We start from the raw sequence: 57,409 nt of genomic DNA, 5'->3' as shown, positions 1-57,409 counted from the left end.
CGTCGAGCAGGTGCTGGCCGGGCCGGCGGACGAGGTCTCCCTCTACGTCAACGACTTCAATGTCGCGGCGCGGGCCACCTACGACCGGTGCGGCTTCCACGAGGTCGGCGCCTTCACCACCGTCCTGCTCTGACCCGCCGGCACCGGACGCCTAGGCTGCGTCCATGACGAAGCGCCCCAACCCTGCGTCCCGGCTCGGCCGCGACGGTGTCGCCCTCGCAGGCCTGTTCCTCACCTCGGGGGTCATGCACTTCGTGCGCCCGGAGCCGTTCGAGCGGATGGTGCCGAAGGCGCTGCCGAACCGTCGCGCCCTGGTGCTCGTGTCCGGTGCGGCCGAGATCGCCTGTGCCGTGGGGCTGTTCGTTCCCTCGACGCGTCGGGTGGCCGGGCTGGCCTCGGCCGCGCTGCTCGTCGGCGTCTTCCCCGCCAACGTCACGATGACCGCCCAGGCCAAGCGTCGCCTGGACCGGGCGCCGGAGGACCGGGCCCGTCAGGGCTACCTCGCCGCCACGGTCGCCCGGCTGCCCCTGCAGTGGCCGATGATCCGGGCCGGCCTGCGCGCCGCCGGTGTCATGCGCTGAGCAGGCCTCAGCCGAAAGCCATCGTCACAGCGTCGCCGACGCGCCGGTAGCCCATCGCCTGGTAGATCGCGTTCGACGTCGGGTTGGCGAGGTCGGTGAAGAGCATGCACGCCTCGCCGTCGTCGAGCCGCTCGTTGGACAGGGCGGCGACGACGGCGCTGGCGTAGCCGTGCCCGCGCAGGTCCGGGGGCGTCCACACCCCGGAGACGCGGGTCAGGCCGCCGCTCGCCGGGGAGGCGTAGGCCATCGAGACCGGCGCGTCGTCGTCGACCCAGAGGCCGACGCGGCCGTCGGCGACGTGGGCGTCGAGCGGGTTCGCGGCGCGCCGCCCGGGGCCCTCGATGGCATCGACGAAGTCCTGGTGCCAGGCATCGACGACCGGGAGGTCCGCGGTCGTGGCGCGACGGAACGCCCCGGGCACCGCGAACGGCACGACCGCCCGCTCGGGCAGCGCGAACCGTCCGACCTCCATCGTCGTGCGCACGGGAGCGCCGGTGCGACGACCCCACTCGTCGGCGAAGGCCTCGGTCGGTTCGCGCAGGCCGCTGACCCCTGGTAGCTCGTCGCCCTGGCCGGCGAGGGTTGCGGCGAGCGCCCGGGCCTCGGCCGGCGTCGCGAACGCGACGAGCAGGGGGTGCGGCGGCGTGTGCATGTAGGCGGCGACGACGTCGGTGCCGTCGTGCCCCGCCCACCAGCGGGCACCGGGGTAGCGCGTCGGGTCGTGCAGGATGCCTGCGGTGACGCTCGCGACGACGCTGAGCGCCTGCGGCTCGCGGTCGACGAGCCCGGCGAACCACGACCGGGCCTCGGCGGGGTCGGAGGTCACGTGGACGGTCAGCGGCGCGGTCATGCCCCAATCTCGCAGACGCCGCCGTGCGCCCGCCCGCGGTTTTCCGTCAGGCGGACCCGGCCGGCCGGCCGGTCGCCGTCAGCCGATCGGGGTGCCGACCGCGTCCACCCGGGCCACCAGCTCCCCGTGCGTCATGGCGAACCACGCGTCGGGGTGGGCCGCCCACGCGAGCCAGGCCGCCCGCATCGCCTCGAGGTCGGCGCGCGTCGCGAGTCCGCGCTCGAGGGCCTGCGCTGCGAAGGTCGAGTCGACGACGCGTCGGGCCCAGACGCCGCCCCACCAGGCGGACTGCTCGGGCGTGGCGTACGTCCACAGCGACGCCGTCGGCGTCACGTCGGCGAGCCCGGCGGCGTGCGCCCAGGCGAGCAGGTGCCGCCCGGCGTCGGGCTCGGCGTGGTTGAGCCGGGCCAGCCGCCGGTAGGTGTCGAGCCAGCGCGTCATCCCCTCGGACGCCGGGTGCCACACCATCGAGGCGTAGTCGACGTCGCGCACCGCGACGACGCCGCCCGGACGCGTCACACGCGCCATCTCCTGCAGGGCGCCGACGGGGTCGGTGAGGTGCTGGAGCACCTGGTGCGCGTGCGTGACGTCGAAGGTGTCGTCGGCGTGGGGGAGCGCGGCGACGTCGGCGAGCTCGAACCGGGTGCGCTCGTCGCCCCGGGCTGCGGCGTGCCGGCGGGCCTCGACGAGCGGCCCCTCGACGTTCTCGAGGCCGACGACGACACCCGGCGCGACGGCCTCGGCGAGGTCGAGGGTGATGGTGCCCGGGCCGCACCCGATGTCGAGCACAGACAGGCCCGGGCGCAGGTGCGGGAGCAGGTAGGCCGCGGAGTCGGCCGCGGTGCGCGCGCCGTGCGAGGCGAGGACGCTCGCGTGGTGCCCGTGCAGGTAGACGTCGCCCATGCCGGGACGCTACGCCGCCGCACCGGGCACGGGCAGCGACGTCTCACGCGGCCCGGGGCGAAACGCGGTCGGAGCGCCCTGCGGTCGACCGATATCCTTCCGGGGTTCACCCGCGCTCACCCGAGCGACGCACCCGAAGGAGTCCCGGTGGCCCTGCACATGTCGTCCCTGTTCCTGCGAACCCTTCGCGAGGACCCGGCGGACGCAGAGGTCCCGAGCCACAAGCTGCTCGTGCGCGCCGGCTACGTCCGCCGCGTCAGCCCGGGCGTCTACACCTGGCTGCCCCTCGGCCTGCGCGTGCTGCGCAACGTCGAGCGCATCGTCCGCGAGGAGATGGACGCCATCGGCGCCCAGGAGCTGCTCTTCCCGGCGCTGCTGCCGCGGGAGCCCTTCGAGGCCACCGGCCGCTGGACCGAGTACGGCGACAACATCTTCCGCCTGCAGGACCGCAAGGGCGCCGACCACCTGCTCGGCCCCACGCACGAGGAGATGTTCACCCTCACGGTCAAGGACCTCTTCAGCTCGTACAAGGACCTGCCCCTGTCGATCTACCAGATCCAGACGAAGTACCGCGACGAGGCACGGCCGCGCGCCGGCGTGCTCCGCGGCCGCGAGTTCGTCATGAAGGACTCCTACTCCTTCGACGTCGACGCGGCCGGGCTCGACAAGAGCTACCAGCTGCACCGCGAGGCCTACGTCCGGATCTTCGACCGGCTCGGCTTCCACTACGTCATCGTCGAGGCGATGGCCGGCGCCATGGGCGGTAGCAAGAGCGAGGAGTTCCTCGCCACCGCCGAGGTCGGCGAGGACACCTACGTCCACTGCACGAGCTGCGGCTACGCCGCCAACGTCGAGGCCGTCCGGGTGCCCGCGCCCGACGCCGTCGGCTGGGAGGGCGTGCCCGCGGCGCACGCCGAGGACACCCCCGACACCCCCACCATCGAGACGCTCGTGGCCCACCTCAACGAGCGCTTCCCCCGCGAGGACCGCGCGTGGGCGGCCGGCGACACGCTGAAGAACGTCGTCGTCATGCTCGTGCACCCCGACGGCACCCGCGAGCCGCTCGCCATCGGCGTGCCCGGCGACCGCGAGGTCGACGAGAAGCGGCTCGGCGCCCAGGTCGAGCCGGCCGAGGTCGAGGCGTTCACCGAGGCCGACTTCGCCGCCAACCCTGCGCTCGTCAAGGGCTACATCGGCCCCGGCGCGCTCGGCACCGAGGGCAGCACCGGCATCAGGTACCTGCTCGACCCGCGCATCGCCGAGGGCACCCGCTGGGTCACCGGCGCCAACGTCGCCGGGCAGCACGTCATCGACCTCGTCGCCGGCCGTGACTTCACCGCCGACGGCACCATCGAGGCCGCTGAGGTGCGCTTCGGCGACCCCTGCCCCACCTGCGACCACGTCCTCGAGGGGGCGCGCGGCATCGAGATGGGCCACGTCTTCCAGCTCGGCACGAAGTACGCCGAGGCCCTCGACCTCAAGGTGCTCGACCAGAACGGCAAGCTCGTCACCGTCGTCATGGGTTCCTACGGCGTCGGGGTCTCGCGAGCCGTGGCCTGCGTCGTCGAGGGCAACCACGACGAGGCCGGCATCATCTGGCCGCGCGAGCTGTCGCCGGTCGACGTCCACGTCGTCGTGGCCGGCAAGGACGACGCGATGTTCGTCAAGGCCGAGGAGATCGCGCGCGAGCTCGAGACGCAGGGCCTGTCGGTCCTCGTCGACGACCGCAAGGGCGTCAGCCCCGGCGTGAAGTTCAAGGACTCCGAGCTCGTCGGCGTGCCGACGATCGTCGTCGTCGGGCGTGGCCTCGCCGACGGCGTCGTCGAGGTCAAGGACCGACGCTCGGGCGAGCGCCGCGAGGTGGCCGTCGACGAGGTCGTGCCGGTCGTCACCGCCGAGGTCACCGCCGAGGTCGAGCGCTCGTGACGGCGGGCGAGCATCCGGACCGCGTTGCCGGGGCGGTCGGTCCCGTCCGGCCCGTCCGGCCCGTCCGGCCCGTCCGGCCTGCCCGGCCCGTGCGCGGCGTCATCTTCGACTGGGGCGGCACCCTCACCCCCTGGCACACGGTCGACATGCGTGCGCAGTGGAACGTCTTCGCCGACGGCATGGGCCACGTGGCGTGCGCTCGCGACGAACTCGCGTCGGCCATCCTCGCCGCCGAGGACGCCGCGTGGCGCCACGGACGCACCCACGGCGGCAGCGCGCGCCTCGCGGACATCCTCGAGTCGGTCGGCCTGACCTCGGGCCACCCGGCCTTCGAGGCGGGCCTGGCGGCCTACCGGGACTTCTGGGAACCGCACACCCTGACGCACCCGGATGTCGAAGCGCTGTGGACGAGCCTGCGCGACAAGGGAATCCGCGTCGGTGTCCTGTCGAACACCATCTGGGAGCGCGAGTACCACCGGTCGATCTTCGAACGCGACGGCGTGCTGCACCTCATCGATGCCGACGTCTACTCGAGTGAGACGCCGTGGGTGAAGCCCCGGACCGAGATCTTCGTGCACGCCGCCGAGGCGCTCGGGGTCGACCCGGGGGAGTGCGCCTACGTCGGGGACCGCTCCTACGAGGACGTGCACGGTCCGCAGCAGGCCGGCATGCGGGCCATCTGGATCCCGCACTCGCAGATCCCCGTCGACCAGCAGGTCTCCCACGAGGCGACGCCCGACGCGGTGGCCCACGAGCTGCTCGACGTCGCCGCCATCGTGGCCGCCTGGAACGAGGCCGCCGACGGCGAGACCGCTCCGTGAGCGACCCGACCCTGACGACGCTGGCCCTGCTCGGCGTCGCCGCCTTCGCCGCGGGCTGGATCGACGCCGTCGTCGGCGGCGGCGGGCTCGTCCAGCTGCCGGCGCTGCTCGTGCTGCTCCCCGGGGCGAGCCCGGCCCAGTTGCTCGCGACGAACAAGTTCGGCTCGATCTTCGGCACGGCCACGAGCTCGGTGACCTACTACCGACGCGTCCGGCCCGACCTGCGCACCGCGCTGCCGATGGCGGCCGTCGCGTACGTCGGCGCGATCCTCGGGGCCGTCATCGGCCTGCACATCCCGAAGTCGGCGTTCAACCCGATCATCCTCGTGCTGCTCGTCGCCGTCGGGGCCTACACGCTCCTCAAGCCGGACCTCGGCCGGGAGTCGCTGCGCCGGTTCCACGGCGCCCGGCACGTCGTGCTCGCGATGCTGACGGGTTTCGTCATCGGCGTCTACGACGGCGCGCTGGGCCCCGGCACGGGGTCCTTCCTCGTCTTCACCCTCGTCGGGCTGCTCGGCTACGCCTTCCTCGAGGCCAGCGCCAAGGCGAAGATCACCAACTTCGCGACGAACCTCGGCGCCCTCACGGTGTTCGCGCCGATGGGGCTCGTGCTGCTCAAGGTCGGCGTCGTCATCGCCGCGGCCAACCTCCTCGGCGGGTACGTCGGCGCCCGCACGGCCGTCGCGCGCGGGAGCGGGTTCGTCCGTGCCGTCTTCGTCCTCATCGTCTCGGCGTTCATCGTCAAGATCGGCGGGAGCCTCCTCGGCCTCTGGCCCTGACGTCCGACCCGGACGGGGCTCTGGCAGGTGACCGGTTCGTGCTCACACTCACGTCCTGCGTGTCCCACAGGTGACTCACAGCGCGGCTCGTGAATGTTCAACCATGAGCGCAGTCGTCACCTCCGAGGGCCGACCGGTGAGTCCCCCCATGCCCGACACCAGGACGCCCGGGCGTCTGCCCGGTCGCCTCGCCACGGGACCCGTCCCGCTGTGGTGGCGCGACGCGTCGGGCGCCGTCGCGTGGGCCCTCGTCCTCTTCGTCGTGGCCCTGTGGGTCGCCGGCGGCGGGCTCACGGCCTTCGGGACGCTCGGCGACGCGCTGACGACGGTCGGACGGCTGTTCGGTCTCGTCGCGTCGGTGCTCATCCTCCTGCAAGTGCTGCTCATGGCGCGCATCCCGATCGTCGAGCAGGCCTGGGGCCAGGACGAGCTCGCGCGGGTGCACCGACTCGTGGGGTTCACCTCGTTCAACCTCATGCTCGCCCACATCGTGCTGACGATCCTCGGCTACGACCAGGGCACCAACCTCGGCGTCATCGGCACGTTCCTCGACGAGGTGCTCCACTCGCCGGGCATGCTGCTCGCCCTCGCCGGGGCCCTCGCGCTCGTCATGGTCGTCGTCACCTCGGTCCGCGCTGCCCGTCGGCGGCTGCGGTACGAGTCGTGGCACCTGCTGCACCTCTACGCCTACCTCGGCGCCGGCCTCGCCCTGCCGCACCAGCTGTGGACCGGGCAGGACTTCAAGGCCAGCACCGTGGCGACGGTCTTCTGGTGGGGCCTCTACGCAGCCTCGCTCGCCGCGGTCCTCGTCTACCGGGTCGGCCTGCCGGTGCTGCGGTCGCGGCGACACCGCCTCGTCGTCACCGACATCGTCACCGAGTCGCCGACCGTCACGTCGGTGACCGTGAGCGGACGCGACCTGCACCGGCTGCCCGTCCGGGCCGGCCAGTTCTTCCAGTGGCGCTTCCTCGACGGTCCCGGCTGGACGCGGGCCAACCCCTACAGCCTCTCGGCGGCACCCGACGGCCGGAGCCTGCGCATCACGGCCGCCGCGGTCGGTGACGGCAGCAGCCGCCTCGCGGCCCTGCGGCCCGGCACCAAGGTGCTCCTCGAGGGCCCGTACGGTCGCCTGCACTCGGGCGTGGCCACCCGCGACAAGGCCGTGCTCATCGGCGCCGGCATCGGCATCACCCCGCTGCGCGCCCTCCTCGAGGACCTGCCGGCCGGTCCGGACGCCACCGTCGTCATCTACCGGGTCAGCCGCGAGTCCGAGATCGTGCTGGCCGACGAGCTGCTCGACCTCGCCCGAGCCAAGGGCGCCCGGATCGTCGCCGTCATCGGTCCCCGGGCCACGAGCCGCGACAGCTGGCTCCCGCAGGACGCGGCCCACCTGACCGACGCCGAGGCGCTGCTGCGCATCGTCCCCGACGTCGCCTACCGAGACGTCTACGTCTGCGGCGCCCCCGCCTGGATGGACCTCGTCATCGAGGCCGCCCGTGCCGCCGGCGTCGCCCCCGACGCCGTCCACCACGAGCGGTTCAGCTACTGACCGACGCGCCCCGGCGCCGCACCTTCGCACCCGACGACCCTGCACGAACCCTTACGAGCCCCCGAAACGAGACCCACCATGCGACGCATCGTCATCTGGGCCATGAGCACCCTGACCGTCCTCGTCCTGCTCTTCAGCTACGGCACCTCGCGCACCTCGACGGCCGTGGCGACCTCCGAGACCCGCCAGGTCACCTCGACCACGAAGCAGCAGACGACGACGTCCGGTGGCGCCTCGGGCGGGTCGGACGGCTCGAGCTCCAGCGACTCGACCGGTTCGTCCTCGAGCGCGTCGGGGTCCACCGACTCGTCCTCGAGCGCGTCGGGGTCCACCGACTCGTCCTCGAGCGCGTCGGGCTCCTCGGGATCGTCCGGATCGGGCTCGTCGAGCTCGTCCGGATCGGGCTCGGCCTCGAGCGCCGCGAAGACCTACGACGGCGACGCCTTCGGCACGCGCTACGGCGACGTGCAGGTCCAGATCACCGTCCAGAGCGGCAAGATCACCGACGTCAACATCCTGCAGGTGCCGTGGAACGACCGCCACGACCAGATGATCAACTCCCAGGCCGTGCCGGTCTACAACAGCGAGGCCGTGCAGGCCCAGTCGGCGAACATCGACGTCGTGTCCGGCGCCACCGTGACGTGGGAGGGCTACACGCAGTCGCTCCAGTCGGCCATCGACAAGGCGAACCTCTGACCGCCGTAGGGCGGCCGGGACACGACACGAGGAGGACGATGTGAACGTGGATGCGAAGCCGCGGACGACGCCGGCCCGCCGTGCCTGGGTCGAGCAGGTCATGGGGATGCCGGTGAGCATCCACCTGCGCGGCCACGACCTCGACGGACCGGCGGCCGAGGCCGCGGTGGCCGGGGCGTTTGCCCTGCTCCGCGAGATGGACGCGACGTTCTCGACCTACCGCGACGACTCCGACCTCATGCGCCTGCGCCGCGAGGAGATCGAGCTGTCCGAGGCGAGCCCGCGCGTCGCGGAGGCGCTCTCGATCGGGGAGGAGGCCGAGCGCGTCACCGGCGGCGCGTTCACGACGCTGCTGCCGACGCCCGACGGCGACCTCGCGTTCGACCCGACCGGCCTCGTCAAGGGCTGGGCCGTCGACCTCGCGGCCGAGCACCTCGCCGGCCTGCCGGGGACGTCCTACTGCGTCAACGCCGGCGGCGACCTGCTCATCGGCGCACACCCCGACCTGCCCCTCGAGGGCCCGGACGCCATCACCTGGCGCGTCGGCATCGAGGACCCCCTCGACCGCACCCGGATCGCGAGCACCGTCAGCCTGGCGCACGGTGCCGTCGCGACCTCCGGCACGGCCGCCCGGGGCGCCCACCTCTACGACCCGGCGACGGGCGAGCACGTCGGGAGGCAGGGGTCGGTGACGGTCGTCGGGCCGCGCCTCGTGTGGGCCGACATCTGGGCCACGGCGCTGTTCGTCGGGGGAGCGGCGGCCCGTGAGCGCTTCGCGTCGAGCGCGCGCGACTACCTGTCCACCGAGCTGTGACACACGGCGGCAGACGCCGCGCCGCCCGTCGGTGGCGGTGTCCGATTCGTGGCATTCGCCCTGCTTCGTAACTGAATAGCCCTGTGCCGCAAGGCCGTTCGTCCGAAATGCCGGGCGGACGGCCTTGCGGCTTTCTTGTGCAAAGCCTGCGTTCAACAGCCCGCCGTCTTGTGGTTGCCCCGACACAGTGGTCACTGCCAGAACGCAACGAGACGAAGCCGGCGGGCCACACGGCCCACTGACCTCGGCGCGCCGGGCCGGGTGGGGACCCCGCCCGGTGCGCCGCGGCCCCGTCGTCGGGGAGGGACGACGGAGCCACCCGGGTGGCCGGGTCGGGTGGGGACCCGACCCGGCCACCCCGCCCCCGGGAGACGGGGAACCCGGGCACCGGCACCATCGCGAACAGACAGGAGGACCGCCGTGAGCAGCACGACCAGCCTGGCCCGCGACGCGTGGCCGCTGCGCGGGGCCGGCACGCGCCGCGCCACCGACGGCACACCCTCGCTGCAGGCGGCGGCCCGGGGCTCGAGACAGACGTGGGTGGCCTGGGGCGTCCTGGGCCTCGCCGTCCTGGCCGACCCTCCGCGCCACTGGACCGACGCCACCACCAGGAAGGAGCAGGCCGATGTGTGAGACGCCGCTGCACGTGGCAGCCGACCTCGAGCCGGTCTTCGAGCCCGGCACCCTCTTCGCCCTCGGCGAGGAGCTGGAGAGCCAGCAGGTTGCCACGTCGGTCGCCCGCACGTACCTGCGCCTGCTCGCCGAGCGCGTCGGACGCGTCGAGGCGGCGATGACGACCGGCGACGTCGAGGGTGCCCTCGAGGTCCTGCTGAGCCTGCGGGTCACGTCGGGGACGGTGGGCGCCCGGCGCCTCGCCGCCCGCACGACCCTCGTCATCGACGCCCTCGAGCGGGGCGACACCGAGCACACGTGGGAGTGCCTCGGAGATCTCGCGCGCGACACCGCGGAGACGGAGTCAGCCCTCCGGCTGCACCTGTCCGGGTCGGAGCGCGGCTAGACCGCGGCGGACCGGGACCGGCTGGGTGGGCCGGGCCGGTCGGGTGAGCGCCGTGGGGTGGGAGCCGGACGTCTACTGGGCGTCCGGCTCCTCCATGCGGTAGCCGACGCCGCGCACCGTGCGGATGAGCGGACGGGTGCCGGCGGGGGCCGCACGGGTCAGCTTGCGGCGCAGGTTTCCGACGTGCACCTCGACGAGGTGCTCCTCGGAGGACCAGCCGGCGCCCCAGAGCGTGTCGAGCAGGACGGCCCGGGACCACACCCGCCGCGGCGCGGCGAGCATCGTCGTGAGCAGGTCGAACTCGGTGCGGGTGAGCTCGACCTCGGTGTCGTGGACCGTGACGGTGCGGCTCTCGGTGTCGACCGCCAGCAGCCCGTGGCGGACCACCGGGTCGGGGTCGCCGGAGCGCGGCCCGCGACCGGTGTGCGTCGCGTGGACGTCGTGGCCGTTGGTGTCGGCGGTCCCCGAGCCCGCCACGACGTGCGTGCCGTTGGCGCCGTTGGGGACGACGACCGGGATCGGGCCGGTGGCGCCCGCGGTGGGGTCCCACGACGTGCGCGGCCGGCGCAGCAGGGCGTTGACCCGCACCTGCAGCTCGCGCGGGCTGAACGGCTTGGTCAGGTAGTCGTCGGCACCGGTCTCGAGGCCCATGAGGCGGTCGATCTCCTCGGTGCGGGCGCTGATCATGATGATGTAGGCCTGGCTCGTCTCACGGACCCGGCGGCACACCTCGATGCCGTCGAGGTCGGGCAGGCCGAGGTCGAGGGTGACGAGGTCGGGGTCGGTCGAGGTGACGAGGTCGATGGCCTCGCGACCGTTGCTCGCGACGGCGACGGCAAAGCCCTGCATGCCGAGGCTGTGCGTGATGAGCTGCCGGATGTCGTCGTCGTCCTCGACGACGACTGCCCTGCGCTCGGTGCCCGTCATGCGTGGATTGTGACAGATGTGGCGGATGGAGCACGTGCGAACCGGCACAAGTGGACGCCCGGATCTTGCGGGTTTCTTGCACCTGGGGCTCCGGCTGCGTTGCGGTCGGGCACCCAGACTGGAGGCCGGGCCGTCCGAGCAGCCCCGGGAAACCCCTGACTCCCGTGGGACTCGGACGGCCCTTCGGCTCGTGGCTCCCGGTGGCCCGGGAGAGGGTGGGCCCCGGAGCGCGCAACCGGCGTTCCGGCGCCCGCCCGCGCAGGCCCGCACAGGCCCGCACAGGCCCTCACAGGGCGGCGAGCCGCTCGGCGAGTCCCTCCGCGTCGGTGACGGGCAGGTCGCAGACCATGCCGCGGCACACGTAGGCCGTCGGCCGGCCCGCCGACAGCGGCCGGTCCGCGAGCAGCGGCACGCCGGGGCTGTCGGGTGGGCCCGCGACGACGACGGCGCCCGGGCGGGCGCTGCGCCGCGCGGCGGAGAGCAGGGCGGACGCGTCCGGCCCGGTGCCGACGACCGCCACCTGCACCGGCCCGTCGAGCAGCGCCTCGGCCACCGCGAGGGTCCACCCGCCGAAGCGCGGCTCGCGCGCGGCCAGCCCGAGGCCGGCGGCCACGGCGGCGCGGCCGACCGCCAGCGCGTCGGTGTCGCCGGTCAGGGCGCCGAGGGACACGAAGGCGCCGGCCAGGGCCGACTGGCCCGACGGCTCGGCGTTGTCGGCGGCGCTGCGCGGGCGCAGGTAGAGCGCCTCGGCGTCGGCCGCGGTGTCGTGGAAGCCGCCGTCGTCGGCGCCGAAGGCCGGTGCGCCGTCGAGGACGGAGCGGGCGTGCGCCAGCCACGACGCGTCGCCGGTGGCCCGGTGCAGGGCGAGCAGACCCTCGGCCAGGTTGCCGAGGTCGTCCGCGACGGCCCGCGCGTCCCCGGGCCGGCCGTCGCGCGAGGCCCGCAGCAGGACGCCGTCGCGCACGTGGACCTCGAGGACGTGCCGGGCGCAGCGGGCCGCCGCGTCGACCCATCCCGGCTCGTCGAGGAGCGCGCCCGCGTCGGCGAGGGCGGCCACGGCGAGCCCGTTCCACGAGGTGACGACCTTGTCGTCCCTGGCCGGCTGCGGCCGCCGGTCGCGAGCGTCGAGCAGGCGCGAGCGCACGCCCTCGAACCACGCCCGGTCGTCGGGGTCCCGCGGCAGCTGGAGGGTGGAGGCGCCGTGCTCGAAGGTGCCGGCCGCCGTGACGACGAACAGCTCCGCGGCGGGGTCGGCGTCATCGCCCAGCACCTCGCGCAGCTGGGCCGGCGTCCACGCGTACGTCAGCCCCTCCACGCCGTCGGCGTCCGCGTCGAGCGACGAGGCGAACCCGCCCTCGGGCGTGAGCAGGTCACGCAGGAGGAACGCCGCCGTCTCCCGGACGACGCGTTCGGCGTGGTCGCCCCCGCCCAGCCGCCACCACGAGGTGTAGGCCCGCAGCAGCAGGGCGTTGTCGTACAGCATCTTCTCGAAGTGCGGCACGACCCAGTCGGCGTCGACGGCATAGCGGGCGAAGCCGCCGCCGAGCTGGTCGTAGAGGCCGCCGCGGGCCATCCGGTCGAGGGTCCGCGAGGCGAGCTCGAGCGCGGTCGGGTCGCCGGTCCGGGCGTGGTGGCGCAGGAGGAACTCGAGCACCATGGACGGCGGGAACTTCGGCGCGCCCCCGAAGCCGGCCGAGCGCGGGTCGAACTGGCGCGCCAGCAGGGCGACGGCGTCCTCGAGCAGGCCGGCGGCCGGCTCGATGGGGTCGGGGGAGCGCAGGCCCTCGCGGAGGGCGCCGGCGATGTGGGTGCCCGACGCGCGCACCTCGTCCTCGCGGGTGCGCCACGCCTCGTCGAGGGCGGCGAGGACGCGTAGGAAGTGGTCGCGCGGGAAGTACGTTCCGGCGAAGAACGGCTGGCCCTCCGGCGTCAGGAACACCGTCATCGGCCAGCCGCCCTGGCCGGTCGTCGCCGTCACCGCGGACATGTAGACCGCGTCGATGTCGGGCCGTTCCTCCCGGTCGACCTTGACCGGCACGAATCGCGCGTTGAGGGCCTCCGCGACGGCGTCGTCCTCGAAGGACTCGTGGGCCATGACGTGGCACCAGTGGCAGGCCGCGTACCCGACCGACAGGAGCACCGGCACGTTGCGCTCCCTGGCCTCCGCGAAGGCCTCCGAGCCCCACTCCTGCCAGTCCACCGGGTTGTCGCGGTGCTGCAGCAGGTAGGGGCTCGTGGCGTCTGCGAGGCGGTTCGGCATCCACCCACTGTCCAACACCCCGGGCATTCGGCACCACGCAGGCCCGCCGGGCCCTATCGTCGAGGCGGGACGTCGTCGAGGGGGCGGCGTCCGTCGGTCCGGCGGAGGACGGGGGTCCGCGCCGGGGTCGGGTGGCGGCGGGGGCGCCGTCTCGGGGCCGTCCGGGAGGGTATGTCCATCGGGGCACCGGTATCGGTGAGGGGACTCTTGGGGGAAGCCATGACGAGCAATGTCGAGCCATGACGAGGGGCGCGGGCACGAGGATCACGTCGACCTCATGACGCCCGCGGAGGTCGCGCGCCTGTTCCGTGTGTCGGTGACGACCGTGACGAAGTGGGCCCGCTCGGGCCTGCTGCCGAGCGTCCGCACGCTCGGGGGACACCGGCGCTTCGAGCGGCGCGACGTGCTCGAGCACCTCGAGCGCACGCACGGGCCGGGTGCGGCCGGTGAGGAGCCCGAGACACCCTGACGCCCTGACGCGCGTCAGGCGGGCAGCGGCTCCCGCGCCACGACGAGGCGCTCCCAGCGGATGCGCCGGGCGCGCCACGTGAACACCGAGAGCTTGACGAGCTCCTCGACGATGCGCGCCGCGAAGATCCCGACGTAGCCGAGCGGGGTGTGCAGCCCGAGCAGGACCGCGAGGGGCAGGCCCACCGCGAAGGCGCCGACGACGTCGCCGATGATGACGCCGCGCACGTCGTTGGCACTCGGCAGGACGCCGGCGCCGACGATCATGTTGCGCACCTTGACCACCTGGAAGGCCGCGTTCATGAGGATGCCGACCCCGGCCATGACGCGGACGTCGCGCCCGGCCTGTCCGAAGAGCGCGTCGAGCAGGAGCACCGAGGTGGCGAAGAGGACGCCGAAGACGGCTGCCGTGCCGACGCCGGCGCGGGTGAGCCGCCGGACCCAGGCCATCGCGTCGCCGACGTCGCCGCGCCCGACCGACCGGCCGACGAGCGTCGTCGTCGCGCTCATGAGGCCGATGCTGCCGACGATGAAGACGCCCTCGAGCGTCGTGACGATCTGTGCGGCGGCGAGGGCCTCGTCGCCGAGCCGGCCGAAGACGACGTTGTAGAGGAAGGTGCCGACGGTCCAGAACAGCTCGGTGACGCCGAGCGGCAGCGCGAGGACGAAGAGCGGAACGACGACGGCGCGCCACTGCACCCTGCTGACGGGCAGGCGCCAGCGGACCGCGCCGCGGCGGAAGGCCATCCACAGCAGGATGAGCGCCTTGGCGACGGCCGTGACGAGCGTGGCCCAGCCGGCCCCGGCGACGCCGAGCGCGGGGAACGGGCCGACGCCGGTGACGAGCGCCAGGGCGATGCCCGAGTTGGCGACGACGGTGACCATCGTGGCGATCATCGGGCTCGTCGGGCGGCCGACCGAGCGCAGCACGCCGGACAGGATCGCGCTGAGCATGACCGGCAGCGTGGCCAGGACGGTGAGGCGGAAGTAGGCGGTGCCCGCGGCCGCGACCGACGGCGAGGCGCCGACGAGAGCCATGAGGTGGTCGGAGAAGAACCACGGCACGACCGACACGACGGAGCCGAGGCCGAGGGCCACGACGAGCGCGGCCGTCACGGTGTGGTCGAGGTCGCCGGTGCGGCCGGCGCCGTGCGCTCGCGCCACGAGGATGCTCACCGAGGTGCCGAGGCAGCCGAGGGTCACGGCGAGGATGAAGGTGAGGCTGTTGGAGAAGCCCACCGCCGCGATGGCCGTCGCCCCGAGCCCGCCCACGACGATCTGGTTGACGAAGTTGAGCACGAGCATCAGGACGAACTCCATGCTCACCGGCACGGCGATGCGCGCGATCTCGCGCGCGGGCGACGGGGCGCCGGGGAGGGCGTTCGTGCGCGGCGCGCGTCGGGTGAGCAGGGCGGGGCGGGGCATGCGAATGCCTTTCGACATCGAAGAGGGGGGAGGGGCGCGACGCTGCGCGGGCACGATCGTACGACCTTCAACCACCCGAGTCGAAACGTTTTGATCGCTCGTCCCGACGGGTGGTCGCGACGGGCGTCGCAGAGGCGTCGACGGGCGTCGACGGGGGTCGACGCGTCTGCTGCCCGGCCGCCGGGACGCGCCGAGGCGTCAGTCGTTCATCGCCTTGATGATCGTCACGGCGAGGCTGATGCGGTCGTGGGCCCACTCGCGCGACGCGTCGTCGCCGGCCGACTGGGCCGACTCGGCCGCGTCGACGGCGTTGTCGGCCTCGCGCACGATCGTCCAGGCCCGCGCCCGGCCCTCGTCGACCCCGGCGCGCTCGCAGATGATCTCGAGGCGGCGACGCAGCGACCACCGCACCTGCGAGCCGCTGCCGAGCTCGTCGGCGCGGTTCCACAGCGCCGGGGCCACCTCGAAGGCGGGGTCGCCGGCCATCGGCTTGGGGTCGATGGCCAGCCACGGGGAGCGGTAGGCGCCGAGCACGTTCTCGTAGTGCAGGTCGGTGTGCAGCAGCCGGTCCTCGGCCGGCGGTCGCGCCACGAGCTCGCGGGCCAGGGCCGAGGCCTGGTCGAGGTAGCGGCGGGGCAGCACCGGCGGCGCGTCGTGCAGCTCGCGGGCCTGGCGCTCGGCGTAGTCGACGAGCCGCGGCACGCGCGGGTGCGGCGGGCGGCGGAGCACGCCCAGCAGGTCGCCGATGACCCCGCACGCCTCGTCGACGTCGACGCCCATGAGGTCGCGGGCGTGCAGCCGCTCGAGGAGCATCGCGAAGCGGGACGGGTCGGCCCGCAGCAGGCGCACGGCGCCGTGGCCGTTCCACGTCTGCAGCGCCAGCGACTCGGTGGCGGCCTCGGGGTGCGGCCAGCTGATCTTGAGCACGCCCTCGCCGCTGACGCCCGCGGCGTCGCGCCCGGCCCCGAGGAGGCGCACGGGCAGTGCCACCGAGCAGGCGCCCGTCATCGTCGGGCCGATCGGCTCCAGCTCCCACTCGCGCAGCAGGTCACCGAGCAGCGTCGGCAGCTCGGCGAGCCAGTCCTCACCCGACGCGTACCCGTCGGCAGGGTAGCCGCTGATCCGGTGGGCGAACCGTGCGGGGATGAGCTCGATGCTCACGGCGTCGCCCCGGGGAAGGCGGTGAGGGGCACGTCCCAGTCGACGGCGAGCGCCTGGATGCGTGCCGCCCACCGGGCGGCGTCCTCGACCGACGCGGCGTTCGGCGCCGTGCCGGCGACCTCGACCGTGGCGTCGACGCTGTCGGCGAGCACCTCGTGGGCCAGGCGCGAGGCGTCGGCCGGGGTGGTGACGGGGAAGGGCAGGGCCCACCCGCTCGGCATCGTCGGGGACGTGCCCGACGTGGCGATCTCGAGGCGGGTCAGGCCCGCCAGTGTGTCCGCGGCGCGGCCCCGGTCCTCGGCACCAGCCTGCGCGGCGACGACCTCGAAGGCGTAGACGAGGGGCTGCGTGCGCGCCACGATCGTCGGCCGGGACGGGCTGGCGGGGTCGGGCACCGCGACGTCGGCGCCGAGCAGCGCGCTGCCGGCGATCTGCGCCGACAGCGCGGCGAGGAGCAGCGAACGGGTGTCGGCGGTGGCCTCCGCCACCTGCGCCCACCGGGTGCGTGGCACGTCGGCGAGCCGGGCCGCGAGGTCGGCCCGCGTCCGCACGGGGGGTGCTGCCGCGGCAGCCTTCTTCTCCGCCGCGGCGATGACGGACGAGGGCACGCCGGCGTTGGTGAGGCGCCCGGTGAGGACGCGACGCTGCTCGCGCAGGACCGTGCGCACCCGCCTGACCGTGCCCCCGGCACCGGCGGACACGAGGTCGTCCGCGGCGGTGACGAGGACCGAGAGGTCGGCGACGACCGACAGGAGCAGGTCCTCGTCGGGGGCCTTGCGACGGGTCGGGACCGGCGGCGGGGGCTGGGGCAGGTCGAGGCGCAGCCCCCGGTCGACGAGGACGGCGAGGACGGCGGCGCCCCCGCCGAGCAGGAGCAGGCGGCGCGGGGGACGGCCGAGCCGTTCGGACAGGCGGGGTCCCCGTTCCCCGATGTCGCCGTCCATGCCCCGGATCCTCCCACGACCTGCGCCGGAGGTGGTCTGCGCCCACCCCTCGGCGCCGATAGAGTGGGGCCACGCCGCGACCCGGGACCACCGGTTCGTGCGGCCGGCCCCGCGCACGGGCCGGGTGTGACAGCGGTCCGCGCGCCCCGACCGGGTGCGGGACCGACATTCGAGAAGAGCAGGAGGCGTCGACGCATGAGCACGGCCCAGGACATCCGAGCGGCGCTCGAACCGGTGCTCGCGCCCCTCGGGCTCGTCGTCGAGGACGTCTCCGTGTCCCCGGCGGGCAAGCGCCGCGTCGTGCGGGTCCTCGTCGACTCCGACATCACCGGCCTCGACGACGCCGACACCACGAGCGCCGTCGCGCCCCTCTCGCTCGACACCGTCGCCGACGCGACCCGTGCCGTGAGCGACGAGCTCGACGCCGGTGACCTCCTCGGCCAGGCGCCCTACGTCCTCGAGGTGTCCTCGCCGGGCGTCGGCCGCGCGCTGTCCTCCCGCGACCAGCTGCGCCGCCAGGTCGGCCGGCTCGTCGAGGTCACGCACCGCGACGGCAGCGACACCGGCCGGCTCGTCGAGGTCGGCACCGACCGCCTCGTGCTCGACGTGCCGCCCACGAAGAAGACGCCCGCCCGACGCGTCACCCTCGACCTCGACGCCGTGCAGCGCGGCGTCGTGCAGGTGGAGTTCACCCGGCCGGGCGCAGACGGCCACACCGACCCGAACGACGACACGAACGACGACATGAACGACGAGCGGGCCGACGACGCGCCCGCCACGGAAGGGGACTCCTGATGGACATCGACCTGGCCGCGCTGCGCGCCCTCGAGCGGGAGCGCGACATCAGCCTCGACGTGCTCATCCCCGCCATCGAGCAGGCCCTCCTGGTCGCCTACCACCGCACCGAGGGCAGCTACCGCATCGCGCGCGTCGAGCTCGACCGCAAGACCGGTCACGTCATCGTGTGGGCCCGTGAGGAGGGCGAGCTGCTGCCTCCCGAGGAGGAGGGCGAGCGCCCCCAGCGCGGTGAGCCTGGGCCCGAGTTCGACGACACCCCAGAGGGATTCGGCCGCATCGCCGCGTCCACGGCGCGTCAGGTCATCGTCCAGCGCCTGCGCGACCTCGAGGACGAGGCGATCCTCGGCGACTTCAAGGGCCGTGAGGGCGACGTCATCTCCGGCGTCATCCAGCAGAGCCAGGACCCCCGCAACGTCCTCGTCGACTTCGGCTCGGTCGAGGGCATCCTGCCGCTCGCCGAGCAGGTCCCGGGCGAGCGCTACGTGCACGGCGAGCGGCTGCGCTGCTTCGTGGTCAGCGTCAAGCGCGGTCCGAAGGGCCCGCAGGTCAGCCTGTCGCGCACCCACCCCAACCTCGTGCGCACCCTCTTCAAGTTCGAGGTGCCCGAGATCGCCGACGGCACGGTCGAGATCGCGGCGCTGGCGCGCGAGGCCGGCCACCGCACCAAGATCGCGGTGCACAGCAAGGTCGCCGGCGTCAACGCCAAGGGCGCGTGCATCGGGCCGATGGGCTCCCGCGTGCGGGCGGTCATGACCGAGCTGCGCGGCGAGAAGATCGACATCGTCGACTTCTCAGAGGACCCCGCCGTCTTCGTCGCCGCGGCGTTGTCGCCGGCGCGGGTCCAGTCGGTCGAGATCGTCGACGCGGCCGCGCGCAAGGCCCGCGTCGTCGTGCCCGACTACCAGCTGAGCCTCGCCATCGGCAAGGAGGGCCAGAACGCCCGCCTCGCGGCCAAGCTGACCGGCTGGCGCATCGACATCCGCGCCGACACGGAGGCCGCCGGCGGCGTCGAGGTCGCGCCCGAGTGAGGCACCCCGCGTCGCACTGACGTCGTGGCGCCCGGCGGCTCGTGCCGCCGGGCGCTCGCACGTCAGCGGTGCCCCGACCCGTAGCCCTCGGTGAGGACGGGCTGGCTGCCCCGGCACATGACGTGCAGCGGGTACTCCTGACCGTTCTGCGTGAACGTCACGTCGAGCTCGCCCGTCTCGGTCTCGGTCTCGAACGACCAGCCGTAGCGCGGCGTCACGGCCCGCGCGTAGGGCTGGCTGCCGCGGCAGCCGACGACGGCCGCGCCGCCCGGCGTCGAGAAGGTTCGGGTGGCGGTGGTGCCGGACGGCGACGTCGCCGCGTCGGCCGTCGAGCCGGACCCCGTGCCGGCGCCGCCCTCGGAGTCTCCGGTCCCGCCCCGTGAGCCGGCGCGCTCGCCGGCCTCGCCCGACGCGTCGGTCGCGGTCTCGGTGCCCCCGTCGGGCTCGCCCGTCTGCGCCGCCTCCGGGTTGGCGCCACCGCCGGTGGGACCGACGGGGAGCCCCGACGCGGAGCCGCCCGCCGTGGTGGAGGGCCGGCCCTCGCCCGGCTCGGGCTCGGCCGTCGCCGGCGGGGTGGCCGTCGCGGCGCCGACGAGCCCCGGCGGGAGCGCGACCGAGCCACCCGCGACCGGATCGGTGACGTCGCGCCGCACGCCGGTGACGATGACGGTCGTGACGACCGCCGTGACGACGACGACGGCGAGCCACCCCAGCACATGGCGCAGCCGGACCACCATCGCCCGGCTCATCCGGCCGCCCCGATCGGCGGGCGCGGCCGCGGCTGCCGTTCCGCTCGAGGACGGTCCGCCCGGACACCCCCGGGCGTACCGTTCTGACTGTGACACACGTGCTCGTCATCGAGGACGACGCGGCGATCCGCACCTCCCTCGTCCGGGCCCTCGGGGACCGCGGCCACACGGTGTCGAGCGCCCACCGCGGCCTCGACGGCCTGCAGCACGCCGTCGACGACCGGCCCGAGCTCGTGCTGCTCGACCTCGGCCTGCCCGACCTCGACGGCCACACCGTGCTGTCGATGCTCCGGGCCGTGCGCGACACCCCGGTCATCGTCGTCACGGCCCGCGACGACGACGCGTCGGTCGTCCGCGCGCTCGACTCCGGCGCCGACGACTACGTGTTCAAGCCCTTCACCGTCGACCAGCTCGAGGCGCGGATGCGGGCCGTGCTGCGCCGCACGTCCGCGCCCCACGGCGAGGACCGGTTCGTCGTCGGCGGGCTGGTCGTGCACCCGACCTCGCGCGAGGTGACGCTCGACGGCGTCCCGGTCGAGCTGTCGCGCCGCGAGTTCGACCTGCTCCTGCTGCTCGCGAGCCGCGTCGGGGAGGTCGTGACCAAGCGCGAGATCCTCGCCCAGGTGTGGCAGCAGGTCTACGGCGGCGGCGAGCGCACCGTCGACGTCCACCTGTCGTGGCTGCGGCGCAAGCTCGGCGAGTCGGCGGCTCACCCCCGGTACCTCCACAGCGTGCGCGGCGTCGGCGTCCGGCTCAGCGCCCCCGAGGCGCCCGACGCGCCCGACGCCCCCGAGGCGCCCAGGGTCCCGGGCGCCGCTGGGGCGACGGACCCGACGGACCCGACGGACGCCTGATGCGGCGCCAGATCACCTGGCTCGTCGCGGCGACGACCTCGGCGGTCGTCGTCGCCTTCATCGTGCCCCTGTGCGTCCTCGTGGCCGGCATCGCCGAGGACCGCGCGACGAACCGGGCGCGCGAGCAGGCCCAGAGCGTGGCCACGGTCGTCGCGAGCGTGGACACCGAGGCCGAGGTGCGCCAGGCCGTCGCCCTCTTCACGGCCCAGGGCATGCGCGTGGTCGTGCACACCCCCTCGGGGGGCACCATCGGCACCGAGATCTCCGCGGGCGACGAGCAGGAGGACGTGCAGCGGGCCCGCGTCCAGCGCACGTCGTTCACGCAGCGCACCGAGTCCGGCGTCGACGTCGTCGTGCCGGTGCAGACCGAGGCCGGCATCACCGTCGTCGAGTCGAGCGTCACCGACGCGGAGCTGCGCGAAGGGGTCACCCGGGCCTGGCTGACGATCTGCGCGCTCGGGCTCCTGCTCGTCCTCGCCGCGATCCTCATCGCGTGGCGCCTCGGGCGGCGCACCAGCGTGCCCGTCGTGCACCTCGCGGAGGTGGCCCACCGCATCCGGCTCGGTGACCACGACGCGCGTGCGCCCGTCGAGGGTCCGCCCGAGACCGTCGAGCTCGCCCACGCCCTCAACCAGCTCGCCGACCGCATCGACAGCCTCGTCGCCGCCGAGCGGGAGTCGGTCGCCGACCTCGGCCACCGGTTGCGCACGCCCGTCACGGCCCTGCGGATCGACACCGACCTCGTCGGCGACGCCGAACTGGCCGGGCGCCTGCGCGGCCACGTCGACGAGCTGCAGCGCAGCGTCGACGCCGTCGTGCGCGAGGCCCGCCGGCCGTTGCGCACCGCGCTGCCGGTGGCCTGCGACGCCACCGAGGTGGTCCGTGCGCGCAGCGACTTCTGGGAGCCGCTCGCCCAGGACCAGGAGCGCGCCTTCGACGTCGTCGTGCCGGGCCACGCCTGCCTCGTGCCGCTGGCCCCGGAGGACCTCGGCGACGTCGTCGACGTGCTCCTCGACAACGTCTTCGCGCACACGCCGGAGGGGGCATCGGTCCTCGTGTCGCTCACCGACGGCCGCGCCGAGCGGGTGCTGACCGTCTCCGACGGCGGCCCGGGCGCGGTCGCGGCCGACGCGGTGCGACGCGGGACGAGCGGCAGCGGGTCGACGGGGCTCGGCCTCGACATCGTGCACCGGGTGGCCGAGTCGGCGGGGGGCTCGGTCCGGCTGGGGTCCTCGGTGCTCGGGGGCCTCGAGGTGACGGTGCGGCTGCCCGCGGCCGGTACCTGACGCGTCGACGGGCGGCGCGGGCACCGGCTCAGCCGGCCGGGGGCGCCGGCGCCGTCGGCGTCGCGGCGGGGGAGGACGGCGGCGCTGTGGCGCCTGCGGCCGGAGGCTGGGGCGCGAGCCCCTCCTCGGGCTCGTCGGCGCCGTCCTCGCCGGGGTCGTCGTGCTCGTCGCCGGGCTCGTCCTCGCCGGAGGCGTGCTCGCGCACCGGGGCCGCGGGGCCCGACCCGGGGGCCGGGGTGTCGAGGGGGAGGGACGACCCGGCCGCATCCGGACCGTGGTCGGGCCCCGCGGGGGCTGGCAGGGTCGTCGGGCGCCCGGGGACGTGCGTGACGCACGTGCCGGCGACGAGGACGGCCGGGGCGCTGCACGGCGCCGGCGCCGTCGTGGTGAAGGACGGGACGCTCGGCGCCACCCGGGCCACGGCGGGGGCCACCGCGCCGCTGCCCGCTCCCGACGCGGTGGTCATCGCCACGTAGATCGCGACGGCGGCCACCGAGCCGATGCCGGTGCCGACCGCGACGGTCCTGCCGATGGCCACGTCGTCCTCCTTCGCACGGTCCGGGCCCCGGGCGGGCGGGTGCCGACCGGAGGATCCGACGATGACGCGAACCGGGTCAACGGCGCGTCGCCGGGGGCTCAAGAACGCGTTAAGGATCCGGGAGTCCGGTCCGGTGACCGGAGGATGACGGTTCCTTAACGGTCACCTGACGCGGATTTTGCGACGCGGCGCGCACCGTGGGCTCGACCACGACACCGCCCGTGTCGGGGCCAGACGACCCCCCAGCAGGTGCGCCATGACCGGACTGCTCACCCCCGCCGAGCGCGACCGCGCCCGCGCCCTGACCACCCTGCTGACCGGCGCCGTCGCCGCCGGCTCGGTGGCCGCCGTCGGCGCCGTCTCGGCCCTGGCCGCCGAGCAGACGCGGCAGGACCGCGAGGCACGCGACGCCCTGGCCCGCGAACGCACGGCCGCGGTCCTCGACGCCGCGCTGCAGGTCCGGTACGGCGAGCTGCTCGCGGACGCGGCCGCCCACCCGCAGGTCGTGCTCGTGCCGCGACCCACGCGCACCGTCGTCGACCCGGGGGTCGTCGTCCGCGCGTCGTCGCCGGGCAGCGCGAGGCCGGGCCCGGCCGCCGCGTCGTCCGGCTCGACCCGCTCGTCGGGCTCGACCCGCTCGTCGGGCTCGTCGGGCTCGACCGGCTCGTCGGCGCCCCGACCCGCGCCCGCGCCCGTCGTCGTGGCCCCGGTCGTGCCCAGCACCGGGTCGTGACGTGAGGCCCGGTCGGCCGGAGGAGCTCCGGTGACGAGCGCCCCGACGATGTCGCCGGCCCGTGCGTCCGGCGTCCGCCTCGACCACGCGACCGGGACGGCACGCTGGCGCGCGCTCGGCACGTACGTGCACCTCGGCGTCGCCGACCCCGCCGTGCTCGCGGCCGCCACCGACCTCGCTGCCGCGGTGCTCGGCGAGGTCGACGTCGCGTGCAGCCGGTTCCGGGCCGACAGCGAGCTGACCCGTGCCAACCTGGCCGCCGGACCCGTGCCGGCCTCACCCCTGCTCGTCGGTGCCGTCCGGGTGGCGCTCGAGGCTGCTGAACAGACCGACGGCGTCGTCGACCCGACCCTCGGCGACGTCCTCGTCGCCGCAGGCTACTCGCGCACCTTCGAGGAGGTCCCGGCGAGCGACCCCTCGCCCGTCGCCCTGCCTCGACGCCGGCCCGGGTGGCGCGACGTCGTCGTCACCGACGACGCCCTCGAGGTGCCTCGCGGGGTCGCCCTCGACCTCGGGGCGACCGGCAAGGCGTACGCCGCCGACCTCGTCGCCCTGTCGGTCCTCGAGGCCCTCGGCACCGCGGTCGTCGTCAGCGTCGGCGGAGACGTCAGGGCGGTCCGTCCGCCCGACGCTGCCCATACGAGGTGGACGGTCGGCGTCGCGCACACCCCGGACGCCGAGCCCGTCGCGCACGTGCTCCTCACCGACGGCGGGCTCGCGACGTCCTCGGTGGCGGCCCGCCGCTGGACCCGGGCCGGACGCCGCTGGACCCACCTCGTCGACCCCCGCACGCTCGGACCCGTCGCGGGGCCGTGGCGCACCGTCTGCGCCACCGGCACCACGTGCGTCGCGGCCAACGTCGCGACGACCGCCGCGATGGTCCTCGGCGTCGACGCGCCGGCCTGGCTCGAGGCCCGCGGCGCCGCCGCGCTGCTGCTCGCCCACGACGGCGTCGCGCACGCCACCGCGACCTGGCGCGGAGACACGGTGGGGCGTGCGACGGACGCCGAGGGAGGAGGTGCCCGGTGACCGACCCGATCCTCTGGTTCCTGGGCCGCGGCACGGGCGTCGTGCTCCTCGCCCTCCTCACGGCCACGACGGTGCTCGGCGTGCTCTCGACGCGGCGCGGCTTCCACCCGCTGTGGCCGCGCTTCGTCACCCAGGAGCTGCACCGGGCGGTGTCGGGCGTGGCGGTGCTGGTGCTCGCCGGGCACGTCGCCTCGGCGGTCGTCGACGAGTACGGCGACATCCGCTGGTGGCAGGCCCTCGTGCCGTTCGGCGCCACGTACGAGCCGCTCTACCTCTCGCTCGGGACGCTCGCGCTCGACCTGCTCGCCGTCGTCGTGGTCACCTCGCTCCTGCGCGGCCGGTTGTCCGGGCGCACGTGGCGGGTCGTGCACCGTGCGGCCTACGCATCCTGGGCCGTGTCGGTGGTGCACGGGGTCGGCATGGGCACCGACGTCGCGTCGCCGTGGTTCGTGTGGCTGACGGTGACGTGCGTCGCGCTCGTCGCCGTCGCGACGCTCGCGCGCGTCGTCGCCGCTGTCCTCGACCGACGCCAGGCGATGGTGGCGCGATGACCGTCGCGGCCCGCACGTCCGGCACCCTGGGGTCCGAGGCCCGGCCCACGGGCTGGGCGCCGGGGCCCGTCACCGACCTCTTCGTCCACGAGGGCCCGCTCCTGCTGCGCCACCTCGGCGCGCCGGCCGACCTCGCGAGCCACCGGGCCCGCTCCGGCCCGCTGCCCACCCCCGACCTGCCCGCGCTCGTCACGCTCCTGTCCGACGCCGCGGTGCGGGGCCGCGGAGGCGCGGGCTTCCCGCTGGTGCGGAAGCTGACGACCGCGGCCCGCGGACGGCGCCGCGCCGTCGTCGTCGTCAACGCGGCCGAGGGGGAGCCGGACAGCGGCAAGGACTCGGCGCTGCTGCGCACGACGCCGCACCTCGTCCTCGACGGCGCGGCCGTCCTCGCCCGGGCGCTGGGCGCGCGGGAGGTCCACGTCGTCACCGGCATCGACCGTGCCGACACGACGCGGTCCGCGCGGGCCGCCCTCGCCGAGCGCGACGACCGCCGGTTGCGCTGGTCGCACCGCGCCGCCGCGGCGCGGTTCGTGTCCGGCCAGGCCCGGGCCGTCGTCGAGCTGCTCGAAGGGCGCGACGGGCTGCCGGTCACGGCCTGGGAGCCGGCGGCGGTGCGCGGTCTGCACGGCCGCCCGACGCTGCTGTCCAACGCCGAGACCTTCGCCCACGTCGCCGTGCTCGTGCGCGAGGGTCCCGGCGCCTACGCGTCGCTCGGCACCGCGGACGAGCCGGGGACGACGCTGCTCACGGTGTCGGGCCGGCTGCCCACCGCCGGCACGCCGACGGACGACCGGGTGCGGGTCGACTCGGACCCCGGCCCCCAGGCGCGGGTCATCGAGGTCGCGCACGGCACCCCGTTCTCGCACCTCCTGCACCCCGCCGAGCTCGCCGGCCCCGTCCTGCTCGGCGGCTTCCACGGCACGTGGGTCGAGGGCCACGTCCTCGCCGACCTGCCCGTCTCGGCGGCCGGCCTGCGCCGGCGGGGGCTCACCCTCGGGGCGGGCGTGGTGCTGCCGCTCGGTGCCAGGGCCTGCCCGGTGCGTGCCACGGCGGCGGTCACCGCCTACCTCGCAGGGGAGTCGGCAGGGCGGTGCGGGCCGTGCGTCAACGGGCTGCCGGCGCTCGCCGACGCCATCCGGTGCCTGGCCGACGGCGAGGACACCCGTCCCCGTCTCCACGAGCTGTGCGGGGTGCTGCCGGGGCGAGGGGCCTGCGCCCACCCCGACGGCACGACGCGTGTGGTGCGCACCCTGCTTGCGCACCTGGGGCGCCACGTCCACGCCCACCTCTCCGGCAGGTGCTCCTGCGCCTCCGCTTGCGGGGGAGCGGGGTGAGCCCGGCGGGGCGCCGGGACGGCGTCGACCCGGCCGTCGAGCTGGCCGTCGATTGGCCCGCCTGTCGCGCCCGGGGGCTGTGCGCCGAGCTGCTTCCCGAGCAGATCTCCCTCGACGAGTGGGGCTACCCGGTCGTGCACGGACCGGTCCCGCGGTCGTTGCGCGACCTCGCCGTCGACGCCGTCCGTGCGTGCCCGCACCGGGCCCTGCGCGTCGTGGCCCCACCCGCCTGACCGACGCCCACGTGTCACGCGTCACGCGTCACTCCTGCCCGACGCGTCACGTCGGGCCGACGCGTCGCGAGCTCCCGACGCGTCACACCAGTGCGTCCCCGGCCCGGATGAGGGCGTCCGAACGGGCATGAACCGCGCCCGCGCGGTGTTCAACCCATGTCCGGCCTGCCGTGGACCGGGCACCTGAGCACCCGCGCGACCCCGTCGAGCGAGCCGGGCGCGCGACGCGGTAGACTGGCGTGTGGCCGACCGGACTGGACTCCGTGCCGAGCCGTCCCGCACCTGTGTGGGATGTCGAGGAACGGATAGCTGGTCGGCCCTGCTGCGAGTGGTCGCGGTGACGGATGCAGAAGCCGGGGCGTACGCCCGGGTCGTCCTGCGCCCCGACCCGCGTCATCGGATGCCGGGTCGCGGTGCGTGGCTGCACCCGACGCCCGAGTGCTTCGGGACGGCAGTGCGCCGCAAGGCGTTCGGACGGGCCCTGCGACTGCAGGCCCCGGTCGACGTCAGCGCGGTCGCGCGGCACCTCGGTGTCCCGCACGCGTAGCAGCGACCAGGCGCAGGCGGCTCCCGCCGCCCGCGCGTCAGAACCACCAGAAACGAACCAAGGCGGGTTGAAAACGCTATGAGCACCCGATGAGTACTCAGCGATGAGCAAGCCCCAGCAATAACCACGGTTCGGCCACTTCCTGTTCAGGCCGGACCGAGACAGGAGAGATGTGGCTAAGGTCCGGGTCTACGAGCTCGCGAAGGAGCTCGGAGTCGAGAGCAAGACCCTGCTCGCACACTTGAAGAGCCAGGGAGAGTTCGTCCGGTCGGCGTCGTCGACCATCGAGCCCCCCGTCGTCCGCAAGATCAAGGACACCTTCCCGCGGGAAGGTGCCGGTGACAGCACCAAGGGCGACACCAAGCCGGCGGCCAAGCCCGCCGCCAAGCAGGCGGCGCCCGCGCCGTCCCAGAAGCCTGCCGCGATGCCGTCGTCCCCGACGCCGGCCGCTCCGGCTCCTGCCGCTCCCGCTCCGGCCGCCCCGGCCGCGCGCGAGTCGGCTCCCGCTGCCCCCGCCCGTCCGGCCGCGGCGGCTCCGGCTGCCCCGACGCCCAAGGCTCCGGCTCCCGCGGCCCCGGCGGCTCCCGCCGCCAAGGCCCCGGCGCCCGTGCAGTCCTCGCGCGACGGCGGCAAGCAGACCAGCGGTGTCCCCGCGTCGCCGCGCCCCGCACCGCGTCCGGGCCAGCCGCGTCCGGGCAACAACCCGTTCGCACCGAGCCAGGGCATGGGCCAGACCCGCGCCCCGCGCCCGGGTGAGGGCGGTCCGCGTCCGGGCAACAACCCGTTCAGCTCGAGCCAGGGCATGCCCCGGCCCCAGCAGCGTCCCGGCGGTCCGCGTCCGGGCGGTGCCGGTGGTCCCGGTGGCGCCCCGCGTCCCGGTGCCCCGCGCCCCGGCGGCCCGGGTGGTCCCGGCGGCGCCCCGCGTCCCGGTGGCGCCCGCCCGACGCCGGGCATGATGCCCGAGCGCAGCACCGTCGGCCGTCCCGGCCAGCGCCCGGCCGGTGGCCCCGGCCGCGGTGGCCCCGGTGGCGCCGGCGGCGGTCGTGGCGGCTTCGGCGGCGGCCCCGGTGGCGGCGGTCGTGGCGGCTTCGGCGGCGGCCCGCGTGGCGGCGGCGGTGGCCGCGGCTCGACGGCCGGTGCCTTCGGCCGCGGTGGCGGTCGTCCGGTCCGTGGCCGCAAGTCCAAGCGCGCCAAGCGCCAGGAGTTCGAGCAGATGCAGGCGCCCTCGATCGGTGGCGTCACCGTTCCCCGTGGCGACGGCTCGACCGTCGTGCGGGTGCGTCGTGGCTCGTCGCTGACCGACTTCGCCGACAAGATCAACGCCAACCCGGCATCGCTCGTCACCGTGCTGTTCCACCTCGGTGAGATGGCCACGGCGACGCAGTCGCTCGACGAGGACACCTTCAAGGTGCTCGGTGCCGAGCTCGGCTACGACATCCAGGTCGTCTCGCCGGAGGAGGAGGAGAAGGAGCTCTTCGACTCCTTCAACATCGACCTCGAGACCGGTATCGAGGGTGAGGACGACGAGGACCTCGAGGCCCGTCCGCCGGTCGTCACCGTCGTCGGCCACGTCGACCACGGCAAGACCCGCCTCCTCGACGCCATCCGCAACGAGGACGTCGTCGCCGGCGAGGCCGGTGGCATCACCCAGCACATCGGTGCCTACCAGGTGCACCGTGAGCACGAGGGCGTCGAGCGCGCGATCACCTTCATCGACACCCCGGGTCACGAGGCCTTCACGGCCATGCGTGCCCGTGGTGCGAAGGTGACCGACATCGCCATCCTCGTCGTGGCCGCGGACGACGGCGTCATGCCGCAGACCATCGAGGCGCTCAACCACATGCAGGCGGCCGACGTGCCGATCGTCGTGGCGGTCAACAAGATCGACGTCGAGGGTGCCAACCCGGCCAAGGTGCGCCAGCAGCTGACCGAGTACAACCTCATCGCCGAGGAGTACGGCGGCGACACGATGTTCGTCGACGTCTCGGCTCGCCAGGGTCAGAACATCGACGGTCTCCTCGAGGCGGTCCTCCTCACGGCGGACGCGGCCCTCGACCTCCGGGCCAACCCGGAGAAGGAGGCCCGCGGCGTCGCGATCGAGGCCAACCTCGACCGTGGTCGTGGTGCCACGGCGACCGTCCTCGTGCAGACCGGCACGCTGCACGTCGGTGACTCCATCGTCACCGGCTCGGCGTACGGCCGCGTCCGCGCCATGCTCGACGAGCACGGCAACAACGTCGACGAGGCCGGCCCGTCCCGTCCGGTCCAGGTGCTCGGTCTCAGCTCGGTGCCGCGCGCCGGCGACACGTTCGTCGTGGCGCCGGACGACCGCACGGCACGCCAGATCGCCGAGCGGCGTGAGGCGGCCGACCGCCAGGCCGTGCTCGCCAAGGCCCGCAAGCGCATCTCGCTCGAGGACCTCAACGAGGCCCTCGCGGCGGGCAAGGTCGAGACCCTCAACCTCATCCTCAAGGGTGACGTGTCGGGCTCGGTCGAGGCGCTCGAGGACGCGCTGCTCAAGATCGACGTCGGCGACGAGGTCGACCTGCGCATCATCGACCGCGGCGTCGGTGCCATCACGATGAACAACATCAACCTCGCGATGGCCTCGAACGCGATCATCATCGGCTACAACGTCCGGGCCGAGGGCCAGAACGCCGACTACGCCGAGCGCGAGGGCGTCGAGATCCGCTACTACTCGGTGATCTACCAGGCCATCGAAGAGGTCGAGGCGGCGCTCAAGGGCATGCTCAAGCCGGAGTACGAGGAGGTCGAGCTCGGCACGGCGGAGATCCGCGAGATCTTCCGTTCGAGCAAGTTCGGCAACATCGCCGGCTCGATCGTGCGCAGCGGCGAGATCAAGCGTGGCTCCAAGTCGCGCATCACCCGCGACGGTGTCGTCATCTCCGAGAACGTCGAGATCTCCGGTCTGCGGCGCTTCAAGGACGACGTCACCGAGGTCCGCGACGGGTACGAGTGCGGCATCAACCTCGGGTCGTTCAACGACCTGCAGATCGGTGACCTCATCGCGACGTACGAGATGCGCGAGAAGCCGCGCGTCTGAGCGTCCCACCGCGTCGGCCGTCGGCCCACGCAGCCGGCGCCGGCTCCCTCCACGGGGGCCGGCGTCGGCGCGTGGGGCGCGTCCGCCGGTCGCGGCGCGTCGGCGCCGGCCCGTTAGGGTGGATCGTCGTCGTCAGCGGCGCCACCCCCAGCGGGTACGGCACCACCGCGAGCACCAGCACCAACCAGCACCACCAGCAGCACCAGAGCAGCACCACAGCAGCACCTGAGCACCACCTCGAGGAGAAGGAGTCCACCATGGCCGACCCCGCACGCGCTCGGAAGATCGCCGACCGGATCAAGGTCATCGTCGCGGAGTACCTCGAGTTCCGGCTCAAGGACGAGCGGCTCGGGTTCGTGACGATCACCGACTGCCGCGTCACCGGCGACCTGCAGCACGCCAGCGTCTTCTACACGGTCTTCGGCTCCGACGAGGAGCGCCAGGCCACCGCCGACGTCCTCGCCGCCAACACCGGACGCATCCGCTCGGCCGTCGGCAAGGGCATCGGCATCCGCCTGACGCCCTCGCTCGAGTTCATCGCCGACGCCATCCCCGAGGGTGCCGCCCACCTCGAGGACGTCCTGGCCCAGACCCGCGCCCGCGACGCCGAGCTGGCGCGCGCCGCGGCCGGTGCCACGTACGCCGGCGAGGCCGACCCGTACCGCAAGCCGGTCGACCGCGACGCCGAGGACGCGTTCGAGGACGACCTCGACGCCGGGGCGGACGCGGACGTCGACGCGCGATGAGCGAGCGTCCCGGCGGCCTGCTCGTCGTCGACAAGCCGGCCGGCTGGACGAGCCATGACGTCGTCGCGCGGGTGCGCCGCCTCGCGGGCACCCGACGCGTCGGGCACGCCGGCACCCTCGACCCGATGGCCACCGGCGTCCTCGTGCTCGGCATCGACCGCGGCACGAAGCTGCTGACCTTCCTCGTCGGCTGCGACAAGACGTACACGGCGACCATCCGCCTCGGCCTCGCGACGCTGACCGACGACGCCGAGGGCGAGACCACGGCAGCGTTCGGCGTCGACGACGTCGCCGCCCTCGAGCATGCCCTGCCCGACGCCGTGGCGGCCCTGACCGGCGACATCGAGCAGGTGCCGAGCGCCGTCAGCGCGATCAAGGTCGACGGCGTCCGCAGCTACGCCCGGGTGCGCCAGGGCGACGCCGTCGAGCTGCCCGCGCGCCCCGTCACCGTGAGCCGGTTCAACGTCGACTCGGTGCGCCCGCGCCAGGCGGCCCTCGAGGTCGGCCCGGCCATCGACGTCGTCGACGTCGAGGTCGAGGTCGACGTGTCCTCGGGCACCTACGTGCGCGCCCTGGCGCGCGACCTCGGCGCGGCCCTCGGCGTCGGCGGGCACCTGACGGCGCTGCGCCGCACCCGCGTCGGTGGTTTCGACCTCGACGAGGCCCACACGCTCGTGGAGCTCACCGCGCTCGCCGAGGCCGGCGGCCGCGACGCGCTGCCGCTGCTGCCCGTGGCCGACGCGGCCCGGGCGGCCCTGCCGGTGCACGAGATCAGCGAGCGCGAGGCCACGAGCATCGGCTACGGCCAGCGCATCCCCAGCGGCGCCGGACGGGCCGAGGCCGTCGCCGCCATCGACCCCGACGGCACCCTCGTGGCGGTCCTCGACGAGAGCCGCGCCACGGCCCGCTCGCGCGTGGTCTTCGTCACGGCGGCCGACCGGCAGCCGGCCACGGGCCGCCCGGACCGTGCTGCGGCAGCCGCCGCCGGCTCGGCGCACGCCGGGGCCTGAGCCGGCGTGCCCGACCACGACGCAGCGCCGCCGAACCCGGCCACTACAGTGGTCGCCGTGCATCGCTGGTTCGGACTCGACGACATCCCGGCCGACCTCGGGCCCACGGTCGTCACGCTCGGCAACTTCGACGGGGTGCACCGCGGGCACCGCGAGGTGCTGACGCGTGTCGTGCGCGAGGCGGCCGACCGCGGCGCCACGCCCGTGGCCGTGACGTTCGACCCGCACCCGGTCGCCGTGCTCTACCCGGACCGGGCGCCGGCCGCCGTCATGTCGCTCGGACAGCGCCTCGACGCGCTCGAGTCCGTCGGCGTCGGCGCCACCCTCGTGCTCGAGTTCACGGCCGAGTTCGCCCAGCAGACACCCGAGGAGTTCGTCCGCGGCACGTTCGTCGACGCCCTCGGCGCCGTCGCGGTCGTTGTCGGCAAGGACACCCGCTTCGGGGTGCGCAACTCCGGCGACGTCGACACGCTGCGCACGCTCGGGGCCGAGCACGGCTTCGAGGTCATCGCCCTCGAGGACATCGGCGACACCGCCGCCGCGCACCAGACGGGCCCGGACGACGCGTCGTCCCCGGGCGCCCGCTGGAGCTCCACCCAGCTGCGTGCCGAGCTGCTCGCCGGCAACGTCGAGCACGCCGCCCAGATCCTCGGCCGGCCGCACCGGGTCACCGGCTCGGTCGTCCACGGCGACCACCGGGGCCGCGAGCTCGGCTACCCGACCGCGAACCTGTCCCAGGACCACGAGGGCCTCGTGCCGGCCGACGGCGTCTACGCCGGCTGGCTGCTGCGCCTCGACCTCGATCCGGGCGACCCCGACCGGACCCTGCCGGCGGCGGTGTCGATCGGCACCAACCCGACCTTCGACGGTCACCAGCGCCGCGTCGAGGCCTACGTCCTCGACCGCACCGACCTCGACCTCTACGGTGAGCGCGTGGCCGTCGAGCTCGTGTCGCACCTGCGACCCACCCTGAAGTTCGACTCCATCGACGCGCTCGTCGAGCAGATGAGCGACGACGTGCAGCGGTGCCGCACCATCCTGTCGGCCATCGTGCCGCCGCAGCCGTCCCAGCTGCAGTCCCAGCAGCAGTCCCCGCAGCAGACGAGCCAGGGACGCGCCTGACCTCCCCGGTCCGCCTCCCCGCCACCGCCGGTCCGCCACGGTCCGGCGGCCGGGGCCGGGCGGGCTGGCTCCGGGTCGACCTCGGGCTGTTCATCGGCGCCGCCGGGCTCTCGCTCGTCGGCGTCGTCCTCGTGTGGTCGGCCACCCGGGCCGACCACGGCTCCGCCCTCGCGCTCAAGCAGCTCGTGGCCGTGCTCGTCGGGGCGGCGGCCGCCGTGGGCGTGACGCGCCTCGACGTCCGGGTGCTGCGCGCGCTCGCTCCGCTCGTCTACGCCGCCGGGGTGCTCGGCCTCGCCGCGGTCCTGTCGCCGCTCGGGTCGACGGTCAACGGGTCGCGCTCGTGGATCCGGCTGCCCGGCGGCTTCACGCTGCAGCCCTCCGAGCTGGCCAAGGTGGCCCTCGCCGTCGCCCTGGCGATGCTGCTGGCCGACCGGGCCGACCGAGGGCTGCGCCAGCGGCACCGCGACGTCGCGCTCGCCTGGGTCGTGGCCGGCGTGTCGGTCGGCCTCGTCCTGGCCCAGCCCGACCTCGGGTCCGCGCTCGTGCTCGTGGCCATGGCCGTCGTCGTCATCGCCGCCGCCGGGGCGCCCCGCGTCTGGACGACCGGCGTCGTGCTGGCGGGCACGGCCGCCGTCGTCGCCGCGTTCACGACGCCGGTGCTCAGCGGATACCAGCGCAACCGCCTCGCCGCCTTCCTCGACCCCTCGCTCGACCCGCAGGGCATCGGCTACCAGACGCGTCAGGTGCGCATCGCCATCGGCTCGGGCGGCCTGACCGGGCAGGGGCTCTTCGAGGGCCGGCAGACCCAGGGCGGGTTCGTGCCCTTCCAGGAGACCGACTTCGTCTTCTCGGTGGCGGGGGAGGAGCTCGGCTTCCTCGGCGCGGTCGGGCTCGTGCTGCTCATCGGCTTCATCGTCGTCCGGTGCTGCCTCGTGGCCCGCCGGGCCGACACGTTCGGACGCCTCGTCGTGCTCGGCATCGCCGTGTGGTTCGGGGTGCAGGCCTTCGAGAACATCGGGATGAACCTCGGCCTGACGCCGGTCACCGGCCTGCCGCTGCCGTTCGTGTCCTACGGCGGCTCCTCGATGATCGCCGGCTGGGTCGCGGTCGGCATCGTCGGCAACGTCGCCTCGGCCAGCGCGCGCCGCTGACGCGTCGTGCCCCCAACCCCGGCGGCCCGGCGCGCCCGGCCCCGGTTACCCACGGGTCACGGTGCGATGTCGTTCGATCGGCGATGCGTGACTGCGCCACGGTTTGTTGACATCATCCGGGCAAGGACGGCGGCCCGCTGACGCCGATGACGGGCCGCCGTGGCGACGAAGGAGTCCACATGCCGCTCATGTCCCGTGCCGACCAGCCCGTGCGCCAGGAGGTGCTCGACGGGCGGGCCGCGAGCGTCGGCGAGCTCTTCCGCCGCCGGGTCGCCGACTCCCCGGACGCGCCCGCCTACCTCTACTTCCCCGAGGGCAGCAGCACGCTGGCCACGCTCACGTGGCGCGAGACCGACGAGGTCGTGCGCCGCTGGGCCGCCGGGCTCATCAGCCTCGGCGTGCAGCTCGAGGACCGGGTCGCGATCGCGTCGACGACCCGGGTCGAGTGGGTGCTGGCCGACCTCGCGGTCATCTGCGCCGGCGGCGCGACGACCACCGTGTACCCCACGACGATCGCCGAGGACGTCGCCTACATCCTGTCCGACTCCGGCAGCGAGATCGTCTTCGCCGAGGACGAGGCGCAGGTCGCCAAGCTGCAGCAGGTGCGCAGCGAGATCCCCGGCGTGCGCCAGGTCATCGCCCTGACCGGCCCCGGCAGCGACGACGGCTGGGTCATCACGACCGACGAGCTCGCCGAGCGCGGCGCCAAGTGGCTCGAGGCCACGCCCGACCTCGTCGACTCGCGCATCGACCAGCTCGGCCCGGACAGTCTCGCCGTCGTCATCTACACCTCCGGCACCACCGGCCGCCCCAAGGGCGTGCGGCTCGTGCAGGACAGCGTCGTCTACGAGGGCGCCGTCATCGACGCCATCGGCACCCTGACCAAGGAGGACCTCCAGTTCCTCTGGCTGCCGCTGTCGCACGTCTTCGGCAAGATGCTCGTGGCCACCGGGCTGCAGATCGGCTTCCCGACCGCCGTCGACGGGCGCGTCGACAAGATCGTCGACCACATGGCGATCATCCGGCCGACGTTCATGGCCGGGCCGCCCCGCATCTTCGAGAAGGCCCGCGGCCGCGTCATGCTCATGCTCGGGCAGGAGACCGGCATCAAGAAGGCGCTCGTCGACTGGGCCCTCGGCGTCGGCGCGAAGGTGCGCGACCTGCACGAGCAGGGCGAGCAGCCCTCGGCTGTCGTCGCGGCACAGCACAAGGTCGCCACGAAGCTCGTGCTGTCCAAGGTGCAGGAGCGCTTCGGCGGCCGGGTGCGGTTCATGATCAGCGGCTCCGCGCCCCTCGACCCGGACGTCGCGCGCTGGTTCGGCGCCGTCGGCCTGCTCGTGGGGGAGGGCTACGGCCTGACCGAGACCTCGTCGGGCACCGCGGTCAACCCGCCCGACCCGGGCCAGTACCGCTACGGCTCCGTGGGCTGGCCGCTGCCGGGCACCGAGGTGCGGATCGCCGAGGAGGACGGCGAGATCCTCGTCAAGGGTCCCGGCGTCATGCGCGGGTACCACAACAACCCCGAGGCCACGGCCGAGGTGCTGAGCGAGGACGGCTGGTTCCGCACCGGCGACATCGGTCGCATCGACGAGCGCGGGTTCGTCTACGTCACCGACCGCAAGAAGGACGTCTTCAAGACCTCCGGTGGCAAGTACATCGCCCCGGCCGAGATCGAGGCGAAGTTCAAGGGCGAGTGCCCGTTCGTCAGCCAGTTCCTCGTGCACGGCGCCGGCCACAACTACGCGACCGCCCTCGTGACCCTCGACCCCGACGCCATCACGGCCTGGGCCGCCACGAACGGCCTCGCCGGGCGCTCCTACGCCGAGATCGCGGGGTCCGACGAGGCCCGGGCGCTCGTGCAGGGCTACGTCGACCGCCTCAACGCCGGCCTCAACCGCTGGGAGACGATCAAGAAGTTCACGATCCTCGACCACGACCTCACGGTCGAGGAGGGCGACCTCACCCCGAGCATGAAGCTGCGGCGCAAGATCGTCACTGAGAAGCACCAGACCGAGCTCGATGCGATGTATGAGGACTGAGCCGAGCCATTTGGCTCGCTCCGCGTTCTCTGGGCTCGCTCCGCTCGCCCGTGTTCGCGGGCCTTGACGTCACGCCTTCCCTCCTCGGCTCACTCGCTTCGCTCGTTTCGCTCGTCAGTCCAGGCGTGACGGCCCGCCGAACCTCACTTCTCAGGGACGGGTCGGGAGGTCGATGACGGTGCCGGCGTCCGGGCGTGCCGGGTCGGGGAAGACGACGCGGTACCCGTGCTGCTCGAGGAGTCGCGGGTCGGCCCAGCGCTCCGTGCGCGGCGTCCGGTAGTTGAACCACAGGGTCGACCCGGACGGCGCGTCGAGCACGACGCGGGCCATCGCGGCGTCGTCGGGGTGGTGGAACACGTCGCCGTTCGTCGAGACGAGGTAGTGCCTGGCCGGAGCGGCCGCGAGCAGGGCGGCGATGACGTTGGCCTGGCTGCCGTGGTGGGGCAGCTTGAGCGCGTCGACGACGAGTGCCTCGGTGCCGCGGGCGCGGGCCAGCCCGTGGAGGGCGGACGCGAGGACGGCGCCGTACGCGTCCGCCCCGAGCAGGACGCTGGCACCGCGGTGCTCGACGAGCAGGGCGATGCTGCTGCCGTTCGGCACCGACGCGTCGCGGACCGTGCGCCGGTCCGCGAGGTGCTCCAGGTCGTCGAGCGGGGGAAGCGTGTCGAGCTCGATCTCCCGCTCGGCGCCGTGCAGTGCATCCCGGACGGCAGCCGCCCACGTGTCGGCCAGGCGCGCCAGGCGCTCGGTCGTCGGGGACAGCACGGTGATCGTGGGCCCGTCCGGGACGGTCACCACGACGTGACCACCCGCCGCGCCTGCGTCGACGGACCCACGCCCGAAGGCCTCGTTCCACGGCCGCGCGCCGTCGTGGGCCTGCTTGGCCGCGTCACCGTCGACCTCCGTGCCGGGAGTCGCAGGCGTCAGGCCGAGCAGTGCGGCGACGGCGTCCTCACCCTGGTCGATGCTCCGGGAGCTCCCCTTCGGCGCGGGCAGGTGGGTGCGCCCGTTGAACCAGACGTCCCCGACGCGCGTGGCGAGGTCGCTGCCGAGGAACGGCAGCATGCCGCCGATGTGGTCGTTGTCGACGTGGGTGATGACGGCGACGTCGATGCGGTCGTCGGCAGGGTCCAACCGGCGCAGCCGCGCCTCGAGCAGCGGCCAGGTGTCCGGAGGGCCGCCGTCGACGAGCATCCGCCACGTCGGGCCCCCAGCCCGCGGGCACTCGACGAGCAGGCAGTCGCCGAGCCGTGCGGGCAGCACCTCCACGTGGATCGCCGTCGACACGGTCGCCGCCCTTTCCCCCCTCGCCCCACCCAGACTAGGGCGGGCGCTCGGGCGTGGGTGGACCGTTCTCGATTTTGAGGGGGGTGCCGCGCCGCACGTACCATGTCCCAATGCCCGGTGAGTCACTGTTCAACGCCCTCGAGCCCCTGCTGGAGCGGGTCAACAAGCCCATCCAGTACGTCGGTGGCGAGCTCAACTCCACGGTCAAGGACTGGAACGTCGGCGGCCACGGCCCGTCCGGCGAGGAGCTGACGACGCGGTGGGCGCTCATGTACCCCGACGCCTACGAGGTCGGCGTGCCCAACCAGGGCGTCATGATCCTCTACGAGGTCCTCAACGAGCGCCCCGACGCCCTCGCCGAGCGCACGTACGCCGTGTGGCCCGATATGGAGGCGCAGCTGCGCGAGGCGGGCCTGCCGCAGTTCACCGTCGACGGTCACCGTTCGGTGCGCGACTTCGACCTCTTCGGGCTCAGCTTCTCCACCGAGCTCGGCTACACGAACATGCTGACGGCTCTCGACCTCGCCGGCATCCCGCTGCACGCCGCCGACCGCGGTGACGACGACCCGATCGTCGTCGCCGGCGGCCACGCCGCGTTCAACCCCGAGCCCATCGCGTCCTTCGTCGACGCCGCGGTCATCGGTGACGGCGAGGAGGCGGTGCTCACCGTCACCGACATCGTCGGGCAGTGGAAGGCCCAGGGCCGCCCCGGCGGCCGCCGCGAGGTGCTGCTGCGCCTGGCCCGCACCGGCGGCGTCTACGTGCCCGCCTTCTACGACGTCTCCTACCTGCCCGACGGGCGCATCCAGCGCGTCGCGCCCTCGCCCGACGCGCCCGGCGTGCCGTGGCGCGTCTCCAAGCACACCGTCATGGACCTCGACGCGTGGCCGTACCCGAAGCAGCCGCTCGTGCCGCTCGCCGAGTCGGTCCACGAGCGCATGTCGGTCGAGATCTTCCGCGGCTGCACGCGCGGCTGCCGCTTCTGCCAGGCGGGCATGATCACCCGTCCGGTGCGCGAGCGGTCCATCACCGGCGTCGGCGAGATGGTCGAGCGCGGCCTGGCCGCAACGGGATTCGAGGAGGTCGGCCTGCTCTCGCTCAGCTCGGCGGACCACACCGAGATCGCCGAGATGACCAAGGGCCTCGCCGACCGCTACGAGGGCACGCAGACCGGCCTGTCGCTGCCCTCGACCCGCGTCGACGCCTTCAACATCGACCTCGCCAACGAGCTGACGCGCAACGGCCGTCGCTCGGGGCTCACCTTCGCCCCCGAGGGCGGCTCGGAGCGCATCCGCAAGGTCATCAACAAGATGGTGTCCGAGGAGGACCTCATCAAAACGGTCGCCGCCGCGTACGGCGCCGGCTGGCGGCAGGTCAAGCTGTACTTCATGTGCGGACTACCCACCGAGACCGACGACGACGTGCTCCAGATCGCCGAGCTGGCCAAGAAGGTCATCGAGACGGGCCGTCAGGTGTCCGGCCGCCGCGACATCCGCTGCACCGTGTCCATCGGCGGGTTCGTGCCCAAGCCGCACACGCCGTTCCAGTGGGCCGCCCAGCTCGGCGCCGAGGACACCGACGCGCGGCTGCAGAAGCTGCGCGAGGCGATCCGCGCCGACCGCCGTTACGGCTCCTCGATCGGGTTCCGCTACCACGACGGCCAGCCCGGCATCGTCGAGGGACTGCTCTCGCGCGGTGACCGCCGCGTCGGCCGGGTCATCGAGCAGGTGTGGCGCGACGGTGGGCGCTTCGACGGCTGGAGCGAGCACTTCTCCTACGAGCGCTGGATGGCCGCCGCCGCGGCCGCGCTCGCCCACGAGCCCGTCGACGTCGCCTGGTACACCACGCGCGAGCGCGGCGAGTCCGAGGTGCTCCCGTGGGACCACCTCGACTCCGGCCTCGACAAGGACTGGCTCTGGGAGGACTGGCAGGACGCGCTCGACGAGACCGAGGTCGACGACTGCCGCTGGACCCCGTGCTTCGACTGCGGCGTGTGTCCCCAGATGGGCACCGAGATCGAGATCGGCCCGACGGGCAAGACCCTCCTGCCGCTCACCGTCCTCGGCAGCAAGCGCGACGAGCTGCTCGAGCACCAGCACTGACGGCGTGGACCCGGCCGACGGCGGTGTCGGTCGGGTCCAGCCGTGGCCCCTGGTGGGGCCCGAGCGTGCCGGTCAGTTGGTGATCGTCAGGCTCGTCTTCTCACAGTGCGTGCTGCTGCCCACGAGGGGGTCGCTGCTCGTGAAGCTCACGAGCCACGACACGGTGCTCGTCGCGGACACCTTGGTGAGCGAGTTCGTCGTCACCCGGGTGGCCGGCGACGCGGCGTCGGTGAGCGTGAACGTCTCGGCGTCACGCAGGACCGACCCGCTCGTCGCGCCGCAGTTGTCGCCGGAGTACAGCGTGAACGACAGCGTGCCGTTGAGGTTGGTCCCACCGGTCGACGTGATGGTCGCCGAGTCGTTCGGCAGCCAGTTCTGGGCCGACGTGGCGCCGGTCGTGTCCTTCACCTGGAAGCACTCGCCCGTGCTGGCGTCGCTCGAACCCGTGTAGTTCGCCGTGTTCGAGGTGTAGACCGCGCGGTAGCACCACGTGCCGACGGCGTTCGCGACCACCGCGTTCGAGTCGGCCGTGGCGGTGTTGCCGGCTCCGGCCGTCAACGGCGAGACGGAACCCGCCGCCGTGCCGCCGGTGCTGCACGTGCCGCCGTTCGCCGCCACCTGGGTCGGGTTGCAGACGAAGAAGTCGACCGTCCCGGTCGGGCTGCCGCCCGCCGCAGTGCCCGTCACGACCGCGTGGTCGGTGACGCTCGTGCCGACGGCGACCGGAGCCGTGATCGGCGTGGAGCCGACGCGCGGCGTGGTGACCGTGGTCGTCCCGGCCGGGCCGACCGTCACGTCCTCGGCACCCACCGAGCAGTCGCCGTTGTGCGACTGGCCGACGGTGTTCGGCGAGTCCCCGCTGTACACGGCCTTCCAGTGGTACGTCCCGGCGAGCGTCGGTGTGTAGCTCGTGCTGTAGACGTTCGTGGCGGAGCTGTCGCCACTGACCGTGACCGACGCGTTGGCCGCGGTGACCTGGCTACCGCACCCGGAGGTGCTCGGGCCCCACAGCGTGAAGGCGATGGTGCCGCCTGCCGGCGTGCGGTTGGCCGCCACCGGCGCGGACGTCTCGATGACGTTCGTGGTCGGCCGCGGCGCGGTCCCGGTCAGTGACGCGGTGTCGGTGATCGGGCTGCCGAGCGTGACCGCGGACCCGGCCGTCGTCGACAGGGTCGGGGTGACGGGGTTGACGACGAAGCACTCACCGGTGCTGACGTCGCTCGACCCGCCGATGCCCGAGGCGGACACGCCGCTGTACACGGCCTTCCAGCAGAAGCGTCCTGCTGACGTCACCCAGGCACTGGGGGAGGTCACCGTGACCGGGAAGGAGGCGCCGGTCACGGCGACCGGCGAGCCGATCGTCGTCGCCGTCGAGTCGCACGTCGCGTTGGCGGTGTTGCTCGCCTTGCACAGGCTGAACTGGACCGAGCCGCCGGGGGTGCCGGAGCCGCCGCTCACCGCGACGACGGCCGAGTCCTTGACCTGCACGACGCCTGCGGTGGTGATGCTGACTCCGCCCGCCGGGACGTTGGTCGAGCCATCGGCCAGCTTGGGCGTCGTCGTCGTCGTGGACGTGCAGCCGCCGACGGGCACGGTGGGCTGCAGGATGGTGTCCTTGTAGTCCGCCGTGTCGGAGTTTCCGGTGACGGTGCTCGGGATGACGTTGGCGAACGAGCGGCAGGCCTGGACACCACCGAAGACGGCGTCGGTGAGGTTGAGGGCGGCCTCGCCGCGGAAGCCGTCGGCGCTGTAGGCGGCCGCGCTGACCGACGCGTCGAGCGGCGATCCGGGAGGGCTGAGAACGAGGTTCGGTGCGGTACCGGTCCACTTGCGCAGGTAGAGGTCCCGGCTGCCGCCCTGCTGGTCCCACAGGATCATGAAGTCGCCGGCCTTGCGGTTGGCCCACGGGTTGCAGGTGTCGATGAGCTGCTGGTCGGTTGCGGTGGTGTACGCGCACGCGGCCGGCGGCGGGTCCTGCATGAACTCGTAGGCGATGAAGCCGCTGCCGCTGTTGCTGTCGCGCTCCCACGCGAAGTAGAGCCAGTCGTCGCCGTCGCTGTCCTTGGCCGAGTTCGTCCAGCCCTGTCGCAGGTCGACCTGCGCGTTGGGGTTGGTGAGGCCCAGCGTCGGGACGGCGTCGGCGTGGATGACGCCGATCTTCGTCGTGTTCGAGTTGAGCGGGCCGAGCTCCTTGACGTTGCCGAAGAGGTCGGGCAGGTTGTTCGCCCCGTCGGCGCCCGGCACGACCGCCGAGCCGTTGGGGCCGATCGTGAAGGGCGGCGTCGAGCCGGCGAAGGCCAGCGGCGCCGTCATGATGCCGACGGGGAGTGCGACGGCTGCGACGGCGGTGAGCCAGCGGCGTCTGCGTGCGGGCGTGCTCGTTGTGGTCCTCGACGGGTTCTTTCCCGGCGAGGCAGGCCATGAGAGCTTCATGCGTGTCTCCATGTGTGTGCCGGATTCCGGCCCCCGATCCGGGTGGATGGGGCGCAGCGGTCGCAGCGGTGCACGGCGATGGAGAAGAGCTGCCCCCGTCGGCTCCGGCGCACCCTCCCGATGCGTTCCGACCAACGTCCCATCTCGAAAGGTAGGACCGGCGCCAACCGGGCACCGGGGAACCGGCAAGTCGGTGGCATATGTCCGGCAAGTCCGCGACCAAGTCGTGGAACGTCTCGCCATGTCGTGACACGTCGGTCGAATCGCCTTGCACCACAGCGGGTTCGGTCATTCGTGCCGCGCGACCACAGGACCGAGGTCCGGCCGCGATCGCGGCCGGACCTCGGTCGTGGTGATCAGGGAAGGGTGTTGTTGATCGTCAGCGCCGTCGCCTCCTTGCAGGTGGCGGCGAAGCCGGTCTGGTTCGCGTTGGTGCTCGAGTAGGCCAGCTTCCACGAGTAGCTGCCGGACGCCGTCACGACCACCGTGGTGTTGGACGTGCTGACCGTCTGCGGCGAGGCGCCCGCGACGGGCACGCTCTCGGAGTAGACGCTCGTGCCGGTGCAGTCACCGCTGGGGTGCAGGGTGAAGGTCGCCGACCCGGCGAGGTCGCCGCCGGCCGACGCGGAGATCGTCCCGGAGTCGTTCGGGAGCCACTTCTGGGCCGTGGTGCCTGACGCTGCGACAGGGTTCACGACGAAGCACTCGGTCGCCCGGGAGTCGGACGAGGACGGGATGCCCTTCGCCGTGTCGCCCGAGTAGACGGCGCGCCAGCAGTAGCGGCCGACGTCGCTGACCGTGTAGCCGGGCGACACGACCGTGACCGGGTTCGACGCGTTGTTCGACGGGATGTTCGTCGTGCCGACCGACGTGCCGACGTTCGTCGTCCCGTCGCACAGGCTCGTCGTGCCCACGGCGAACTTGCAGATCGAGAACGCGACGCTCCCGGTCGGGATGACGCTGGCCGGGCTCGCGGTGACGACCGCCGAGTCCTTGACCGTGCTGCCGACGGCCACGCCCGTGCTCGGAACGGTCGTGGTGCCGTCCGCCAGCTTCGGAGTCGTCACCGTGGAGGACGAGCAGTTGGCGAGGTCGATGCCCTGCGGCGAGATGAAGTCCTTGAGCTCGGCGGTGAACGACGAGGAGGACCGGCTCTTGACGAAGATGCTGCCGAAGGCCTTGCACGTGCCGGCCTCGAACACGCCGGCGGCCGTCAGGTCGATGGCGGCCTCGCCGAACAGGCCGACGCTCAGGTTCCCGCGGGCGATGGGCTCGGCGACGGTGCCGGTGTTGACGGCTCCTTCGGAGTTCGTGCCGTTGAGGTCCTTGTGCTTGCCCCAGCACGGCAGGCTGTTGGCCGAGAAGCAGTCGGCCGTCGTGCCGGTGGCCGAGGTGACCCACGTGTTGAGACCGAGGGTCGGCGTGCCGCTACCACCGAAGTCGTAGGTGACGAGCAGGTCTCCCGCGGTGCGGTTGATGGTGACGGGGCCCACCGTCGACGGCGTCCACCCGGTCGTCTTCGCCTGGTTGACCTCGAAGTCGAGGTTGGCGTTGCCGATGTTGACGAGGCGCTCCCACGCCAGATAGAGCATGATGTCGCCGGTGTTGCCCGAGGCGCCGATCGTGGCCAGCGTCTCGTTGGCCGTGTAGAAGCGCGTCAGATCGTTCTTGTTCGGCGGGATCGACCCGTCGACGACCGTGACGGCGGCGTTGTCCTCCTTGGTGCCCTGGCCGAACGCGTCGTCGGTCTTGTCCGCGAACTTGTCGATCCCGGTGACGCGGCTGGGCGCGTTGGTCCAGTCGGTGTTGCCCGTGGTGTTGACGACGAGGTTGCCGTCCCCGCCTTCGAACGTGCTGCCGGTGAGGTTCGCCTGGGCCGAGGCCGCCGCCGACAGGGCCAGGACGAGGGAGCCGACGCCGACGAGTGCGACCGCGCGTCTACGGCTCCGGATGAAGAAGTGGTGTCCCCGAGGCGTGCTCGATGAGCTGGTCATTGAAGACCTCCCCTTGCGAGATGTGCCCGACGCCGACCGACGTCGGCTGCGGGCGTGCGCGGTGTCACCAGCGCAATCCTGAAGGGGTTGCACGGCCCCACCCCTCCCCTCGAGAGGTGCGCGCCGTGCATCGCTGACACGTCCTGACAGTCGACCGTAGGCTGGTCGACGGTGCGATGTCGCAGAACGTGGGAAGCGGTCCGTTATGGTCTGAAGGTCAGCGGACTTGTCGCCCGATGTCCTTGCGTTTCAAGCGATTTCGCGATGAATGGCGTTTCAGACCGGGTGGCCGACGTGCGCGAGGGCCTGCCGGACGAGCACGCCGTGCGAGCCGCTCATGTCGGTGGACACCGAGATCGTCATGGCCTCCTCGGGTGTCACCCACGACAGGTCGAGGGCGTCCTTCTGGGGCCGGCAGTCGCCCATCACGGCGACGACGAACGCGAGGGACACCGCGTGCTGGCGCGGGTCGTGGAACGGGGTGACCCCCGGCGTCGGGAAGAACTCGGCCACGGTGAACGGCTGGGGCGAGAGCGGGATCCTGGGCAGGGCCATCGGGCCGAGGTCGTTCTCGACGTGGCGCAGGAGGGCGTCGCGGATCTTCTCGTGGTAGAGCACGCGGCCGCCGACGACCTCCTGGCCGATGCCGCCGTCGCTGTCGGCGCGCAGGAGCAGGCCGATGTGCGTGACCTGGCCCTTGTCGTCGACGCGGACCGGCACGGCGTGGACGTAGAGCATGGGCAGGCGCTCGCGGGCGTTGTCGAGGTCCTCGCGGCTGAGCCACGCACCGGTCGTCTCCACTTCCGTCATGGCTCACATAGTGCCAAACGGCAGCCCGCCGGCCCGGGACGGTCCGTCCCCGCCTGTCGCGGTCGGGGCTGATCGGCCCGTCCGCCCGACCGGGTGGGGTGCCTCGACAGGCTAGACTGGCGCGCACAGGCGTTCGAGCCGTCATCAGCGGCGAGCCTCCGGAAGAACCGACACCGCAAGCCGGCGGTGCTCCCAGTAGAACCGGACGGGTGGGCCCGTCACAGCCACGAACGAGCGGTCGCACGCGCCCCCGGGCCGTGCGGCAAGCGGGGTGGTACCGCGGCGGAGACGTCGTCCCCGGCACAGCAGCCGAGACCGCCGAGACCAGGAGCCCGCAGCATGACCTACCCCAAGGTCACCACGTCCGAGCCGACCTCCGAGCCGACGCCCGACGCCTCCCGCGCCACCGGCGTGCCGTCGAACCCGCGCTTCCCCGAGATCGAGGAGCGCGTGCTGAGGTACTGGGACGAGGACGGCACCTTCATCGCGTCGGTCGAGAACCGCGACGCCGGCACCGACGGCGACAACGAGTTCGTCTTCTACGACGGCCCGCCCTTCGCCAACGGCCTGCCGCACTACGGCCACCTGCTCACCGGCTACGTCAAGGACATCGTCCCGCGCTACCAGACGATGCGCGGCAAGCGCGTCGAGCGTCGCTTCGGCTGGGACACCCACGGCCTGCCCGCCGAGCTCGAGGCCCAGCGCCAGCTCGGCCTCAAGACCAAGCAGGACATCGTCGAGCTCGGCATCGACACCTTCAACGACGCCTGCCGCGCGTCGGTGCTCAAGTACACGGGGGAGTGGCGCGACTACGTCACCCGCCAGGCGCGCTGGGTCGACTTCGACCACGACTACAAGACGCTCGAGCCCGGCTACATGGAGTCGGTCATCTGGGCCTTCAAGCAGCTGCACGACAAGGGCCTGGTCTACGAGGGCTTCCGCGTGCTGCCCTACTGCTGGAACGACCAGACGCCGCTGTCCAACCACGAGCTGCGCATGGACGACGACGTCTACAAGATGCGCCAGGACCCGGCCGTCACGGTCGGCCTGCGCCTCGAGACCGGTGAGCTCGCGCTCGTCTGGACGACGACGCCGTGGACCCTGCCGGCCAACCTCGCGATCATGGTCCACCCCGACATCGACTACGTCGTCGTCGAGTCCGACGTCACCGGCAGCACCGAGCGCTACGTCATCGCCGAGGCGCGTCTCGGCGCCTACAAGCGCGAGCTGGGGGAGGACGCCGAGGAGCGGATCGTCCAGCGGCTCAAGGGTTCCGAGCTCTTCGGGCGCAGCTACACCCCGCCGTTCACGTACTACCAGGGCCATGAGCGGGCGCACCGCGTCGTCGAGGCCGACTTCGTCACGACCACCGACGGCACGGGCCTCGTGCACAGCGCCGGCGCCTTCGGTGAGGAGGACAAGCTCGTCACCGACCGCGAGGGCATCGCCCCCGTGGTGCCGGTCAGCGCCGAGGCCCGGTTCACCTACCCGGTCGTCGACTACGAGGGCATGCACGTCTTCGACGCCAACCTCCACATCATCGACCACCTCAAGGCCGCCACCCGGGGTGAGGGCGAATCCGGCTCCGTCACGCCCGGCACCGTGCTGCTGCGCCGCGAGACCTACGACCACAGCTACCCGCACTGCTGGCGCTGCCGTCAGCCGCTCATCTACATGGCGGTGTCGTCGTGGTTCGTCGAGGTCACCAAGATCAAGGAGCGGATGCTCGAGCTCAACCAGCAGATCGAGTGGACGCCCTCGCACATCAAGGACGGCCAGTTCGGCAAGTGGCTCGCCAACGCACGCGACTGGTCGATCTCGCGTAACCGCTTCTGGGGCAGCCCGATCCCGGTGTGGAAGTCCGACAACCCGGAGTACCCGCGCCTCGACGTCTACGGCTCCTTCGCCGAGCTCGAGCGCGACTTCGGCGTCGAGGTCAAGGACCTCCACCGGCCCTTCATCGACAGCCTGACGCGTCCGAACCCCGACGACCCGACGGGCCAGTCGACGATGCGACGCGTCGAGGACGTCCTCGACGTCTGGTTCGACTCCGGTTCGATGAGCTTCGCCCAGGTGCACTACCCCTTCGAGAACGCCGAGTGGTTCGAGCACCACTTCCCGGGCGACTTCATCGTCGAGTACATCGGGCAGACGCGCGGCTGGTTCTACACGCTGCACATCCTCGCCACGGCGCTCTTCGACCGGCCGGCCTTCAAGTCGTGCGTGAGCCACGGCATCGTGCTGGGCTCCGACGGCCAGAAGATGAGCAAGTCGCTGCGCAACTACCCGGACGTCTCGGAGGTCTTCGACCGCGACGGCGCCGACGCGATGCGCTGGTTCCTCATGTCCTCGCCGATCCTGCGCGGCGGCAACCTCGTCGTCACCGAGCAGGGCATCCGCGACGGCGTCCGGCAGGTCATGCTCCCGCTGTGGAACGCCTGGTCGTTCTTCGCGCTCTACGCCAACACCGCCCGCGGCGGCGAGGGCTACGAGGCGAAGTGGTCGACGGCCTCGACCGACGTGCTCGACCGCTACCTGCTCGCCAAGCTGCGCGAGTTCGTCGGCGACATGACCGAGCAGCTCGACGCGTACGAGGTCGCGGCGGCCTGCGACACGATGCGCGGCTTCCTCGACGTCCTGTCCAACTGGTACATCCGCCGGTCCCGCGACCGGTTCTGGGGCGGCGAGACCGACGAGTCCCTGGCAGCCTTCGACACGCTGTACACGGCCCTCGAGACCGTCACGCGGGCCATCGCGCCCCTGCTGCCCCTCGTCACCGAGGAGATCTGGCGTGGCCTCACGGGCGGCCGGTCGGTGCACCTGACCGACTACCCGCTCGTCGACGACCTGCCGGCCGACCACGCCCTCGTCGTGGCGATGGACCGGGCGCGCGAGGTCTGCTCGGTGGGCTCGAGCCTGCGCAAGGCGCGCCAGCTGCGCGCCCGCCTGCCGCTGGCCACGCTGACCGTCGTCGTGCCCGAGCCCGAGGCGCTCGAGCCGTTCCGCTCGATCGTCCAGGACGAGCTCAACGTCAAGGATCTCGTGCTCGTCGACGTCGACACGGCGGGCGAGGCCGACTTCGGCGTGACGCAGCGGCTGAGCGTCAACGCCCGCGCGGCCGGCCCGCGTCTGGGCAAGGACGTCCAGGTGGCGATCCGGGGCAGCAAGTCCGGCGACTGGTCGGTCTCGCCCGACGGTGTCGTCACCTCCGGCGGCCTCGAGCTCGTCGAGGGGGAGTACACCCTCGAGACGGTCGTGTCCGGCGACGGCGCCGACACCGCGGCCACCGCGATGCTGCCCGGCGGCGGCTTCGTCGTCCTCGACACCGCCGTGACGCCCGCGCTCGCCACCGAGGGGGTGGCCCGCGACCTCGTGCGCGCGGTCCAGCAGGCCCGCCGCGACGCCGGCCTGCACGTCAGCGACCGGATCCGCCTGACGATCCAGGGCTCGCCCGAGGTGTTCGAGGCGACGGTCGACCACCGCGACCTCATCGTCGGCGAGACGCTCGCCGCACAGTTCGCGTCGGCCGGGCCGGAGCACGCCCTGCCCGACGGCGTCGGGACCCAGGTGGTCGTCGGCGACGACCACACCGCGACGATCGTGGTGGAGAAGCGATGAGCGTGGCGAGCACCGGCACCCGCGGACACGGCGTCGACGGCGTGGAGGTGCGCCCCGCGGTCGGCGACGACCTCTCGGGCGTCCTGTCGGTCGGCCACCGCACCTGGCTCGCGACGTACGAGCCGCTCGTCGGCCCCGAGTACGTCGCCATGGGCCTGGCCAAGTGGTGGACGAGCGACGTCGTCGCCGCCTCGATCCGCAAGGGCCGCACCATCGTGGCCGTCGACGGCGACGACGTCGTCGGGGTGGCCACCTTCGGGCCGCAGGACGACGACTTCGTCCTGTGGAAGCTCTACGTCCTGCCCGACAACCACGGCAACGGCGTCGGCTCGCGCCTGCTCGACGCCGTCGTCGAGCGGGCCGTCGAGGGCGGCCACTCGCGGATCGTCCTGTCGCACATCGAGGGCAACGCCGGCGCCGCGCGCTTCTACGCGCGGCACGGCTTCACCGAGACCCACCGCGAGTCCGGCGGCTCCGACATGCCCGTCAGCGTCTGGATGGAGCGTCCGCTGCCCTCGGCCGAGGCCACCGGGACGGAGGACGCATCGTGAGCGGCGGTCGTCCCGACGCCGCAGCCCAGGAGGCGGCGCGCAACCTCGAGGAGATGAAGCGGGTCCGCGAGATCGAGGAGGAGATCCTCGCGCGCGCCCCCGAGAACGACATCGGTCCGTCGCTCGAGCGCATCCGGGCCGTCATGGAGCTCGCCGGCGACCCGCAGCGGGCCTACCCGACGATCCACCTGACCGGCACCAACGGCAAGACGTCGACGAGCCGCATGATCGACGCGATCCTGCGCGAGAGCGGCCTGTCCACCGGGCGCTTCACCTCGCCCCACCTTCACGACATCCGTGAGCGGATCACGCTGTCGGGCAAGCCGATCCCGCGCGAGAAGTTCATCGCCGCCTACGAGGACGTCGCGCCGCTCATCGAGATCGTCGACGCGCGCTCCCTCGAGGAGGGCGGACGCCGGATGAACTTCTTCGAGGTGCTCGTCGCCGTCGCCTACGCGGCGTTCGCCGACGCACCGGTCGACGTCGCGGTCATCGAGGTCGGCCTCGGCGGGTCCTGGGACGCGACGAACGTCATCGACGCGCAGGTCGCGGTCGTCACGCCCGTCGACCTCGACCACACCCACCTGCTCGGTGACGACGTCGTGGCCATCGCCGAGGAGAAGAGCGGCATCATCAAGGCCGACTCGTTCACGGTCTCCGGCGTGCAGGACGAGGACGTCGCACGCGTGCTGCTCGACCGGGTCGAGGAGGTCGGCGGCTCGCGGATCGTCTTCGAGGGCAACGACTTCGGCGTCCTCGAGCGCGAGGTCGCGGTCGGCGGCCAGCAGGTCTCGCTGCGGGGCCTGGTCGGCGACCACCCCGACCTCTTCCTCCCGCTGCACGGCGCCCACCAGGCGAGCAACCTCGCCACCGCCGTCGCTGCCGTCGAGGCCTTCCTCGGCGGGGGAGAGCAGGCCCTCGACACCGAGGTGCTGCGGGCCGCGTGCGCGTCGATGACCTCGCCGGGCCGCCTCGAGGTGGTGCGCCGATCGCCGACGGTGCTCGTCGACGCCGCCCACAACCCGCACGGCGCGCGCTCGCTCGTCGCGGCGCTGGGGGAGTCCTTCACCTTCACCCGGCTCGTCGGGCTGGTCGGGATCGTCGCCGACAAGGACGCCGTCGGCATGCTCGAGGTGCTCGAGCCGGCCCTCGACCACGTCGTCGTGTCGCGCAGCACCTCCCCGCGCGCCCTCGACCCGGAGAAGCTCGGCGACCTGGCCCGCGAGGTGTTCGGCGAGTCGCGCGTCACCGTCGTCGACGCGCTGCCCGACGCGCTCGAGCAGGCCGTGACCCTCGCGGAGCAGGACGGCATGGGTGGCGGCGTCGTGGCCACCGGGTCGGTCATCACGGCGGGCGAGGTGCGGATGCTCCTCGGCCACACCGAGGTGTGAGGCGGGGGACGCGCGCCGCCTAGGCTGGGCCCCATGCACCCCTTCGTCAAGCTCGTCATCGTCGTCGCGATCGTCGTCGCCGTCGTCGTGCTGTGGGGGCGCGTCGTCGGCCGCCGCGACCCCGACCGGCAGCCCGTGGGCCTCACCGACCAGGTGCGCGCCACCGTGAGCCGCGAGATCAGCGCGGGGCACAAGATCAACGCGATCAAGGTCTACCGGGAGGCCACGGGGGCGCCGCTGGCCGACGCCAAACGGGCCGTCGACCAGTGGTTCGTGCCCGGACAGGGGCCGGGCGTGCGCGACGCCGCGGCCTCGTTCGCCGAGGGGCGGCTCACCGACGAGGCCCGGTCGCGCATCAGCCAGCTCATCGTCGCGGGCCGGCGCGAGGACGCCATGAGCCTCTACGCCGAGGCCACCGGCGCCAGCGAGTCCGAGGCGCGGGCCATCATCCGCACCTGGGACACCGCCCAGGACTACTGACGCACCCCCGACCGAGACAACGACCAGGACCCTCACGCATGAACGCCCTCCGCCTCCACGGCACCACCGGAAAGTTCACGTGGCGCATGCTCGCCACCGTCCTCGGCGGCCAGTCGCTGTGCATCCTGCTCGGGGCGCTCGTGGCCCGCGGCGTCACGTCGGCGGCCGACGAGCCGGGGCGGGGCACCGCCTACCTCGTCGTCGGCATCGGCCTCTTCGTGCTGTCCGTCCTCGCTGCCGGCTCGATGCGCAAGCCGTACGGGCTGACGCTCGGGTGGGCCGTGCAGGCGCTGACGATCGTCAGCGCCCTCGTCGTGCCGATGATGCTCGTCGTCGGGCTCTTCTTCCTCGCGCTGTGGGTCACGTGCCTCGTCAAGGGCGCCTCGATCGACGCCGAGATGGCGCGTCGCGAGCGGGAGGCGAGCGGGCAGTCCGGCGGTGAGGCGGAGGCAGGCGAGGGCGCCGCGGGCGCCGGTGACCCGGCCGATAGGGTGGATGGGTGACCACGGAACGTTCTCTCGTCCTCGTCAAGCCCGACGGCTTCCGCCGCGGCCTCACCGGTGAGGTGCTGCGCCGCATCGAGGCCAAGGGGTACGTCCTCGCCGGCCTCGACGTGCTGACCCCGACCCGCGAACAGCTCGCCGCGCACTACGCCGAGCACGAGGGCAAGCCGTTCTACGAGCCCCTCGTCGAGTTCATGAGCTCGGGCCCGGTCGCCGCCGTCGTCATCGAGGGCCAGGACTGCATCAAGGGCTTCCGCGCCCTCGCCGGCGCCACCAACCCCACCGAGGCCCTGCCGGGCACCATCCGTGGCGACCTCGGTCGCGACTGGGGCACCAAGGTGCAGCAGAACATCGTGCACGGCTCCGACTCGCCCGAGTCCGCCACCCGCGAGATCGCGATCTGGTTCCCGGCGCTCTGATCGGAACAGGGGTCACTCCGGCCCCGTAGGCCCCCGTCGTCCCCTGCTGTCACGGCGGTCACGCATCCGGCGACACTCGCCGGATGCGCTCGGTCCTGCCGCCGGGTCGCGACACAATCCCGGCCATGAGCACCTGGCCGGGCCTCGGACGCGACCTCGCGGTCGACCTCGGGACGGCGAACACGCTCATCCACGTCCGTGGCCGCGGGGTCGTGCTCGAGGAGCCGTCGGTCGTCGCCGTCGAGGCCGGCACGGGGCGCCTCGTCGCCGCGGGCAGCCGGGCCAAGGAGATGCTCGGGCGGGCGCCCGGCACGATCCGGGCCGTGCGACCGCTGCGCGACGGCGTCGTGTCCGACGCCGACGAGACCGAGCGGATGCTGCGCTGGTTCATCGACCGCGTCCGCACCTCGCGCCTCGTGCGCCCGCGGATGGTGCTGTGCGTGCCGAGCGAGGTGACCGGCGTCGAGCGGCGAGCCCTCGAGGACGCGGCGACGCGCTGCGGCGCGCGCCGCGTCTACATGGTCGAGGAGCCGATGGCCGCCGCCATCGGGGCCGGGCTGCCGGTCTACGAGACGGCGGCCAGCATGGTCGTCGACATCGGCGGCGGCACCACCGACGTCGCCGTCATCAGCCTCGGCGGCATCGTCACCTCGACCTCGCTGCGGGTCGCCGGCGACGAGATCGACGAGGCGCTCGTCAGCCACGTCAAGAGCGAGTACTCGCTCCTGCTCGGGGAGCGCAGCGCCGAGGACCTCAAGGTCGCCGTCGGCTCGGTGTTCCCGCTGCGCGAGGAGCTGTCCACCCGGCTGCGCGGGCGCGACCTCACGACCGGCCTGCCCAAGACCGTCCAGGTGGGCTCGGCCGAGGTGCGCCGGGCCATCGAGGGGCCGGTGCTGCAGGTCATCGAGGTGGTCCGGGCCACCCTCGACGTCTGCCCTCCCGAGCTTGCCGGCGACATCCTCGACCGCGGCATCACGCTGACCGGCGGGGGAGCGCTGCTGCGCGGCCTGGACGAGCGGATGCGCCACGAGCTCGGCGTGCCCGTGCACGTCGCCGACGACCCGCTCCGCGCGGTGGCCCGCGGTGCCGGGCGCTGCGTCGACGACTTCGCCGGCCTCGAGCGGGTCCTCGTCGGCGACCCGCGCGGCTGACCGGGCCCACCGTGGACGACCGCACGCGCCGCCGCCTCCTCGGCCTCCTCGTCGCGGTGACCCTCGGGCTGCTCGTGGCCGACCTCGCCGGCTCGGGCGCGACCGACGCCGTGCGCCGCGCCGCGGCGGTCGTCGTCGGTCCCGTGCAGCGGGTCCTCGCCGGCGCCTCACCGGGCGACCTCGCGCGGCTCGAGGCCGAGAACACCCGCCTGCGCGCGGTCGTCGCCGACCAGAAGCGCGCGCTCGACGACACGACGCGCCTCCGGTCGGTGCTCGGCTCCGGCACCCTCGCCGGCCACACCTTCGTCCCCGGACGCGTCGTCGGCACGGCGCTCGGGCCGCTGGGTGGCCGCAGCGTCACGCTCGACGTCGGGTCGCGCGACGGGGTCGTGCCCGACTCCACGGTCGTGGCAGCCGAGGGCCTCGTCGGGCGCGTCGTGTCGGTGTCGCCGTGGACGAGCGACGTGCAGGTGCTCGGCTCGACCGGCTCGGTCGTCGGGGTGCGCGTCGGCCCCGCGGGCACGTTCGCGACCCTCGCGCCGCCCGGCACCGCCGACCACGAGGTGCGCCCCGGTGGCTCACTCACCCTGACCTTCGTCCAGCCGGGCACGCCGGTCGTCGGCGACGTCGTGCGCACGCTCGGCAGCATCGACGAGCGCCCTTATGCCGCAGGAGTCGTCGTCGGGACCGTCACCGACGTCGACCCCGAGGGCGGGCGGATGACCCGCACCGCCACGGTCCGCCCCACGGTCGACGTCGACGCGGTCGACGTCGTCGCCGTGCTCGTGCCGCAGGCACGGACCACGCCGCGCCAGGTGCAGACGGCCGCCGGTGCCACGACGGGAGCAGGGCGATGAGGCCGACGCTGCTCGGCCTGCTGCGCGCCCTGTACGTCGTGCTGGCGGCGCTGGCCACCGCGACGCTGCTGCCCCGCCTCGGCGTCCCCGACGCGTGGGTCCCCGACCTCGTGCTGCTCGGCGTCGTGACCACCTCGGTCCTGCGCGGCCCGCTGCACGGCGCGCTCACCGGACTGCTCGCCGGCTGGGTCGTGGAGCTCGTGCCGCCGGTCGGCTCGCCGCTCGGGCTGACGGCGCTCGTGACCGCGGTCGGCGGCCTCGTCGCCGGCCTGTTCCACAGCCCGGCCTCGCGCTCGGGCCTGCGCCCGATCGCCGCCCTCGCGGCCGCCGGCGCGGTCGTCGGCCTGGCCCGCGCCGTCACGACGCTGCTCGCCGAGGGGAGCGTCGACGTCCTGGCCGGCCTCGCTCGCCTCGCCTCGACGGCGGCCGTCGGGCTCCTCGCCGTGCCCGTGGCGGTCGCCGTCGACCGGGCGCTCGTGCGGCGGAGGCTGGGATGAGGCCGCGTCCGCGTCGCGGACGGCTTCGCGGACGGCTTCGCGGACGGCTGCGCGCGCGACTGCGGGGACGGCGCCGGCTCTCCGCTCCGTCACGCCCCCGACGCGCCCGACGCGTCCGGCGCGCACCCCGCACCGGCGTCGTGGGCGTCGTCGTCGTGCTCGTCGTCGTCCTCTTCGGCCTGCTCGTGGGGCGCCTCGGCGAGCTCCAGCTCGTCCGGGGCCCGCAGCTGGCGCAGGCCGCGGCCACCGCCAACACGCGCACCGTCACCGACCACGCCCTGCGCGGCCGGATCCTCGACCGCACGGGTGCACCCCTCGCGGCGAACACCTTCACGACGACCGTCACCATCGAGCGGGCCACGCTCGTCGACGCGCCCGACGGCGGCCGGGCGCTCGTCGCGTCGGTGGCCAACGCCCTCGGGCTGCCGTTCGACCGTCTGTGGGGCAAGACGATGCTCTGCGGCACCGCCGGCGCCCCGCGGTCGCCGGCGTGCTTCAACGGCTCGCCCTACGTGCCGATCCCCGTCGCCACGCGCGTCGACGAGCGCCGGGCACTGACCCTCCTCGAACAGCCGGAGAAGTACCCCGGCGTAGGCGTCGCCGCCGAGCCGGCCCGCGGCTACCCGCGCCCGGACGGTGCCCTCGCACCGCACCTGCTCGGTTGGGTGGCCCGGGCCGATGCGTCGGAGGTCGCGGGCAGCGCGGGGCGCCTCGACGCCGAGGACGTCGTCGGCCGATCCGGTCTCGAGCAGCAGTACGACGCCGTGCTGCGCGGCACCAACGGCTCGACCGTCGTGGCCGTCGACCCGCGGGGGATCGTCACTGGCACGGTGTCGACCACCGCCGCCGTGCCGGGGCGCGACGTCGTGACCCACGTCGACGCCCGGCTCCAGGCGCGCGTCGAGGCAGCCCTCGCCGGCGCGGTGGCCCGCGCCCGGGCGCAGAAGCTGCCCGCCGACACCGGCGCGGCCGTGGTCCTCGACGCGACGAACGGGGCCGTCGTCGCCGCGGCCAGCTACCCGACCTACGACCCGGGGCTCTTCACCGGCGGCATCACCCCGGACCGGCTGGCCCGGCTGACGAGCGAGGCGGCCGGGGTGCCGCTGTCCTCGCGCCTCACCGCCCAGACCTTCCCGCCGGCCTCCACCTTCAAGGTCATCTCCGTGCCCGCCGCGGTCAACGCGGGCGCCCGGCTCGACGGCCGCTACGACTGCTCGCCGAACGTCGACGTCGGCGGCCGGGTCTTCAACAACTACGAGTCCCGGGGCTACGGCCTCATCGACCTGCACCGCACCCTCGTCGTCTCGTGCGACACCGTCTTCTACCGCCTCGCCTACGCGGCCTGGATCGCCCAGGGCGGCCTGTCCGCCCCCACCTCGGCACCTGACCCGTTCGTGGCCATGGCCCGGGCGTTCGGGCTCGGCCGCCCCACCGGCGTCGACCTGCCGGGGGAGGCCGCCGGACGCGTCGCCGACCGGCAGTGGAAGGAGGCGACCTGGGCGGCCACCCGCGACACGACGTGCCGACGCGCCCGCACCGGTTACCCCGAGGTGGCTCGCACCGACCGCACCCGCGCCGGCTACCTGACCCAGCTGGCCCGCGAGAACTGCACGAGCGGGTACCAGTACCGCGCCGGCGACGCCGTGAACTTCTCGATCGGACAGGGCGACACCGCCGTCACGCCCCTGCAGATGGCCTCGGTCTACGCCGCCCTCGCCAACGGCGGCACGCTGTGGCAGCCGCAGGTGGCCGCCGGCTACCGCTCGGCCGACGGGGCCCTGACACCCATCGCGCCCCGACGCGTCGGCACGGTGCCGCTGCGCCGCGACGTCGGCGCCTACGTGCGGGCGGCGCTCGCCGACGTGACGCGTCCGGGCGGCTCGGCCGGCTCGGCCTTCGCCGGCTTCCCGCAGGACCGGTACCCGGTGGCCGGCAAGACCGGCACCGGCGAGGTCTTCGGCAAGGCCGCCACGGCCTGGTTCGTCGGCTACGGACCGACGACCCGGCCGAAGTACGTCGTGGCCGTCGTCGTCAGCCAGGGCGGCTCGGGGTCGAAGGTGGCGGCGCCCGCCGTGCGTGGGATCTTCGATGCCATCCTTGCCCTGAGGATGTGACCTCACGTGACCCTCACCTGACCGCACGTGACCCGCAGAACCGAGAGGCCGACGTGGACGACTACCTGAGGACCGACGCCCCCGTCGTCGAGGCCCTCGACCGGGCGTGGCGCCGCAGCCGGCTCACGGTGCGAACCCGCCTGTCCCGCTTGAGGTCTCGCGCGTTCCTGCTGCTGCAGAGCGCCGTGGCAGCGGGGGTGGCCTGGCTCGTCGCGCACGACCTCGTCGGGCACGCCACCCCGTTCTTCGCCCCGATCGTGGCGATCGTCTGCCTCGGCATGTCCTACGGCCAGCGCGTGCGGCGCGTCCTCGAGGTCGCGGTCGGTGTCGCCGTCGGGGTGTTCACGGCCGACGTCTTCGTGCACTTCGCCGGCAGCGGCCCGTGGCAGATCACCGTCGTCGTGTTCTTCTCGATGGTCTTCGCCCTGCTCCTCGACGGCGGACCGCTGCTCGTGACACAGGCGGCCGTGCAGAGCGTCGTCATCGTCGCCCTGGCCGCGAGCCCCGGGCAGGCGCTGTCGCGATGGACCGACGCCCTCATCGGCGGCGCCGTCGCCCTCGTCGCGGCCGTCGTCGTGCCCCAGGCGCCGCTGCGCCGGCCGCGTGTCGCCGCGGCCGAGGCCGTCGCGAAGATCAGCGAGCTGCTGCGCCAGGCCGTGCGGCTGGCCGACGACGGCGACGTCGACGGCGTGGCGCAGGTGCTCGCGTCGGCCCGGGGCACCGAGTCGCTGCTGCGCGAGCTGCGCCAGGCCGCCGACGAGGGCCTCGCCGTCATCACCAGCTCGCCGCTGTCCCGACGCCGGCACGCCCCACGCGTCCGGTCGATGGCCGAGCTCGTCGAGCCGCTCGACATCGCGATGCGCAGCACCCGCGTGCTCGTGCGGCGGGTCACCATCGCCGTCGGCCGTGGCGAGGAGCTGCCCGACAGCTACCGGACGCTGCTCGGCCGGCTCGCCGACGCCACCGACGTCATGGCCCGCGCCCTCGCCGAGAACGCGTCGGCGTCCGCGGGGCGCCACGCCCTGCTGCGGGTGGCCACCGAGATCGGCGACCTCCCGCGCACCTCGAGCCTCGCCACCGAGACCGTCCTGGCCCAGCTCCGCTCGCTCGTCGTCGACCTGCTCCAGGTGGCCGGGCTCGGCGTCGAGGAGGCGCACGCCGCCCTCCCGCCGGAGCGCGAGCGCGGCTGACGCGTCAGGCGCCCCACCGTCGATCCGGTGGCTGACTTCGCCGGGGGAGCGGGGGCGTGGCACGACGCAGGGCCGGGT

Annotated in this window: 52 protein-coding genes (1 of these 52 cut by a window edge); 39 read left to right on the top strand and 13 right to left on the bottom strand. The window is 73.7% G+C overall.

What is annotated here, in order from left to right:
* Both BIV28_RS15135 and BIV28_RS15130 read left to right on the top strand, forming a co-directional pair.
* On the top strand, positions 1-133 hold the final stretch of the coding sequence (locus BIV28_RS15135; protein WP_076263195.1) for a GNAT family N-acetyltransferase. The gene continues 713 nt to the left of window position 1, outside the view; only the last 133 of its 846 coding nucleotides appear in the window; the start codon falls outside the window, past its left edge; its stop codon occupies positions 131-133.
* 31 nt (positions 134-164) lie between these two features.
* On the top strand, positions 165-581 hold the full coding sequence (locus BIV28_RS15130) for a DoxX family protein (protein ID WP_076263193.1): 417 nt from the start codon (positions 165-167) through the stop codon (positions 579-581).
* A 7-nt stretch (positions 582-588) separates the two neighbouring features.
* Here the strand turns inward: BIV28_RS15130 and BIV28_RS15125 are convergent, their stop codons facing one another.
* Positions 589-1,431, bottom strand: a complete 843-nt coding sequence (locus BIV28_RS15125) for a GNAT family N-acetyltransferase (protein ID WP_076263191.1) — start codon at positions 1,429-1,431, stop codon at positions 589-591.
* A gap of 78 nt (positions 1,432-1,509) precedes the next feature.
* Positions 1,510-2,334: a methyltransferase domain-containing protein gene (locus BIV28_RS15120; RefSeq protein WP_076263189.1), complete on the bottom strand. Its 825-nt coding sequence runs from the start codon at positions 2,332-2,334 to the stop codon at positions 1,510-1,512.
* Between the two features lie 147 nt (positions 2,335-2,481).
* Between BIV28_RS15120 and BIV28_RS15115 the strand changes: the two genes are divergently transcribed.
* The 8 genes from BIV28_RS15115 (at position 2,482) to BIV28_RS15080 (ending at position 9,937) form a co-directional block, all read left to right on the top strand.
* A complete protein-coding gene (locus BIV28_RS15115) occupies positions 2,482-4,260 on the top strand; it encodes a proline--tRNA ligase (RefSeq protein WP_076263187.1) in 1,779 nt (592 codons plus the stop codon).
* Between the two features lie 89 nt (positions 4,261-4,349).
* Entirely contained in the window at positions 4,350-5,081 is a 732-nt protein-coding gene (locus BIV28_RS15110; RefSeq protein ID WP_076263219.1) for an HAD family hydrolase, read from the top strand.
* Complete coding sequence (locus BIV28_RS15105; RefSeq protein WP_076263185.1) at positions 5,078-5,860, top strand: TSUP family transporter; 783 nt, start codon at positions 5,078-5,080, stop codon at positions 5,858-5,860. The genes BIV28_RS15110 and BIV28_RS15105 overlap by 4 nt, the downstream gene beginning before the upstream one ends.
* Positions 5,861-6,008: 148 nt before the next feature.
* Positions 6,009-7,409: a ferredoxin reductase family protein gene (locus BIV28_RS15100; protein WP_207556015.1), complete on the top strand. Its 1,401-nt coding sequence runs from the start codon at positions 6,009-6,011 to the stop codon at positions 7,407-7,409.
* A gap of 78 nt (positions 7,410-7,487) precedes the next feature.
* Complete coding sequence (locus BIV28_RS15095; protein WP_076263181.1) at positions 7,488-8,105, top strand: FMN-binding protein; 618 nt, start codon at positions 7,488-7,490, stop codon at positions 8,103-8,105.
* A gap of 46 nt (positions 8,106-8,151) precedes the next feature.
* Positions 8,152-8,919, top strand: a complete 768-nt coding sequence (locus BIV28_RS15090; protein WP_242653070.1) for an FAD:protein FMN transferase — start codon at positions 8,152-8,154, stop codon at positions 8,917-8,919.
* Positions 8,920-9,339: 420 nt separating this feature from the next.
* Positions 9,340-9,552: a hypothetical protein gene (locus tag BIV28_RS15085; RefSeq protein WP_076263178.1), complete on the top strand. Its 213-nt coding sequence runs from the start codon at positions 9,340-9,342 to the stop codon at positions 9,550-9,552.
* Positions 9,545-9,937 carry a hypothetical protein gene (locus tag BIV28_RS15080; protein WP_076263176.1) on the top strand — a complete coding sequence of 131 codons (393 nt, stop codon included), beginning with the start codon at positions 9,545-9,547 and terminating at the stop codon, positions 9,935-9,937. Before BIV28_RS15085 ends, BIV28_RS15080 begins: the two co-directional genes overlap by 8 nt.
* A gap of 72 nt (positions 9,938-10,009) precedes the next feature.
* Here the strand turns inward: BIV28_RS15080 and BIV28_RS15075 are convergent, their stop codons facing one another.
* Entirely contained in the window at positions 10,010-10,864 is an 855-nt protein-coding gene (locus BIV28_RS15075; protein ID WP_076263175.1) for a response regulator transcription factor, read from the bottom strand.
* A 286-nt stretch (positions 10,865-11,150) separates the two neighbouring features.
* Positions 11,151-13,124, bottom strand: a complete 1,974-nt coding sequence (locus BIV28_RS15070) for a thioredoxin domain-containing protein (RefSeq protein WP_076263173.1) — start codon at positions 13,122-13,124, stop codon at positions 11,151-11,153.
* Positions 13,125-13,353: 229 nt separating this feature from the next.
* On the opposite strand from BIV28_RS15070, the gene BIV28_RS15065 reads away from it, so the two are divergent.
* Entirely contained in the window at positions 13,354-13,593 is a 240-nt protein-coding gene (locus BIV28_RS15065) for a BldC family transcriptional regulator (protein ID WP_076263171.1), read from the top strand.
* Positions 13,594-13,607: 14 nt separating this feature from the next.
* Here the strand turns inward: BIV28_RS15065 and BIV28_RS15060 are convergent, their stop codons facing one another.
* From BIV28_RS15060 to BIV28_RS15050, 3 genes are all read right to left on the bottom strand, one after another.
* Entirely contained in the window at positions 13,608-15,017 is a 1,410-nt protein-coding gene (locus tag BIV28_RS15060) for an MATE family efflux transporter (RefSeq protein WP_076263170.1), read from the bottom strand.
* A 198-nt stretch (positions 15,018-15,215) separates the two neighbouring features.
* On the bottom strand, positions 15,216-16,178 hold the full coding sequence (locus BIV28_RS15055; RefSeq protein ID WP_083707380.1) for an aminoglycoside phosphotransferase family protein: 963 nt from the start codon (positions 16,176-16,178) through the stop codon (positions 15,216-15,218).
* On the bottom strand, positions 16,175-17,122 hold the full coding sequence (locus BIV28_RS15050) for a ferritin family protein (RefSeq protein ID WP_076263168.1): 948 nt from the start codon (positions 17,120-17,122) through the stop codon (positions 16,175-16,177). The genes BIV28_RS15055 and BIV28_RS15050 overlap by 4 nt, the downstream gene beginning before the upstream one ends.
* Positions 17,123-17,317: 195 nt before the next feature.
* Here BIV28_RS15050 and BIV28_RS15045 point away from each other — a divergent pair, with 195 nt between their 5' ends.
* Entirely contained in the window at positions 17,318-17,917 is a 600-nt protein-coding gene (locus BIV28_RS15045; protein WP_076263166.1) for a ribosome maturation factor RimP, read from the top strand.
* On the top strand, positions 17,917-18,948 hold the full coding sequence (nusA, locus tag BIV28_RS15040) for a transcription termination factor NusA (RefSeq protein WP_076263164.1): 1,032 nt from the start codon (positions 17,917-17,919) through the stop codon (positions 18,946-18,948). The genes BIV28_RS15045 and nusA overlap by 1 nt, the downstream gene beginning before the upstream one ends.
* A 62-nt stretch (positions 18,949-19,010) precedes the next feature.
* On the opposite strand, the gene BIV28_RS15035 is transcribed toward nusA, so the two are convergent.
* Positions 19,011-19,697 carry a hypothetical protein gene (locus BIV28_RS15035; RefSeq protein ID WP_207556014.1) on the bottom strand — a complete coding sequence of 229 codons (687 nt, stop codon included), beginning with the start codon at positions 19,695-19,697 and terminating at the stop codon, positions 19,011-19,013.
* 89 nt (positions 19,698-19,786) lie between these two features.
* On the opposite strand from BIV28_RS15035, the gene BIV28_RS15030 reads away from it, so the two are divergent.
* Together BIV28_RS15030 and BIV28_RS15025 are read left to right on the top strand one after the other, a co-directional pair.
* A complete protein-coding gene (locus BIV28_RS15030) occupies positions 19,787-20,551 on the top strand; it encodes a response regulator transcription factor (protein ID WP_076263160.1) in 765 nt (254 codons plus the stop codon).
* A complete protein-coding gene (locus BIV28_RS15025; RefSeq protein ID WP_076263157.1) occupies positions 20,551-21,837 on the top strand; it encodes a sensor histidine kinase in 1,287 nt (428 codons plus the stop codon). The genes BIV28_RS15030 and BIV28_RS15025 overlap by 1 nt, the downstream gene beginning before the upstream one ends.
* 28 nt (positions 21,838-21,865) lie before the next feature.
* Here the strand turns inward: BIV28_RS15025 and BIV28_RS15020 are convergent, their stop codons facing one another.
* Positions 21,866-22,375, bottom strand: coding sequence for a hypothetical protein (locus BIV28_RS15020; protein WP_076263156.1), 510 nt, complete (start codon positions 22,373-22,375; stop codon positions 21,866-21,868).
* Between the two features lie 256 nt (positions 22,376-22,631).
* On the opposite strand from BIV28_RS15020, the gene BIV28_RS15015 reads away from it, so the two are divergent.
* The 12 genes from BIV28_RS15015 to BIV28_RS14960 all read left to right on the top strand — a co-directional run bounded on the left by BIV28_RS15015 (position 22,632) and on the right by BIV28_RS14960 (position 35,934).
* Positions 22,632-23,108 (top strand): hypothetical protein, encoded by a 477-nt coding sequence (locus BIV28_RS15015; RefSeq protein WP_076263154.1) that lies wholly within the window; start codon positions 22,632-22,634, stop codon positions 23,106-23,108.
* Positions 23,109-23,138: 30 nt separating this feature from the next.
* Positions 23,139-24,137 (top strand): FAD:protein FMN transferase, encoded by a 999-nt coding sequence (locus tag BIV28_RS15010; protein ID WP_207556013.1) that lies wholly within the window; start codon positions 23,139-23,141, stop codon positions 24,135-24,137.
* Complete coding sequence (locus BIV28_RS15005; protein WP_076263152.1) at positions 24,134-24,688, top strand: ferric reductase-like transmembrane domain-containing protein; 555 nt, start codon at positions 24,134-24,136, stop codon at positions 24,686-24,688. Before BIV28_RS15010 ends, BIV28_RS15005 begins: the two co-directional genes overlap by 4 nt.
* Entirely contained in the window at positions 24,685-26,022 is a 1,338-nt protein-coding gene (locus tag BIV28_RS15000; RefSeq protein ID WP_083707379.1) for an NADH-ubiquinone oxidoreductase-F iron-sulfur binding region domain-containing protein, read from the top strand. The genes BIV28_RS15005 and BIV28_RS15000 overlap by 4 nt, the downstream gene beginning before the upstream one ends.
* Positions 26,019-26,255: a ferredoxin gene (locus tag BIV28_RS14995; RefSeq protein ID WP_076263150.1), complete on the top strand. Its 237-nt coding sequence runs from the start codon at positions 26,019-26,021 to the stop codon at positions 26,253-26,255. Before BIV28_RS15000 ends, BIV28_RS14995 begins: the two co-directional genes overlap by 4 nt.
* 241 nt (positions 26,256-26,496) lie before the next feature.
* The gene (locus BIV28_RS14990; RefSeq protein ID WP_076263148.1) at positions 26,497-26,802 is read left to right on the top strand and encodes a DUF448 domain-containing protein; all 306 of its coding nucleotides are present in this window, start codon (positions 26,497-26,499) and stop codon (positions 26,800-26,802) included.
* A 172-nt stretch (positions 26,803-26,974) separates the two neighbouring features.
* Positions 26,975-29,866 (top strand): translation initiation factor IF-2, encoded by a 2,892-nt coding sequence (infB, locus tag BIV28_RS14985; RefSeq protein ID WP_076263146.1) that lies wholly within the window; start codon positions 26,975-26,977, stop codon positions 29,864-29,866.
* Between the two features lie 257 nt (positions 29,867-30,123).
* Positions 30,124-30,612: a 30S ribosome-binding factor RbfA gene (gene rbfA, locus BIV28_RS14980; protein ID WP_076263212.1), complete on the top strand. Its 489-nt coding sequence runs from the start codon at positions 30,124-30,126 to the stop codon at positions 30,610-30,612.
* A complete protein-coding gene (gene truB / locus BIV28_RS14975; RefSeq protein ID WP_083707378.1) occupies positions 30,609-31,622 on the top strand; it encodes a tRNA pseudouridine(55) synthase TruB in 1,014 nt (337 codons plus the stop codon). Before rbfA ends, truB begins: the two co-directional genes overlap by 4 nt.
* A gap of 57 nt (positions 31,623-31,679) precedes the next feature.
* On the top strand, positions 31,680-32,744 hold the full coding sequence (locus BIV28_RS14970) for a bifunctional riboflavin kinase/FAD synthetase (RefSeq protein WP_076263210.1): 1,065 nt from the start codon (positions 31,680-31,682) through the stop codon (positions 32,742-32,744).
* Positions 32,648-33,895, top strand: coding sequence for a rod shape-determining protein RodA (rodA, locus tag BIV28_RS14965; protein ID WP_423221543.1), 1,248 nt, complete (start codon positions 32,648-32,650; stop codon positions 33,893-33,895). The genes BIV28_RS14970 and rodA overlap by 97 nt, the downstream gene beginning before the upstream one ends.
* A 179-nt stretch (positions 33,896-34,074) precedes the next feature.
* Positions 34,075-35,934: an AMP-dependent synthetase/ligase gene (locus BIV28_RS14960; protein WP_076263145.1), complete on the top strand. Its 1,860-nt coding sequence runs from the start codon at positions 34,075-34,077 to the stop codon at positions 35,932-35,934.
* Between the two features lie 150 nt (positions 35,935-36,084).
* Here the strand turns inward: BIV28_RS14960 and BIV28_RS14955 are convergent, their stop codons facing one another.
* Positions 36,085-37,221 carry an MBL fold metallo-hydrolase gene (locus BIV28_RS14955; protein ID WP_076263143.1) on the bottom strand — a complete coding sequence of 379 codons (1,137 nt, stop codon included), beginning with the start codon at positions 37,219-37,221 and terminating at the stop codon, positions 36,085-36,087.
* A 110-nt stretch (positions 37,222-37,331) separates the two neighbouring features.
* Between BIV28_RS14955 and BIV28_RS14950 the strand changes: the two genes are divergently transcribed.
* A complete protein-coding gene (locus tag BIV28_RS14950) occupies positions 37,332-39,323 on the top strand; it encodes a TIGR03960 family B12-binding radical SAM protein (protein WP_076263141.1) in 1,992 nt (663 codons plus the stop codon).
* A 72-nt stretch (positions 39,324-39,395) separates the two neighbouring features.
* Here BIV28_RS14950 and BIV28_RS14945 read toward each other — a convergent pair whose 3' ends face one another.
* From BIV28_RS14945 to BIV28_RS14935, 3 genes are all read right to left on the bottom strand, one after another.
* Positions 39,396-41,636, bottom strand: a complete 2,241-nt coding sequence (locus BIV28_RS14945) for a hypothetical protein (protein WP_076263206.1) — start codon at positions 41,634-41,636, stop codon at positions 39,396-39,398.
* Positions 41,637-42,112: 476 nt separating this feature from the next.
* On the bottom strand, positions 42,113-43,750 hold the full coding sequence (locus BIV28_RS14940) for a hypothetical protein (RefSeq protein WP_076263139.1): 1,638 nt from the start codon (positions 43,748-43,750) through the stop codon (positions 42,113-42,115).
* Between the two features lie 276 nt (positions 43,751-44,026).
* Positions 44,027-44,560, bottom strand: coding sequence for an NUDIX hydrolase family protein (locus BIV28_RS14935; protein WP_076263137.1), 534 nt, complete (start codon positions 44,558-44,560; stop codon positions 44,027-44,029).
* 339 nt (positions 44,561-44,899) lie between these two features.
* On the opposite strand from BIV28_RS14935, the gene ileS reads away from it, so the two are divergent.
* The 11 genes from ileS to BIV28_RS14880 all read left to right on the top strand — a co-directional run bounded on the left by ileS (position 44,900) and on the right by BIV28_RS14880 (position 57,331).
* Positions 44,900-48,178 carry an isoleucine--tRNA ligase gene (gene ileS / locus BIV28_RS14930; RefSeq protein WP_076263135.1) on the top strand — a complete coding sequence of 1,093 codons (3,279 nt, stop codon included), beginning with the start codon at positions 44,900-44,902 and terminating at the stop codon, positions 48,176-48,178.
* Positions 48,175-48,729, top strand: a complete 555-nt coding sequence (locus tag BIV28_RS14925; RefSeq protein WP_076263133.1) for a GNAT family N-acetyltransferase — start codon at positions 48,175-48,177, stop codon at positions 48,727-48,729. The genes ileS and BIV28_RS14925 overlap by 4 nt, the downstream gene beginning before the upstream one ends.
* Before the next feature lie 53 nt (positions 48,730-48,782).
* Positions 48,783-50,120 (top strand): bifunctional folylpolyglutamate synthase/dihydrofolate synthase, encoded by a 1,338-nt coding sequence (locus BIV28_RS14920; protein ID WP_076263204.1) that lies wholly within the window; start codon positions 48,783-48,785, stop codon positions 50,118-50,120.
* Between the two features lie 33 nt (positions 50,121-50,153).
* Positions 50,154-50,600: a hypothetical protein gene (locus tag BIV28_RS14915; protein WP_076263131.1), complete on the top strand. Its 447-nt coding sequence runs from the start codon at positions 50,154-50,156 to the stop codon at positions 50,598-50,600.
* 38 nt (positions 50,601-50,638) lie between these two features.
* Positions 50,639-51,103, top strand: coding sequence for a DUF4233 domain-containing protein (locus BIV28_RS14910; protein ID WP_076263129.1), 465 nt, complete (start codon positions 50,639-50,641; stop codon positions 51,101-51,103).
* Positions 51,100-51,522, top strand: a complete 423-nt coding sequence (gene ndk, locus BIV28_RS14905) for a nucleoside-diphosphate kinase (protein ID WP_076263127.1) — start codon at positions 51,100-51,102, stop codon at positions 51,520-51,522. The genes BIV28_RS14910 and ndk overlap by 4 nt, the downstream gene beginning before the upstream one ends.
* Before the next feature lie 125 nt (positions 51,523-51,647).
* On the top strand, positions 51,648-52,673 hold the full coding sequence (mreB, locus tag BIV28_RS14900; protein ID WP_076263125.1) for a rod shape-determining protein: 1,026 nt from the start codon (positions 51,648-51,650) through the stop codon (positions 52,671-52,673).
* A gap of 11 nt (positions 52,674-52,684) precedes the next feature.
* Entirely contained in the window at positions 52,685-53,530 is an 846-nt protein-coding gene (gene mreC, locus BIV28_RS14895; RefSeq protein WP_076263123.1) for a rod shape-determining protein MreC, read from the top strand.
* The gene (locus BIV28_RS14890; RefSeq protein WP_076263121.1) at positions 53,527-54,027 is read left to right on the top strand and encodes a rod shape-determining protein MreD; all 501 of its coding nucleotides are present in this window, start codon (positions 53,527-53,529) and stop codon (positions 54,025-54,027) included. The genes mreC and BIV28_RS14890 overlap by 4 nt, the downstream gene beginning before the upstream one ends.
* Positions 54,028-54,167: 140 nt before the next feature.
* Positions 54,168-56,141, top strand: a complete 1,974-nt coding sequence (locus tag BIV28_RS14885) for a penicillin-binding transpeptidase domain-containing protein (protein ID WP_076263119.1) — start codon at positions 54,168-54,170, stop codon at positions 56,139-56,141.
* 53 nt (positions 56,142-56,194) lie between these two features.
* Positions 56,195-57,331, top strand: a complete 1,137-nt coding sequence (locus BIV28_RS14880; protein ID WP_076263202.1) for an FUSC family protein — start codon at positions 56,195-56,197, stop codon at positions 57,329-57,331.
* The last annotated feature ends 78 nt before the right edge of the window (positions 57,332-57,409 follow it).

Source organism: Intrasporangium flavum (assembly GCF_001956915.1).
In the GTDB taxonomy this organism is placed as follows: Bacteria; Actinomycetota; Actinomycetes; order Actinomycetales; family Dermatophilaceae; genus Monashia; species Monashia flava.
This window is presented reverse-complemented; position numbering and strand designations above follow the sequence as displayed.

Excerpts from the sequence above, each read along its gene's own strand:
- BIV28_RS15130 (WP_076263193.1), top strand. The coding sequence starts at position 165 with ATGACGAAGCGCCCCAACCCTGCGTCCCGGCTCGGCCGCGACGGTGTC.
- BIV28_RS15125 (WP_076263191.1), bottom strand. The coding sequence starts at position 1,431 with ATGACCGCGCCGCTGACCGTCCACGTGACCTCCGACCCCGCCGAGGCC.
- BIV28_RS15120 (WP_076263189.1), bottom strand. The coding sequence starts at position 2,334 with ATGGGCGACGTCTACCTGCACGGGCACCACGCGAGCGTCCTCGCCTCG.
- BIV28_RS15100 (WP_207556015.1), top strand. The coding sequence starts at position 6,009 with ATGCCCGACACCAGGACGCCCGGGCGTCTGCCCGGTCGCCTCGCCACG.
- BIV28_RS15095 (WP_076263181.1), top strand. The coding sequence starts at position 7,488 with ATGCGACGCATCGTCATCTGGGCCATGAGCACCCTGACCGTCCTCGTC.
- BIV28_RS15080 (WP_076263176.1), top strand. The coding sequence starts at position 9,545 with ATGTGTGAGACGCCGCTGCACGTGGCAGCCGACCTCGAGCCGGTCTTC.
- BIV28_RS15075 (WP_076263175.1), bottom strand. The coding sequence starts at position 10,864 with ATGACGGGCACCGAGCGCAGGGCAGTCGTCGTCGAGGACGACGACGAC.
- BIV28_RS15070 (WP_076263173.1), bottom strand. The coding sequence starts at position 13,124 with ATGCCGAACCGCCTCGCAGACGCCACGAGCCCCTACCTGCTGCAGCAC.
- BIV28_RS15065 (WP_076263171.1), top strand. The coding sequence starts at position 13,354 with ATGTCGAGCCATGACGAGGGGCGCGGGCACGAGGATCACGTCGACCTC.
- BIV28_RS15060 (WP_076263170.1), bottom strand. The coding sequence starts at position 15,017 with ATGCCCCGCCCCGCCCTGCTCACCCGACGCGCGCCGCGCACGAACGCC.
- BIV28_RS15050 (WP_076263168.1), bottom strand. The coding sequence starts at position 17,122 with ATGGACGGCGACATCGGGGAACGGGGACCCCGCCTGTCCGAACGGCTC.
- BIV28_RS15045 (WP_076263166.1), top strand. The coding sequence starts at position 17,318 with ATGAGCACGGCCCAGGACATCCGAGCGGCGCTCGAACCGGTGCTCGCG.
- nusA (WP_076263164.1), top strand. The coding sequence starts at position 17,917 with ATGGACATCGACCTGGCCGCGCTGCGCGCCCTCGAGCGGGAGCGCGAC.
- BIV28_RS15035 (WP_207556014.1), bottom strand. The coding sequence starts at position 19,697 with ATGAGCCGGGCGATGGTGGTCCGGCTGCGCCATGTGCTGGGGTGGCTC.
- BIV28_RS15025 (WP_076263157.1), top strand. The coding sequence starts at position 20,551 with ATGCGGCGCCAGATCACCTGGCTCGTCGCGGCGACGACCTCGGCGGTC.
- BIV28_RS15015 (WP_076263154.1), top strand. The coding sequence starts at position 22,632 with ATGACCGGACTGCTCACCCCCGCCGAGCGCGACCGCGCCCGCGCCCTG.
- BIV28_RS15000 (WP_083707379.1), top strand. The coding sequence starts at position 24,685 with ATGACCGTCGCGGCCCGCACGTCCGGCACCCTGGGGTCCGAGGCCCGG.
- rbfA (WP_076263212.1), top strand. The coding sequence starts at position 30,124 with ATGGCCGACCCCGCACGCGCTCGGAAGATCGCCGACCGGATCAAGGTC.
- truB (WP_083707378.1), top strand. The coding sequence starts at position 30,609 with ATGAGCGAGCGTCCCGGCGGCCTGCTCGTCGTCGACAAGCCGGCCGGC.
- BIV28_RS14960 (WP_076263145.1), top strand. The coding sequence starts at position 34,075 with ATGCCGCTCATGTCCCGTGCCGACCAGCCCGTGCGCCAGGAGGTGCTC.
- BIV28_RS14950 (WP_076263141.1), top strand. The coding sequence starts at position 37,332 with ATGCCCGGTGAGTCACTGTTCAACGCCCTCGAGCCCCTGCTGGAGCGG.
- BIV28_RS14945 (WP_076263206.1), bottom strand. The coding sequence starts at position 41,636 with ATGACGGCGCCGCTGGCCTTCGCCGGCTCGACGCCGCCCTTCACGATC.
- BIV28_RS14940 (WP_076263139.1), bottom strand. The coding sequence starts at position 43,750 with ATGACCAGCTCATCGAGCACGCCTCGGGGACACCACTTCTTCATCCGG.
- BIV28_RS14935 (WP_076263137.1), bottom strand. The coding sequence starts at position 44,560 with ATGACGGAAGTGGAGACGACCGGTGCGTGGCTCAGCCGCGAGGACCTC.
- ileS (WP_076263135.1), top strand. The coding sequence starts at position 44,900 with ATGACCTACCCCAAGGTCACCACGTCCGAGCCGACCTCCGAGCCGACG.
- BIV28_RS14925 (WP_076263133.1), top strand. The coding sequence starts at position 48,175 with ATGAGCGTGGCGAGCACCGGCACCCGCGGACACGGCGTCGACGGCGTG.
- BIV28_RS14920 (WP_076263204.1), top strand. The coding sequence starts at position 48,783 with ATGAAGCGGGTCCGCGAGATCGAGGAGGAGATCCTCGCGCGCGCCCCC.
- BIV28_RS14915 (WP_076263131.1), top strand. The coding sequence starts at position 50,154 with ATGCACCCCTTCGTCAAGCTCGTCATCGTCGTCGCGATCGTCGTCGCC.
- BIV28_RS14910 (WP_076263129.1), top strand. The coding sequence starts at position 50,639 with ATGAACGCCCTCCGCCTCCACGGCACCACCGGAAAGTTCACGTGGCGC.
- mreB (WP_076263125.1), top strand. The coding sequence starts at position 51,648 with ATGAGCACCTGGCCGGGCCTCGGACGCGACCTCGCGGTCGACCTCGGG.
- BIV28_RS14890 (WP_076263121.1), top strand. The coding sequence starts at position 53,527 with ATGAGGCCGACGCTGCTCGGCCTGCTGCGCGCCCTGTACGTCGTGCTG.